50 protein-coding genes (2 of these 50 only partly in view) are annotated in these 57671 nt (G+C 59.0%); 39 read left to right on the plus strand and 11 right to left on the minus strand.

Features of this window, described 5'->3' with window-relative positions; genetic code table 11:
• The 19 genes from ACR3E0_RS12900 to ACR3E0_RS12990 form a co-directional block, all read left to right on the plus strand.
• Positions 1-355, plus strand: partial view of a cupredoxin domain-containing protein gene (locus ACR3E0_RS12900; protein WP_480479218.1) — the 3' portion only. Its footprint begins 50 nt before the window's first position; 355 of the gene's 405 nt are visible here — the last part of the coding sequence; its start codon lies beyond the left edge, outside the window; it ends in the stop codon at positions 353-355.
• A gap of 209 nt (positions 356-564) precedes the next feature.
• Positions 565-1326: a uroporphyrinogen-III C-methyltransferase gene (cobA, locus tag ACR3E0_RS12905; RefSeq protein ID WP_480479219.1), complete on the plus strand. Its 762-nt coding sequence runs from the start codon at positions 565-567 to the stop codon at positions 1324-1326.
• Positions 1319-1702: a c-type cytochrome gene (locus ACR3E0_RS12910; RefSeq protein ID WP_480479220.1), complete on the plus strand. Its 384-nt coding sequence runs from the start codon at positions 1319-1321 to the stop codon at positions 1700-1702. The genes cobA and ACR3E0_RS12910 overlap by 8 nt, the downstream gene beginning before the upstream one ends.
• Complete coding sequence (locus ACR3E0_RS12915; RefSeq protein ID WP_480479221.1) at positions 1699-2844, plus strand: cytochrome D1 domain-containing protein; 1146 nt, start codon at positions 1699-1701, stop codon at positions 2842-2844. Before ACR3E0_RS12910 ends, ACR3E0_RS12915 begins: the two co-directional genes overlap by 4 nt.
• A 4-nt stretch (positions 2845-2848) precedes the next feature.
• Entirely contained in the window at positions 2849-3838 is a 990-nt protein-coding gene (gene ahbB, locus ACR3E0_RS12920) for a siroheme decarboxylase subunit beta (protein WP_480479222.1), read from the plus strand.
• Positions 3835-4287, plus strand: coding sequence for an Lrp/AsnC family transcriptional regulator (locus tag ACR3E0_RS12925; RefSeq protein WP_480479223.1), 453 nt, complete (start codon positions 3835-3837; stop codon positions 4285-4287). The genes ahbB (ACR3E0_RS12920) and ACR3E0_RS12925 overlap by 4 nt, the downstream gene beginning before the upstream one ends.
• A complete protein-coding gene (ahbB, locus tag ACR3E0_RS12930) occupies positions 4284-4766 on the plus strand; it encodes a siroheme decarboxylase subunit beta (RefSeq protein WP_480479224.1) in 483 nt (160 codons plus the stop codon). Before ACR3E0_RS12925 ends, ahbB (ACR3E0_RS12930) begins: the two co-directional genes overlap by 4 nt.
• A gap of 3 nt (positions 4767-4769) precedes the next feature.
• Positions 4770-5984 carry a heme d1 biosynthesis radical SAM protein NirJ gene (nirJ, locus tag ACR3E0_RS12935; protein ID WP_480479225.1) on the plus strand — a complete coding sequence of 405 codons (1215 nt, stop codon included), beginning with the start codon at positions 4770-4772 and terminating at the stop codon, positions 5982-5984.
• Complete coding sequence (locus tag ACR3E0_RS12940; protein ID WP_480479226.1) at positions 5959-7512, plus strand: cytochrome D1 domain-containing protein; 1554 nt, start codon at positions 5959-5961, stop codon at positions 7510-7512. Before nirJ ends, ACR3E0_RS12940 begins: the two co-directional genes overlap by 26 nt.
• Entirely contained in the window at positions 7469-7732 is a 264-nt protein-coding gene (locus tag ACR3E0_RS12945) for a hypothetical protein (RefSeq protein ID WP_480479227.1), read from the plus strand. Before ACR3E0_RS12940 ends, ACR3E0_RS12945 begins: the two co-directional genes overlap by 44 nt.
• A gap of 141 nt (positions 7733-7873) precedes the next feature.
• On the plus strand, positions 7874-8320 hold the full coding sequence (locus tag ACR3E0_RS12950) for a DUF2946 family protein (protein ID WP_480479228.1): 447 nt from the start codon (positions 7874-7876) through the stop codon (positions 8318-8320).
• 44 nt (positions 8321-8364) lie between these two features.
• A complete protein-coding gene (locus ACR3E0_RS12955; RefSeq protein WP_480481033.1) occupies positions 8365-10488 on the plus strand; it encodes a 4Fe-4S binding protein in 2124 nt (707 codons plus the stop codon).
• 15 nt (positions 10489-10503) lie between these two features.
• Positions 10504-12411 (plus strand): TAT-dependent nitrous-oxide reductase, encoded by a 1908-nt coding sequence (gene nosZ, locus ACR3E0_RS12960; protein WP_480479229.1) that lies wholly within the window; start codon positions 10504-10506, stop codon positions 12409-12411.
• 3 nt (positions 12412-12414) lie between these two features.
• Positions 12415-13671 (plus strand): nitrous oxide reductase family maturation protein NosD, encoded by a 1257-nt coding sequence (locus ACR3E0_RS12965; RefSeq protein WP_480479230.1) that lies wholly within the window; start codon positions 12415-12417, stop codon positions 13669-13671.
• Positions 13661-14554, plus strand: a complete 894-nt coding sequence (locus ACR3E0_RS12970) for an ABC transporter ATP-binding protein (protein WP_480479231.1) — start codon at positions 13661-13663, stop codon at positions 14552-14554. Before ACR3E0_RS12965 ends, ACR3E0_RS12970 begins: the two co-directional genes overlap by 11 nt.
• Entirely contained in the window at positions 14551-15372 is an 822-nt protein-coding gene (locus tag ACR3E0_RS12975) for an ABC transporter permease (RefSeq protein ID WP_480479232.1), read from the plus strand. Before ACR3E0_RS12970 ends, ACR3E0_RS12975 begins: the two co-directional genes overlap by 4 nt.
• Complete coding sequence (locus ACR3E0_RS12980) at positions 15369-15884, plus strand: nitrous oxide reductase accessory protein NosL (RefSeq protein WP_480479233.1); 516 nt, start codon at positions 15369-15371, stop codon at positions 15882-15884. Before ACR3E0_RS12975 ends, ACR3E0_RS12980 begins: the two co-directional genes overlap by 4 nt.
• Positions 15881-16783 (plus strand): FAD:protein FMN transferase, encoded by a 903-nt coding sequence (locus ACR3E0_RS12985; protein ID WP_480479234.1) that lies wholly within the window; start codon positions 15881-15883, stop codon positions 16781-16783. Before ACR3E0_RS12980 ends, ACR3E0_RS12985 begins: the two co-directional genes overlap by 4 nt.
• A gap of 69 nt (positions 16784-16852) precedes the next feature.
• A complete protein-coding gene (locus tag ACR3E0_RS12990; RefSeq protein ID WP_480479235.1) occupies positions 16853-18214 on the plus strand; it encodes an adenylate/guanylate cyclase domain-containing protein in 1362 nt (453 codons plus the stop codon).
• A gap of 28 nt (positions 18215-18242) precedes the next feature.
• Here ACR3E0_RS12990 and ACR3E0_RS12995 read toward each other — a convergent pair whose 3' ends face one another.
• On the minus strand, positions 18243-19097 hold the full coding sequence (locus tag ACR3E0_RS12995; RefSeq protein ID WP_480479236.1) for a LysR family transcriptional regulator: 855 nt from the start codon (positions 19095-19097) through the stop codon (positions 18243-18245).
• Between the two features lie 100 nt (positions 19098-19197).
• On the opposite strand from ACR3E0_RS12995, the gene ACR3E0_RS13000 reads away from it, so the two are divergent.
• The 7 genes from ACR3E0_RS13000 (at position 19198) to ACR3E0_RS13030 (ending at position 27178) form a co-directional block, all read left to right on the plus strand.
• On the plus strand, positions 19198-19689 hold the full coding sequence (locus ACR3E0_RS13000) for a flavin reductase family protein (RefSeq protein ID WP_480479237.1): 492 nt from the start codon (positions 19198-19200) through the stop codon (positions 19687-19689).
• 17 nt (positions 19690-19706) lie between these two features.
• Positions 19707-19829, plus strand: a complete 123-nt coding sequence (locus ACR3E0_RS13005; protein ID WP_480479238.1) for a hypothetical protein — start codon at positions 19707-19709, stop codon at positions 19827-19829.
• 18 nt (positions 19830-19847) lie between these two features.
• Entirely contained in the window at positions 19848-20879 is a 1032-nt protein-coding gene (locus ACR3E0_RS13010) for an LLM class flavin-dependent oxidoreductase (RefSeq protein ID WP_480479239.1), read from the plus strand.
• Positions 20880-21300: 421 nt separating this feature from the next.
• Entirely contained in the window at positions 21301-22089 is a 789-nt protein-coding gene (locus ACR3E0_RS13015; RefSeq protein ID WP_480479240.1) for a family 16 glycosylhydrolase, read from the plus strand.
• 271 nt (positions 22090-22360) lie between these two features.
• Positions 22361-23656, plus strand: coding sequence for an O-antigen ligase family protein (locus ACR3E0_RS13020; RefSeq protein ID WP_480479241.1), 1296 nt, complete (start codon positions 22361-22363; stop codon positions 23654-23656).
• A complete protein-coding gene (locus ACR3E0_RS13025) occupies positions 23653-25869 on the plus strand; it encodes an exopolysaccharide transport family protein (RefSeq protein WP_480479242.1) in 2217 nt (738 codons plus the stop codon). Before ACR3E0_RS13020 ends, ACR3E0_RS13025 begins: the two co-directional genes overlap by 4 nt.
• Positions 25862-27178 (plus strand): polysaccharide biosynthesis/export family protein, encoded by a 1317-nt coding sequence (locus ACR3E0_RS13030; RefSeq protein WP_480479243.1) that lies wholly within the window; start codon positions 25862-25864, stop codon positions 27176-27178. The genes ACR3E0_RS13025 and ACR3E0_RS13030 overlap by 8 nt, the downstream gene beginning before the upstream one ends.
• A 13-nt stretch (positions 27179-27191) precedes the next feature.
• On the opposite strand, the gene ACR3E0_RS13035 is transcribed toward ACR3E0_RS13030, so the two are convergent.
• Positions 27192-28250, minus strand: coding sequence for a glycosyltransferase (locus tag ACR3E0_RS13035; RefSeq protein WP_480479244.1), 1059 nt, complete (start codon positions 28248-28250; stop codon positions 27192-27194).
• 548 nt (positions 28251-28798) lie between these two features.
• On the opposite strand from ACR3E0_RS13035, the gene ACR3E0_RS13040 reads away from it, so the two are divergent.
• Together ACR3E0_RS13040 and ACR3E0_RS13045 are read left to right on the plus strand one after the other, a co-directional pair.
• Positions 28799-29515 (plus strand): sugar transferase, encoded by a 717-nt coding sequence (locus tag ACR3E0_RS13040; protein ID WP_480479245.1) that lies wholly within the window; start codon positions 28799-28801, stop codon positions 29513-29515.
• A gap of 50 nt (positions 29516-29565) precedes the next feature.
• The gene (locus ACR3E0_RS13045; RefSeq protein WP_480479246.1) at positions 29566-30945 is read left to right on the plus strand and encodes a glycosyltransferase family 2 protein; all 1380 of its coding nucleotides are present in this window, start codon (positions 29566-29568) and stop codon (positions 30943-30945) included.
• Here ACR3E0_RS13045 and ACR3E0_RS13050 read toward each other — a convergent pair.
• The 3 genes from ACR3E0_RS13050 to ACR3E0_RS13060 all read right to left on the minus strand — a co-directional run bounded on the left by ACR3E0_RS13050 (position 30940) and on the right by ACR3E0_RS13060 (position 35739).
• Positions 30940-31947 carry a glycosyltransferase family 2 protein gene (locus ACR3E0_RS13050; protein ID WP_480479247.1) on the minus strand — a complete coding sequence of 336 codons (1008 nt, stop codon included), beginning with the start codon at positions 31945-31947 and terminating at the stop codon, positions 30940-30942. The genes ACR3E0_RS13045 and ACR3E0_RS13050 overlap by 6 nt on opposite strands.
• 210 nt (positions 31948-32157) lie before the next feature.
• Positions 32158-32409, minus strand: a complete 252-nt coding sequence (locus ACR3E0_RS13055) for a hypothetical protein (protein WP_480479248.1) — start codon at positions 32407-32409, stop codon at positions 32158-32160.
• Between the two features lie 192 nt (positions 32410-32601).
• Positions 32602-35739: a glycosyltransferase gene (locus ACR3E0_RS13060; RefSeq protein ID WP_480479249.1), complete on the minus strand. Its 3138-nt coding sequence runs from the start codon at positions 35737-35739 to the stop codon at positions 32602-32604.
• Between the two features lie 424 nt (positions 35740-36163).
• Between ACR3E0_RS13060 and ACR3E0_RS13065 the strand changes: the two genes are divergently transcribed.
• From ACR3E0_RS13065 to ACR3E0_RS13085, 5 genes are all read left to right on the plus strand, one after another.
• Positions 36164-37684 (plus strand): lipopolysaccharide biosynthesis protein, encoded by a 1521-nt coding sequence (locus ACR3E0_RS13065; RefSeq protein WP_480479250.1) that lies wholly within the window; start codon positions 36164-36166, stop codon positions 37682-37684.
• 59 nt (positions 37685-37743) lie between these two features.
• Positions 37744-38487 (plus strand): sulfotransferase family 2 domain-containing protein, encoded by a 744-nt coding sequence (locus ACR3E0_RS13070; RefSeq protein WP_480479251.1) that lies wholly within the window; start codon positions 37744-37746, stop codon positions 38485-38487.
• A 76-nt stretch (positions 38488-38563) separates the two neighbouring features.
• A complete protein-coding gene (locus tag ACR3E0_RS13075) occupies positions 38564-39652 on the plus strand; it encodes a glycosyltransferase (protein WP_480479252.1) in 1089 nt (362 codons plus the stop codon).
• Positions 39653-39685: 33 nt separating this feature from the next.
• Positions 39686-40879 (plus strand): glycosyltransferase, encoded by a 1194-nt coding sequence (locus tag ACR3E0_RS13080; protein ID WP_480479253.1) that lies wholly within the window; start codon positions 39686-39688, stop codon positions 40877-40879.
• A 37-nt stretch (positions 40880-40916) separates the two neighbouring features.
• Positions 40917-41852 (plus strand): sulfotransferase family protein, encoded by a 936-nt coding sequence (locus tag ACR3E0_RS13085; protein WP_480479254.1) that lies wholly within the window; start codon positions 40917-40919, stop codon positions 41850-41852.
• A gap of 70 nt (positions 41853-41922) precedes the next feature.
• On the opposite strand, the gene ACR3E0_RS13090 is transcribed toward ACR3E0_RS13085, so the two are convergent.
• Positions 41923-43779, minus strand: a complete 1857-nt coding sequence (locus tag ACR3E0_RS13090; protein ID WP_480481035.1) for an SLC13 family permease — start codon at positions 43777-43779, stop codon at positions 41923-41925.
• 359 nt (positions 43780-44138) lie between these two features.
• On the minus strand, positions 44139-46049 hold the full coding sequence (locus tag ACR3E0_RS13095) for a dihydroxy-acid dehydratase domain-containing protein (RefSeq protein WP_480479255.1): 1911 nt from the start codon (positions 46047-46049) through the stop codon (positions 44139-44141).
• A gap of 330 nt (positions 46050-46379) precedes the next feature.
• Here ACR3E0_RS13095 and ACR3E0_RS13100 point away from each other — a divergent pair, with 330 nt between their 5' ends.
• Positions 46380-47009: an adenylate/guanylate cyclase domain-containing protein gene (locus ACR3E0_RS13100; RefSeq protein ID WP_480479256.1), complete on the plus strand. Its 630-nt coding sequence runs from the start codon at positions 46380-46382 to the stop codon at positions 47007-47009.
• Between the two features lie 641 nt (positions 47010-47650).
• Here the strand turns inward: ACR3E0_RS13100 and ACR3E0_RS13105 are convergent.
• Positions 47651-48535, minus strand: a complete 885-nt coding sequence (locus ACR3E0_RS13105) for a LysR family transcriptional regulator (protein ID WP_480479257.1) — start codon at positions 48533-48535, stop codon at positions 47651-47653.
• Between the two features lie 195 nt (positions 48536-48730).
• Here ACR3E0_RS13105 and cuyA point away from each other — a divergent pair, with 195 nt between their 5' ends.
• From cuyA to ACR3E0_RS13130, 5 genes are all read left to right on the plus strand, one after another.
• Complete coding sequence (gene cuyA / locus ACR3E0_RS13110; protein WP_480481037.1) at positions 48731-49741, plus strand: D-cysteate sulfo-lyase; 1011 nt, start codon at positions 48731-48733, stop codon at positions 49739-49741.
• Positions 49742-49787: 46 nt separating this feature from the next.
• Complete coding sequence (locus tag ACR3E0_RS13115; protein ID WP_480479258.1) at positions 49788-50747, plus strand: ABC transporter substrate-binding protein; 960 nt, start codon at positions 49788-49790, stop codon at positions 50745-50747.
• A gap of 72 nt (positions 50748-50819) precedes the next feature.
• Complete coding sequence (locus ACR3E0_RS13120) at positions 50820-51875, plus strand: quaternary amine ABC transporter ATP-binding protein (RefSeq protein WP_480479259.1); 1056 nt, start codon at positions 50820-50822, stop codon at positions 51873-51875.
• Positions 51872-53413 carry an ABC transporter permease subunit gene (locus ACR3E0_RS13125; RefSeq protein WP_480479260.1) on the plus strand — a complete coding sequence of 514 codons (1542 nt, stop codon included), beginning with the start codon at positions 51872-51874 and terminating at the stop codon, positions 53411-53413. The genes ACR3E0_RS13120 and ACR3E0_RS13125 overlap by 4 nt, the downstream gene beginning before the upstream one ends.
• On the plus strand, positions 53410-54162 hold the full coding sequence (locus ACR3E0_RS13130) for an alpha/beta fold hydrolase (RefSeq protein ID WP_480479262.1): 753 nt from the start codon (positions 53410-53412) through the stop codon (positions 54160-54162). Before ACR3E0_RS13125 ends, ACR3E0_RS13130 begins: the two co-directional genes overlap by 4 nt.
• A gap of 17 nt (positions 54163-54179) precedes the next feature.
• Here the strand turns inward: ACR3E0_RS13130 and ACR3E0_RS13135 are convergent, their stop codons facing one another.
• The 3 genes in view from ACR3E0_RS13135 to ACR3E0_RS13145 are tightly spaced (at most 12 nt apart) and all read right to left on the minus strand, a layout consistent with a single transcriptional unit that may run on beyond the window.
• On the minus strand, positions 54180-55262 hold the full coding sequence (locus ACR3E0_RS13135; protein ID WP_480479264.1) for a TIGR03032 family protein: 1083 nt from the start codon (positions 55260-55262) through the stop codon (positions 54180-54182).
• Between the two features lie 12 nt (positions 55263-55274).
• On the minus strand, positions 55275-55772 hold the full coding sequence (locus ACR3E0_RS13140; RefSeq protein WP_480479265.1) for an invasion associated locus B family protein: 498 nt from the start codon (positions 55770-55772) through the stop codon (positions 55275-55277).
• A protein-coding gene (locus ACR3E0_RS13145; RefSeq protein ID WP_480479266.1) for an autotransporter outer membrane beta-barrel domain-containing protein crosses the window boundary here: on the minus strand, positions 55773-57671 show its 3' portion. The gene runs 600 nt beyond the window's last position; the window shows 1899 of its 2499 coding nt (coding positions 601-2499); the start codon falls outside the window, past its right edge; it ends in the stop codon at positions 55773-55775.

The raw sequence follows: 57671 nt of genomic DNA on the forward strand, positions 1-57671 counted from the left end.
GGTTCACGCGGATGAAGCGGCTGAACTCTGCGCCGAGGCCGAGGACCGCTATGTTGAAGTGTTCGGCCAACCGTCGGCGGCAGTCGAAGATGCGCACGTCGTGTTGATGTACAAATACAGGTTTTGCCCCGCCGAACTCACTGTGCCGGTCGGAACCACGGTTCGCTGGATCAACGTGGACAAACGCACCAGCCACAGCGTCCTGCTGAAAGACGGCAGCGAACCTGAAAGCGATCGGATTTTTCCCGAAGAATCCGTGGACCTGACCTTCCTGACACCAGGCCCGCAAGAGTATCTGTGCGGGCCGCATTGGGAGACCCAGAACATGATCGGAATGATCACCGTCGAACCCTGAGCCGAGGCAGCTTTACAGGCAGGAAAAAGGAGCGCGGGCGCAATTCCCGCGCTCCTTAACTTTAGTCAAGGAGACCGCATACTTATTGCGCCAGTCTGTCCTCATGACACGCCCGGTTCACCCAGCAACGTTGAATAGCCACGCCTGTATCGTGCAGGAGCTGCCGGAAAACCGGGTTCCGAAAACTTTCAGAACAAACGGGTTTTCTCATGAGCGGTAAGGTTTTTCTAATCGGTTCCGGGCCGGGCGATCCCGAGTTGATGACCCTGCGCGCCCTGCGCATGCTGCGCGCTGCGGACGTCGTGGTCTATGACCGTCTCGTCTCGGACGAGATATTGGCTATGCACGCGGATGGCGCCCGGCTGATCCCCGTGGGCAAGGCTCCGAAATGCCATACGGTTCCGCAAGAGCGGATCAACGAGATACTCTGGGAAGAAGCCCGGGCCGGTCACACGGTTGCGCGCCTCAAAGGCGGGGACCCGATGATCTTTGGGCGGGGCTCCGAAGAGGCCGCTTTCCTGATGCGCCATGGTATCCCCGTGGAATACGCCCCCGGCATCACCGCGGCACAAGGCGCATCCTGCTGCACCGGCGTGCCCCTGACCCATCGCGGGCTGGCCACCTCGGTCCAGTATGTCACCGGCCACCGGCAGGCGGACCGCGTTCTGGACCTGGACTGGAAGCGGCTGGCCGATCCTGAATCGACCCTCGTGATCTATATGGGCGTCGCCAATATCGGTCAGATTGCCGTAGGTTTGATGACCGAGAATCTGCCGGGCTCGACCCCTGTTCTGGCGGTCAGCAAAGCCACCACGACCAACGAGCGTCGCCTCGTCTCGCGCCTCGACCGGCTCGCAACTGACGTGCGCGACGCCAAATTGCAGGCCCCGACATTGTTCATCATCGGACAGGTTGTCTCGCTCTATGCCGAACACCCCGTCACCGCGATTCTGGAGCAGGCCCATGGCTAGTCTCACACACAGACATCTTGGATTGCGTGCCGCCTCAACCGCAAACGCCGTGGGGCGTTCCGGCTGGGCGGCGCGGGCCGTTCTGACCACTGCCGTTGTGCTGGCGACATCGGCCTTTGCGGCCGACACGCTGGATCCCGATACCCTGAAACGGCTGGTCCATCAGGATTGCGGCTCCTGCCACGGTCTCTCGCTCAAGGGTGGCCTTGGCCCGGACCTGCGGGCACACACCCTGGATCACTACGACCCGGACGTCCTGTCCGGCGTTATTCTTGACGGCATCCCCGACACCGCAATGCCGCCCTGGCGGCCCCTGATCTCTCAGGAAGAGGCCGAGTGGATCGCGCGCTACCTGCTGCAACCGGAGGCACAATGAAACATCTCATCCTTGGTCTCGCCGCAACCCTGATGATGACTGCAGCGCAGGCGGAACCCACTGCCACCGGAGATCTTGGCCTTGTCATTGAACGGGCCAAGGGCTCTGTCCTGCTGGTGGATCAATCCGACCGTGCGGCGCTGGCTCGGATCGAGGGGCTGGGCGATCTGTCCCATGCCTCGCTGGTCTATTCCCCGGATCAGCGGTTTGCATATGTGTTCGGACGTGACGGGGGGCTGACCAAGGTCGATATCGTCACGCGCACCATTGTCAATCGCGTCATTCAGGCGGGCAATGCCATCGGCGGCGCGATCTCGGACGATGGCAAACTGGTCGCCGTATCGAACTACGAACCCGGCGGCGTGCGCGTCTTCGATGCCGATACGCTCGAGATGGTCGCCGATCTTCCCACCGACAGCAAAACCATCGGTCTGGTCGATGCACCGGGCCGTCGCTTTGTGTTCACCATGTGGGACACGGGCGAGACATGGATCGCCGACTTTGACACAGGCACGCCCGAAATCACCAAAATCACCGACATGGGCAAAAACCCATATGACGCGCTCATCACCGCCAATGGCCGCACCTATATCACCGGTCTGTTTGGCGAAGATGGCCTGACCGCGCTGGACCTCTGGGACGAAACGCCCGAGCCCATTCGCGTCCTGCCCGACTACGGGCGCGGACAAGAGGAAATGCCGGTCTACAAAATGCCCCACCTGGAAGGCTGGGCTCTGACAGGGCGCGAATTTGTGCTGCCCGCCGTGGGCCATCACGAGGTTCTGTGGGTCGATGCCGATACGCTGACCGAGACGGGGCGCACCAAAACCCACGGCCAGCCGGTCTTTGCCATGGCGCGGCCCGATGGGCGGCAGGTGTGGGTGAATTTCGCCCATCCGCTGAATGACACCATCCAGGTGATCGACAGCGTCAGCAAAGAGGTCATTCACGAATTCAAGCCCGGCCCGGCCGTGCTGCATATGGAGTTCACCCCACGTGGGCATGAAGTCTGGATCAGCGTGCGCGATGCCAACAAGGTCATGATCTACGACACGCAAAACTTTGAAAAACTGCGCGAAATCGAGGCGGACAGCCCGTCGGGCATCTTCTTCACCGCGCGCGCGCACAGAACGGGGCTCTGAGGCGATGAAACATATCACCGATCCCATCAACCGTCGCCTTCTGGATGATTTTCAACGCGATTTCCCGATAACCGACCGCCCCTTTCAGGTGCTCGCCGATGCGCTGGACCTGAGCGAGGCAGACGTGATCGACCGCCTCGCCCGGATGCGTGCGACCGGACGTATCACCCGCGTCGGCGCGACCATCGCCCCGGGCACGGTGTCGGCCAGCACCCTGGCCGCCGTATCGGCACCCGAAGAGCGGTTGGAAGAGGTCGCAGCACTGATCGATGCGGAACCGGGTGTGAACCACAACTATCAGCGCGAAAATGACTGGAATCTCTGGTTTGTCGCGACCGGCCCGGATCGCTCGCATGTGGAGGACACGCTGGCGCGGATTCACGAACGAACCGGGTTGGACGTTCTGGACCTGCGGCTTGTACGCCCGTTCAACGTGGATTTGGGATTTCGCATGTCCGGCAACGCCCAAACCGTTCCCGGCCCCAGACAGGTAGACCGATCCGTCATGCAAACCGGCGACCGCGCGCTGCTGCAGGCCCTGAGCTCTGGTCTGCCGCTGGTTTCTGACCCATATGCCGCGCTGGCCCGTTCCATGGGGCGCGACGCCGCAGAGCTGATGGACCGGATACGGTGTCTTCACACGGCTGGAATCCTCTCGCGCCTCGGCGTCATCGTACGGCACCGGGCGCTGGGATGGTCCGCCAACGCGATGGTGGTCTGGGACCTTCCCTCTGATCAGATCGATCAGGCCGGGCCCGCCCTTGCCGCGCATCGCGGCGTGACCTTGTGTTACGAGCGTCGCCCGATCGAGGGCGTCTGGCCCTACCGCCTCTATTGCATGATTCACGCAAGGTCCCGCCCCGAAGCACACGACGTGCTGGCCGGTGCCGCGAACCTGCCGGAACTGGCGAATGTGCCGCACAAAGTGCTGTTTTCCACCCGCTGCTTCAAACAGACCGGGGCACTGATCAAACCGAAAGAGGTCGTCGCATGACCCAGATAGATGCAACCGATCGCGCCATTCTCAACCGCATGCAGGAAGATCTGCCTCTGACGGCGCATCCCTACGCAGCCGTCGCGCAGGATCTGGGTATCTCGGAGAACGATCTGCTGACGCGGCTGGCCCGGATGAAAGCGGATCGCATGATCACCCGTTTTGGTCCCTTTTTTGACGCAGCTGCAATGGGTGGCGCGTTCTGCCTGTGCGCCATGGCGGTGCCGGCAAACGAATTCGAAGCGGTCGTGACCAAAGTCAATGCGCATCCCGAGGTCGCGCATAATTATGAGCGTACGCACCGGCTGAACATGTGGTTCGTACTGGCCACGGAAACACCCGAAGGGATCGAGGCCACCGCCGATGCCATCGAACTGGAAACGGGGATTGCAGTTCTCCGTTTCCCCAAACTACAGGAATTTTTCATCGGTTTCCGGGTGGCAGCATGATCGACGCAACAGACAGACGGATCATTGAGGCGCTTCAGGGCGGTCTGCCTCTGGTCCCGGCCCCGTATACCCAGGTTGCCAATGCGTTGGACATCGAAGAGCAAACACTGCGTGATCGGCTGACGGCCCTCAAGGCCCGCGGCGTGATCCGTCGCATCGCCGCCGCGCCCAATCATTATAAACTGGGGATGACATCCAACGGCATGACTGTGTGGGATGTTGATGACAATCACGTCTCCGCCTTGGGTGCGCTGATCGGGGCTTTGCCCTTCGTCACCCACTGCTACGAACGCCCGCGCGCCCTGCCTAAATGGCCCTACAACCTCTTTGCCATGGTTCATGGGTCGGATCGGAATGAAGTTGAAGAAAAGCGCACCCAGATCGCCACGATCCTGGGCGATGCCTGCCGGGCAAAAGATATTCTTTACTCGACGCGTATCCTGAAAAAGACCGGGCTGCGCCTGAAAGCGAAAGGCTGAGACATGTTCCGCCTGACCGAATACATGCACCAATTGGTCACCCCGACCCCGGTGCGCAAACGCCGTCCCGGACCCGTTAAACCGGTTGTGATCTGGAACCTGACGCGGCGTTGCAACCTGAAATGCCGCCACTGTTACACCGTCTCGGCGGATGTGGCGTTCCCGGGCGAGCTCAGTCATGAGCAAGCCATGGTAACCCTTGAGGATCTTGGCCATTTTCGCGTCCCGGCCTTGATCCTCTCGGGTGGGGAACCGCTAGACCGGTTCGATTTCTTCGACATCGCAAAACGCGCCCGCGATCTGGTGCCAATGTTGGCGCTGTCGACCAATGGCACGCGCATCTATGATGAAACCGCCGATATGATTGCCGATGTGGGCTTTAACTATGTCGGCATCTCGCTGGACGGGATTGGGGCCACAAACGATTGGTTCCGTGGTGTCGAAGGCGCCTTTGCCGACGCGCTTCGCGGTGTGCGCGAATGCAAAAAGCGCGGCATAAAAGTAGGTCTGCGGTTCTGCCTGACAGAAGGCACGCAACACCACCTGCCGGATCTGCTGCAACTGTGTGACGATGAAGGCGTCGACAAGTTCTATCTGTCTCATCTGGTCTATGCCGGGCGCGGTGATAAGAACCGAGGCGAGGATGCCGAACATCTGCGCACCCGTAAGGGTCTGGGTTTGTTGCTGGACCGCGCGTGGGAGGCAGCCTCGGGCGGACGTCCTCTGGATATCGTGACCGGTAACAATGATGCCGATGCCGGGTACTTCCTGAACTGGGTCCGGATGCATTTTGACGACGCCAAGGCGGCTCATGTCCGCGAGCATCTGGCGGCATGGGGTGGCAACTCCAGCGGCTTGGGCGTGGCCAATATCGACAATCTGGGTCGCGTGCATCCCGACACCTATTGGTCGGACTACACGGTCGGCAACGTGAAGACCAAATCGTTCTCGGACCTCTGGACCGGCGATGATCCGATGCTGGCCATGCTGCGCACACGCCCGCGCCCGTTGAAAGGGCGGTGTGGCGCCTGCCAGTTGAAAGACGTCTGCGGCGGCAACACCCGTATCCGTGCGTTGCAGCTGACCGGCGATCCCTGGGCCGAAGACCCGGCCTGCTACCTGTCAAATGATGAAATCGGCGTGGATGACGCAGGCGAGCGCTTGCAGGTCACGCCTTTCCGGGGGAAACGTCATGATCCGGCCCATCAGTTCTTTTAACACTCTGAAGACCGCCGCATTCTGTTCTTTGCTGCTGGCCGGAACCGCATGGGCGGATGCCCCAACGGATTACGCCGAGTTTTGCGCATCCTGCCATGGCGAAAACCGTTTGGGCGGCGTTGGGCCTGCTCTGATTCCCGAAACGCTGAAACGGATGCGTGGCCCCCGCGTCGCCGCAGTGATTGCCGAAGGGCGCACGGCCACCCAGATGCCCGCCTTCTCGCACGAGCTCAACACGCTGCAGATCGAGGAATTGGCTGGCTGGCTCAAGTCACCGCTGGAATCCAATCCCGAATGGGGCGAGGCCGAGATCATGGCCAGCCGAACGCTGGATGAGGATTATACTCCGGTCGATGCTCCCATCTGGGACAGCGACCCGATGAACATCACTCTGGCCGTCGAAACCGGCGATCACCATGTCAGCGTCTTGGACGGCGATACGTTCGAAGTTCTGGACCGGTTCGAGACGCCCTTTGCCGTGCATGGCGGCCCGAAGTTCAGCCCTGATGGGCGATACGTTTTCATCATGTCCCGCGATGGCTGGGTGCAGAAGTATGACATCTGGGCGCTGAAACAGGTGGGCCGCGTGCGTGCGGGTCTCAACAGCCGCAACATCGCCATGTCCGGTGATGGCAAATGGGTGGCCGTGGCGAATTACCTGCCGAATTCTCTGACCCTGCTGTCGACCGACGACCTGTCGGTAGCTCAGGTCATTGAAATAAAAAGTAAAAATGGCCAACCCAGTCGTGTTTCGGCTGTCTATCAGGCTCCGCCGAGGGAGAGCTTTGTGCTGGCGCTCAAGGACGTGCCAGAGATCTGGGAAGTGTTCTACGGCGACAACCCCCCGCAATTCGGGCTGGGCCATGATTTCCGCATCGAAGGCCAGTTCAAGAACCCCAACCCCTTCCCGGTCCGCAAGATCACCACGCCCGACTATCTGGACGATTTCTTTTTCGACCAGAACTATGAATACGTCATGGGCGCATCCCGCGACGGCAATGGGGGTCAGGTGATTGATCTGGTGATTGGTCAGAAAGTGGCTGATCTGGACCTGCCGGGAATGCCGCACCTGGGGTCAGGGATTACGTGGAGACATGGCGATACGACAGTCATGGCCACTCCGCATCTGACCGATGGCACCGTGTCGGTGATCGACATGGGAAGCTGGGAAACCGTCAAGCGGATCAAGACCGAAGGGCCCGGGTTCTTCATGCGCAGCCATGAGAATTCGCCTTACGTCTGGGCTGATGTGTTCTTTGGACCGAACAAGGACGTCATACACGTCATCGACAAGCAAAGCCTTGAAATCATAAAGACCTTGCGCCCAGCACCGGGCAAAACCGTGGCGCATGTCGAGTTCACCAGAGATGGCAGCCACGCGCTTGTGTCGATCTGGGAGGATGACGGCGCAGTGATTGTCTACGACGCGCAGACCCTTGAGGAAATCCGCCGTCTGCCGATGCGCAAACCTTCGGGGAAATACAATGTCTGGAACAAGATCACCTTCTCGGAAGGCACCAGCCACTGACGGCAAATGGCCGATCTGGAAACTGGCCATATTGCTCTATCCGGCCACGGCGCTGACGGTGGCCATCAACCTGTTTCTGGCCGGTCTGATCCTGCACAGCGCCGGGTTTGGTGCGATTGGTCCGGTGCCTGCAATCCTGTGGTCCATCCCTCTGGGCGTGCCAGCGGCGTGGCTTGCCGGACGCTGGGTACGGGGTTTGATGGACGATGCAGAGGATTGAAAAAAAACAACAATTCCGCAACGTGATTAATTCTTGGTCAATCTGTGAACAAATGACCTAAGTCAAGTATTCTCGGGAGAGAATCTCTTACGACTTAGGAAATCTTCCCGAGTTGGATTCTCCATGCCTGCCCTTGCAACTATGCAAAACCTCCCTGTTCGCGCCCTGCGCGCGGTCTGCGGTTGGGCGGGTATCTTCCTTCTGTTGATGCAAATGCTTGGCCCGGCGCTGGCGAGTCCCGGGCAAAGCATGTGGGTGGAGATCTGCTCGGAAGCGGGCGCGGTCTGGGTCGAGGTTGACCTTGATGAGGAAGACCAGGATCCGACCGCACCCTGCCCGAAATGCGCTGACTGCACACTCTGCGCGGCGACCGGCGACGTTTCGTTGCCTGAGCTGCTGGAAATCGTACAGATCGAGTTTGTCCAATTCGCACCTTGCCAAAACGCAGATCCGTTCAATTTGTACAACTCTGATCGGCTCTGGCCCGAAACCCGCGGACCCCCGCGCGGACCCGAAATCAAAACCGAACGCGCCCCGCGCGCGTCCATGGCGTCAATCCAAATATCCGGAGGTGCGCCGTGGTCGTAAGTCGCGCAATCCATCTTCTACTGGCCCTGTTCCTGTCCTGTCTGATGGCGCTGAGCGCACAGGCCGACAGCCTCGCCAGCTTCCTGCCCGAACTCGAACCCACTGATCTGGCCGCCGGTGCCGATGCCTTTGGTCCGGTGCGCGAGGATGTGCCCGTTGCCCCTGTACTGAAAGGCGGCGAGACGGTTGCCTGGGCCTTCCTCACCTCTGACTTTGTCGGCACCACAGGGTATTCCGGCAAGCCGATCCACGTGGTTGCCGCCATCGATACCGATGCGGTTCTGACCGGTGTGCAACTGGTCAAACACTCGGAACCCATTGTTCTGATCGGCATCCCCAATTCGCGCATGGCCGAACTGACCGAAGGCTATGCCGGTCTGGACCTCAAGCGCGAAGCAGCGACCGGGGGTGAGGGGCACGACCTCGACATCATATCCGGCGCAACTGTGACGATCATGGTGATCGATGACAGCCTCGTGCGCGGAGGCATCAAGGTGGCGCGTGCTCTGGGGCTGGGCGGCCTGTCACCGTTGCAGGCTGATGGCCCAAAACGTGAAATCGACATGGCACAGGAGTCCGTTTACGACTGGACCACCTTGGCCGGTGATGGCTCGATCCGGCGGCTGACGCTGGATGTCGGACAGGTCAATGCCGCCTTCGAGGCCACCGGCGATCAGCGAGCGATCAACCGTCCCGAACCCGGCGAGCCGGATGACACGTTCATTGACATGCATCTGGCGCTGGTCTCGGTCCCGTCGATCGGCAAGTCGCTGCTGGGTGAAGCCGAATACCGGAATCTGGTGAACTGGCTGGACGAAGGCGAGCAAGCCATCCTGGTCCTGGGACGCGGGGCGTACAGCTTTAAGGGCTCGGGCTATGTGCGCGGCGGTATCTTCGACCGCATTCAGCTCATTCAGGGCGACAACTCGGTACGCTTTTTTGACAAGCAGCAAGAGCGGCTTGGCAGGGTTGCCGCCCCCGACGCGCCGAGCTTCACCGAACTGGACATCTTCAAAATTCCGGCTGAGGCCGAGTTTGATCCGGCCGAACCTTTCCGCCTGCAACTGCTTGTACAACGCGCGGTGGGTGCGGTCGAGAAGACATTCCTGACCTTTGATCTGGGTTACAAATTGCCCGAGCAGTACCTGTTGCCGGTCGCTGCTCCCAAGATCGTTGATGATGCCACCAGCGAGGCCGCCGCCAAGGCCGCCCTGTGGCAGCGCATCTGGAAAGACCGCACGGTTGAGATTGCCGGCCTGGGCGTCATGCTGCTGGTGCTGACCGCGACCTTTTTCTTCCAGTTTCACGCGACCATGAACGCCCGCGTCTTCTACTGGTTCCGCATCGGATATCTGACCCTGACCCTGTTCTTCATCGGCTGGTACGCCAATGCGCAGTTGAGCGTCGTGAACCTGATGGCACTGGCAGGCAGCCTGCGCACGGGGTTCTCTTGGGACGCCTTCCTGCTCGATCCGCTGGTCTTCATCCAGTGGTTCGCCGTGGCCGCCGCGCTGCTGTTCTGGGGTCGCGGGGCGTATTGCGGCTGGCTCTGTCCGTTTGGAGCGTTACAGGAACTGACCAACAAGATCGCGCGCGCTTTCAAAGTGCCGCAATGGACCCTGCCCTGGGGCCTGAACGAGCGTCTGTGGCCTGCAAAATACATGATCTTCCTTGGGCTCTTTGGCCTCAGCTTTGTTTCGATCCCCTTGGCCGAAAAATACGCCGAGATTGAGCCATTCAAGACCGCCATCATTCTGAAATTCATGCGCGAATGGCCCTTTGTGGTCTTTGCGCTGACCTTGCTGGGGATCGGGCTGTTCATTGAACGGTTCTACTGCCGCTACCTCTGCCCGCTGGGCGGAGCGCTGGCGATCCCCGCCCGCATGCGCATGTTCGACTGGCTGCGCCGCTACAAGGATTGCGGCACACCCTGTCAGACCTGCGCCAACGAATGCCCCGTTCAGGCGATCCACCCCACTGGTGAGATCAATCCGAACGAGTGCGTCACCTGCCTGCATTGTCAGGTGCTCTACCAGTCCGAGGACAAATGTCCCGTCGTTATCCGCCAGCTCAAACGGCGGGCCAAGACAGGGTCGGTCCAGATGAAGACCCCACTCGGACAGCCACCGGCGAACCATCCGAACGCCAAACCGCTAACCGCTTCCTAAGAGGAGGAGCAAATTATGTCGGAACATGACAACAAACTGAACATCACACGCCGCGGGATGCTGGGGGCAACCGCCACCGGCGCCGTGCTGGCCGGGACTGGTCTGGGCTCGACCCTGATGACCGCGAAACAGGCCAGCGCTGCGGCAAATGCCAACCTCGAACCCGGTGAACTGGACGAATACTACGGCTTCTGGTCCTCGGGTCAGACCGGTGAGTTGCGCATTCTGGGCTTCCCGTCCATGCGCGAGCTGATGCGGATACCGGTCTTCAACCGCTGTTCGGCCACCGGCTGGGGTCAGACCAACGAGTCGCTGAAAATCATGACCGATGGCCTGTTGCCGGAAACCAAGGAGTTTCTCGCCAAGCGCGGCATGAAAACCTATGACAACGGTGACCTTCACCACCCGCATATGTCGTTCACCGACGGCACCTATGACGGCCGCTACCTGTTCATGAACGACAAGGCCAACACCCGTGTCGCCCGTGTGCGCTGCGATGTGATGAAATGCGACAAGATCACCGAGATCCCGAATGCCAAGGCGATCCACGGTCTGCGTCCGCAGAAATTCCCGCGCACCGGCTATGTCTTTGCCAACGGCGAAGATGAAACCCCGCTGGTCAATGATGGCAGCGTGCTGGACGATCCGTCGCAATACGTGAACATCTTCACCGCGCTGGACGGCGACACCATGGAAGTCGCGTGGCAGGTGATCGTGTCGGGCAACCTCGACAACACCGACTGCGACTATCAGGGCAAATACGCCTATTCGACCTCGTATAACTCGGAAATGGGGATGAACCTGGCCGAGATGACCGAGAACGAGATGGACCATGTGGTTGTCTTCAACCTCGCGGAAATCGAGGCCGGGATCGAAGCCGGTGACTATCAGGAGTTGAAAGGCGTCAAAGTTCTGGACGGACGTAAGGGTCAGAACAAGAAATACACCCGCTACATCCCGATCCCGAACTCGCCGCACGGCATCAACACCGCGCCGGACGGCAAGCACGTCTGCATCAACGGCAAGCTGTCGCCCACCGTGTCGATCATGGACGTGACCAAACTGGACGCTCTGTTCGAAAGCGATGTGGACCCGCGGTCCTGCATTGTCGGTGAGCCGCAATTGGGTCTCGGTCCGCTTCACACCGCCTTTGACGGTCAGGGCAACGCGTTCACCACGCTGTTCCTCGACAGTCAGATCGTGCGGTGGAACATCGACAAGGCCATCGAGGCCTACGGTGGCGCAGATGTGGACCCGATCATCTCGAAGGTCGACGTGCACTATCAGCCGGGCCACAACTCGACCTCCATGGGTGAAACCAAAGAGGCCGACGGCAAATGGCTGATTTCGATGAACAAGTTCTCGAAAGACCGCTTCCTGAACGTGGGTCCGCTGAAGCCCGAGAACGAGCAGTTGATCGATATCTCGTCGGATGAGATGAAGGTGGTCCACGACGGTCCGACCTTTGCCGAGCCGCATGACTCGATCATCGTTCGGAGTGACATCGTGAACCCGGTCAATGTCTGGGATCGCGCCGACGTCACGTGGGAAGACGCTCGTATCCAGGCCGAGGCCGATGGCGTCGATCTGGAAGAAGGTGCCGAGGAACCGATCCGGGATGGCAACAAGGTGCGGGTCTATATGACATCGCAGGCGCCGACCTTCAGCCTTGAGAAGTTCACCGTCAAACAGGGTGACGAGGTGACGGTTTACGTTACCAACCTTGACGACGTGGACGACGTGACCCACGGCTTCTGCCTTGGCAACTACGGCATCGCCTTCGAGATTGCGCCCTTGGCCACAGCGTCGGTCACCTTTACCGCCGACCGTCCGGGCGTGCATTGGTTCTATTGCCAGTGGTTCTGCCACGCGCTGCACATGGAAATGCGCGGCCGGATGCTGGTCGAACCGCAGGGAGCATAACCCATGCGTTGGCCCCTGCTCATATCGCTCCTGCTCGGCTCGCCCCTTTGGGCGGCGGACTGGGATGTGCCCAATCGGGCGGGGGCCATCAATGAGATACTGGCGCAGGCGGCGGATGGGGACACCCTCCGCCTGAGCCCCGGTGTTTACACCGAAACGCTTGTGCTGGACCGGCCCGTCACCATCGACGGGCTGGGACAGGCCACAATCGACGGACAGGGCGAAGGCAGCGTCATCACTGTGACCGGGCCGGGCGTGACGGTGCGCGGTCTGACGGTGATCGGCTCAGGCTCGAGCCATGACGGCATCGACAGCGGTATCCAACTGACCAAGACGGCCAAAGCGCCGGTGATCGAGGATAACGTGCTTCTGGGCAACCTCTACGGCGTTGACATTCACGGGGCCAAGGACAGCATCGTGCGTGGCAACCGGATCGAAGGTCGGCAAGACCGGCGGATGAATGACCGTGGCAACGGCGTCTATGTCTGGAACGCGCCGGGTGCGGTGGTTGAAGGCAATGACATCCGCTATGGCCGTGACGGGGTTTTTGTGAACTCGTCCAAGAAAAACACCTTTACCGGCAACCTGTTCCGCGATCTGCGCTTTGCCGTGCATTACATGTATGCCGACGACTCGGTCGTCAGCGACAATGTCTCAATCGGCAACGATCTGGGCTATGCGGTGATGTTTTCGACCAATGTGAAAGTGGCCGACAATGTCTCCATCGGCGACCGCGAACACGGTGTAATGCTGAACTACGCCAACAAGAGCATCATCACCGGCAATGTCGTCAAAGGTGCGAAAGAGAAGTGTACCTTCCTCTACAACTCCAACAAAAACGCATTCACCGACAACTGGTTCCAGGGATGCGGCATCGGCATCCACTTTACCGCTGGCAGCGAACGCAACCAGATCGTCGGAAACGCCTTTGTCGGCAATCGGACCCAGGTAAAATACGTTTCGACCAAATGGGTCGAGTGGTCCGAGGACGGGCGCGGCAACTACTGGTCCGATTTCGCCGCCTATGACGTGGATGGCAACGGCATCGCCGACGCCCCCTATCGCCCCAATGACTCGATGGACCATGTGCTGTGGACCCAACCCGCAGCCAAATTGTTGCTCGGCTCGCCTGCCGTGCAGCTGGTGCGCTGGTCGCAATCGGCTTTCCCGGCTCTGCTGCCGGGCGGCGTGATGGACAGCAACCCATTGATGCAAGCCCCTGAACCCCCAGCTATGAAAAAGGTGCCTCATGACGGATAAGGCCCTGTCAATTGACAATGTCTGCAAGGACCGCGGGAAAACCCGCGTTCTGGACGATATCACCCTGTCCCTTGCCCCCGGCCAGCGCGTCGCGCTGCTGGGCCATAACGGCGCGGGCAAATCCACCCTGATCAAATCCATCCTCGGCCTGACGCCGATCCAGGGCGGAGCCATTTGGATCGGAAACGCGACCCCCGGCAGCGCACAGGCGCGCAGAGAAACGGCGTATCTGCCCGAGGCGGTGTCGTTTCATCCGGCTTTGACCGGACGAGAACAGCTGACGCTGTTTGCAAAATTGTCCGGTTCAAAGGAAGACGTGCCTGCCCTGCTGGAGCGTGTCGGCCTGAGCGATGCGCTGGACCGCCGGATCGGAGCCTATTCCAAGGGGATGCGGCAACGTCTCGGTCTGGCGCAGGTGCTGCTGGGCCAACCGAAAGTGGCGCTGCTGGATGAACCGACAAGTGGGCTGGACCCGATATCGCGGCAGGACCTTTACGCCATCATCGACGAGTTGGCAGCCCATGGCACCGCCGTCCTGATCGCCTCTCATGCGCTGACAGAGGTCGAGGCCAGAACCGACCGCATCGCCATCATGCGCAAAGGCCGGATGGTGGCGGATGACACGCTGACCAACCTGTCGGCCTTGGCAGGGTTGCCGATCCGGTTGCGGGTGCGCGCCAGCACCAACCCAGATGCGCTTGCCGCCGAACTGGGCGGCAACCGGATAAACGGCGCCTCGGTCGAGTTGCTGTGTTCCCCGGATGACAAGATGGAGGCCCTCCGCCGCATCGCTGGGATGGGCGATGCGGTGGCGGATGTGGAAATGACCCCACCCAAACTGGAAGACCTCTATCGCCACTATGCACAGGAGGAGAGGCTATGACCCGCTTCCTCGCCATCACCCGCACCGAGATGCTGATCCTGCGCCGCAACCGCTGGCTGCTGGTTGCCACCCTGATCATGGTTCTGTTTGCATTGGCGCTGACCTTTGCGGGCAGCGCCCCAACCGGCACTCTGGGGGTCGATATGCTGACTGTCTCGGTCGCCTCGATGACCACGCTGTCGGTCTACCTCGCGCCATTGCTGGCACTGATGATCGCTTTCGACGCCATCGCCGGTGACGTGGATCGGGGCAGCCTGTCGCTGCTGCTATCCTACCCCGCAGGACGCGGAGAGATTTTGCTGGGCAAGTTCACTGCCCATCTGGCGGCGCTGGCTTTCGCCATGACCATAGGCTTTGGCACTGCAGGCGCGGTGGCCGCATGGTTCGGCGGTGCCGGGCCGGAAAGCCTGATGGCGCTGGTCCGTCTCATCCTCACCTCGATCCTGCTGGGCGCCGTGTTTCTGGCGCTGGGATACCTGCTGTCTGCCCTGGCAAAGGGGGCCACGGCGGCGGCGGGTCTGTCGGCCGGGCTCTGGCTGGTCTTTGTCGTTCTCTATGATCTGGGGCTGTTGGGAGCCGTGGTCATGGACGACGGCGGCACCTTCACCCAATCCGTCTTTCCATGGGTGATGGTGGCCAACCCGGCCGACGCGTTCCGTCTGTGGAACATCGCCGCAACCGAAGGCGTCGCCATGGCGTCCGGCATGACCGGCGCGGCACAGGCCCTGCCCGTCTGGGCCGCACCCGCCTCGCTGTTGATCTGGCCGGTCCTGGGCTTCTTGCTCGCCCGCCTCGCGTTTCGGAGGGTTGAGCCATGACACGTCTTGCCCTGATCGCGCTGGTCGCACTTGCGGCCTGCAAGGAAGAGGTGGCCGTTGCGCCCGACCCGGTTGACCTGACGCCCGATGCCCTGAGCTTCTTCTGTCAGATGAACGTCGCCGAACATGGCGGGCCCAAGGGGCAGATCCATCTGGAGGGGTACCCCTCACCGCTGTTCTTTGCGCAGGTTCGCGACATGGTGGCCTATCTGAAAAGCCCTGAACGCGATGCCGAAATCACCGCCATCTATGTCAGTGACATGGGGGTCGCGCCCAGCTGGCGGCAGCCGGGGATTTCCAACTGGATCGCCGCAGATGGCGCGACGTTTGTCGTTGGCGCAGATGTGGCTGGCGGCATGGGTGCGCGTGAGGTGGTCCCGTTTGCTGCGCCCACCGATGCCGACGCTTTCATCGCCCGGTATGGCGGTGCGGCCCTGCCTCTTTCCGATATCCCGGCGACCGAAGTGCTGGGTCCGGTCGATCTGGAATTGAAACTGGAGACACCTTCATGACCCACCTGTCCCGCAGACGTTTCCTGACAATTTCAGCCGCCTGTGCCGCCCTACCCGCACGAGCCCACTCGGCACCCGCCACTCATTGGCGCGGGTCTGCCCTGGGTGCTTCGGCCAGCCTGCGCCTCGAAGGGCTCACTGAAACACAGGCCGCGCCGATTGTTGCCGCTGTCGAGGCGGAACTGGCGCGCCTGGAAGACATATACAGCCTGTATCGCCCGTATTCGGAACTGAGCCGGTTGAACCGCGACGGCCAACTGGTTGATCCCGCGCCCGAGTTGCTGCGTTTGCTCAGCTTGTGCTCGGCGCTGCACACAGCTTCCGACGGCGCGTTTGACCCCAGCGTTCAGCCGCTCTGGTCCGCTCTGGCCAGCGGCGCCGGCCCATCTGAGATCAACGCAGCCAAGGACACGATTGGCTGGCACAAGGTGGTCTTTGATACGGACGCCATTCACTTGCCGACACCCGGTGTCTCGGCTCTGACGCTGAATGGCATCGCGCAAGGGGAGATCACGGATCGAATTGCGGCCTTGCTCAGAACTTTCGGCCTGCAGAACGTGCTGGTGAACACAGGTGAAATCATGGCGATGGGTCGGCGTGGTGATGGAAACACCTGGCGTGTCGGATTGGCCGGGCCGAACCGCGTTGTCAAAAGACAGTTGCAGTTGCGCGACCGGGCGGTCGCCACCTCGGTTCCGGACGCATCGCGCCTGCAAAACAAGGTCGGGCATATTCTGGACCCGGGCGGCAGCAGCCCCCATCACCGGGCCTTGTCAGTTTCGGCACCCGAAGCGGTCATTGCAGACGGTCTTTCAACTGCGCTGTGTCTGGTGCCGCCACAAAAAGTGGACGCTGTCCTGCGTCAATTCCCGGATGCCCGGTTGGAAATGCAGATCTGACACAGGCCAGCCGCCAGACAGTCTGAGCCCCTTCGTTGCGTCAAACTCTTGGAGCTGTAAAACAAGCTTATGACCGAACGGATGGAACCCGCCGGGACGGACCCGGCGGCTCTGCAGCACAGCGAAGAGGCACAAGAGCGTCTAACGCTGGCGGAACAGCGCGGGCTTAGCCTTGCGATTGGCTGCCGCACGCTTATCACTGCGGCGGCTTTTGCGTGGTATCTGGGGACGGCCTTTTTGTTCCCGGAGTCAACCACACGCGCGATCACGACTCTGGTTTTACTGGGGTTCACCGCAATCGGTGCCGCGCATCTGCTGGTGATCGGGACCCGGTTTGACCGGTTGTGGATGAAATACACCGTCTATGCGCTCGACACACTGTCGATCTGCGCATTGTTCGCGGCGGTGCCCATCAGCCGCGCCGATGACGTGCCTCAGATCATCGCCTTTCGCGCCTATGGCATATACTATCTGTTTCCCCTGATCGCGCTGGCCTGCCTGAGCCTGTCGTGGCGACTGGTACTATGGACCGGCACCCTTGCCGTCATAGGGTGGTGGGCGGCCTTTCTTTGGGTGTCGGTGCCGATGGAAAACACGCTGTCCTGGTCGGACATTCCGTCGACGGCAACGCGCGAAATGTACGAGCAGGTTTTCCTGTCGATTGATTTCATTGGGCGCGGTAACCGTATCGAGGAAACAGCCATGCTCTTTTTTGCGACGCTGGCCTTGTCCCTCGCCGTCTACCGCGCCCGGTCGGTATTCTTTGCGCAAGTGACAGCCGATATCGAGTGGCGACGGGAACGTGCTGCGCGCGAGCGCGTCTCAAACCTGTTCGGCAAATACGTTCCGCAGGAAATCGCGCAGAGTCTGATCGCAGACGAGGCACCTTTGAAACCGCAGAGATGCCACGGGACGGCGCTGATCATGGATATCGCGGGGTTCACGGAATTCTCCGCGCAATATGATCCGAACGATGTGATCGACCGTCTGGACAAGTTCCTTGCCGACGCAACAGGTGCGGTGACCGCAGAGAAAGGCGTGGTGATTTCCTACCTGGGGGACGGGTTTCTCGTTACGTTCAACGCGCCTGTGGCGGTACAGGTACCAGAGGCCGCAGCCGTGCGGGCCGCGTTCGCGCTGCAACCGATTGCAGTCGCACATGAATTCTCTATCCGGATCGGCATTGCGAGTGGTGATTTGGTCACCGGCACCATCGGATCGGATACGCGAAAATCGTTCACGGTCTATGGCGATGCCGTTAACCTCGCCGCCCGGCTGGAAGGCCAATGCAAGGCGCTGGATGCTGATATCTTGGTCGACGCCGCAACGCAGGCGGCTTTGGACAATCGTAAACCGTTCAAGCCTATGGGAAGTATACCCATCAAGGGGTTGGAGCAGCCCGTTGACGTATTCGGGTTCAAGCCAGACTAAGTTGCTTTTACGCGCAGGCAGACTGAAGCTAACTTGCCTCCTGAGGCGCTGTCATGGAGATGTCAAAAACCCGGTCAAACCAGTTTGATGTATCTTTCCAGCCTTTGTCATAGGTCAGGAACACCGCCCGACTGAAACTGGGCGCCTGCGACAAGTGAAACAGCCGTTTTTGGGCAAGCTGGTCCCAAACGAGACGCTCTGGCAGATAGGCGCTGCCGCCGACTCGCAAAACGTGCTGCAACGCGATGCTCGCATTGCCAAAGCTGATGCGTGCCGTGTCGGCGTCGGCATACGCAATGGCATGGTCGCGCCCAAACGCCTCGCCCCCGTCGACATAGACATATGTCGGATTGAACCGAAGGGCGCTGTCGGGGTCGTCGGAAACCAGAACCAGCTCGTCCGGGGTCAGCGCAATCTGATCCTGTTTCTGTGAGCAGGCCGACCGATAGGTGAAGGCCATTTCGGACTTCCCCTCGTCCAACCACTTGGTGACATCTGCCTGGCTGCCGAGCCAGATGGAGACCCCGACATCCGGGCACAGATCCATCAAGCTTTGCGCAAACCGCTCTCCCAGGTTCGGCCATAGATCAAATTCGCATGCCAGATTGCAGACCCCGGACGTGCCGTCCGGCAGTGCAGTTTCCTGCCGGGCCTGTTGCCAGAGGTTCACAATCGTGTCCGCGTAGCGGCGCAGAGTGACGCCCGCTGCCGTCAGCGTGGCACCGGACTTGTTGCGGATCAGAAGCGTTTGCCCCAACTCGTCCTCAAGAGATTTCAAACGCGCCGTGACTGTGGACTGTGTGACGTTCAGAACTTCCGATGCGCGCACCAGACTGCCCGTGTCGACGATTGCCAAAAAAGTACGGAGTTCTTGCAAGTTCATCTCCCTTAATTCGAACTTTCCGAATTTAATGTCCAATATTATTTGATATCTTGCTGTGTTTTTCGCTGCTACCGTCGCTTTAAAGGAGGACGGTAGGACCATGATCCAGGTTGAACGGGAGAGTTTCATCGCGGCGATGCGCAACGTGGCCAGCAGCGTCAGCGTGGTCACAACCGATGGGCAGGCGGGCCGGTACGGTGCAACGGTATCCGCGTTCTGTTCGGTGTCAGCCGATCCACCCAGCGTTCTTGTCTGCTTACACGCCGCATCCCGGATCGCGCATTTTGTTGCCAAAAATGGTGTATTTTGCGTGAATGTTCTGCCTCAGGGCGCATCGGCCATCGCGGATCGATTTGCCGGCAAGCATGACGCCAGTGTTGCAAACCGGTTTGACGGGATAGATGTCAGCGGCCCGGTTCCGATGCTGCCCAGCGCCACGGCCCTAAACTGCACCGTGACCCGAACAACGCAGGAAGGCAGCCACCTGATCTGTTTTGGGCGCGTGACAGAGGTTACGCTGGGGTATGAAACACCCCTCACCTACCTGGCGGGTCAGTACCGGCCCATTGCCATGCAAGAGGTGCCGCGTTGACCACCGAAATCTAGAAAATGCTGATCGATAACGCATGGGTGGAGGCCGGGATGCACGCGGTTTATGACTACACCCGCGCCAAAACCGTCTGGATGAACCTGTCCGATGACCCGGTCCCCAACCCATTCACGCCGCACTGAGACAAACAAGGTGACAGTATGAAGTTTCATTTGGCCATCAATCTGGAGCGTATGGACCCGTCGACCTGCATAAAGGCCGTTCGCGATCACACGATTGACATGGTGAAGATGGCGGATCAGGCCGGGTTTGAAATCGCCTGGGCTGCCGAGCACCACGCGCTGGAAATGACCATCGCGCCGAACCCGTTTCAGATCCTGACCTGGTGGGCCGATCACACCGAAAACATCCGGCTGGGATGCGGGGTCGCCAACGCCGCCTACTGGCATCCGATCAACCTGGCCGGTGAGGCGGCCATGGTCGATCTGCTGTCGGACGGACGGCTGGAGTTGGGCCTTGGGTCCGGGGCATATCAGCGCGAGTTCGACAGGATGCATCCCGGGCTGGATCAGAAAGACAGCTACAAGTTCATGCAGGAAATGCTGCCGCTGGTGCGCGACCTCTGGAGAGGTGACGTGGAACACAACGGTGACAAGTGGCAGTTCCCCAAGGCGACCGCCTGCCCCAAACCGGTGCAGGAGATGGTGCCGATGTGGGTTGCAGCACGCTCGCCCATCACCTTTGACTACGCGGTCGCCAATGACTGCAACGTGATGTGCTGGCCGCTGACGATGCCGATGGCAGAGGCCGAGAAATACAAATCTCAATTGGACGAAAGCATCGCAAAAGCAGGCGGTTGGAACGGAACCTTAGCGCTGATGCGTCATACGGCGGTCTACGACACCGAGGATGACCGTGCAAAGTCCATCGAAGCAGTTCGCAATGTACTCGGTCAATTCGGCAACCTGATGATGAAAAAGGGTGATGTCCTGAATGGGTTCCCCGAGCGTGTTCCGCTGGAAGAGTTGGACGGCAATGTGCGAGTCGACCCGGACATGCTGGAAGAAAACCTGATGCTGGGATCACCGGACCAGGTCATTGCGAAACTAAAGGCTTACGAAGCCTTGGGCGTCGACGCCTTCATCTATTACGCCTCAATGGGTCTCGATCTGGACGTGCAAAAACAGTCCATGAACCTGTTTATCAACGAAGTTATGCCAGAGTTCGCGTGATGCTGCCCATATTCAAGACACCCGAGACTCGGCGGACCTTGCTACATATGCAAACCACCTATGAACAAGGCGGGAAACCGTTGAGCCGCCAACCGAGGTGATCGCCGCGATTACTTGCGACGACCACCGGGGCGGGCAGGCGCAATTTTTCGCCAGCGGGCAGCGGCCCGGCAAGAAAGGCCCTCCGCCCGGCCCTGGCACCGTGGTCCGACACATCAAATACGCGGTTGCACATCGGGTTGTGCCGTCGAACAGACCATGCCCGCGACAGCAGGCGTATCACCGCATGAGCGTTGTTTCTCCAATTGCGCGAGCCGCTTCGGCGGATCATCGCGTGTAAGTTGGATGTCATTGGTGTGTCTTCCCGCGAGGACCTAGCCTTGTTGCCGACGAATCATTCTTCTCAAAAGGAGTGGCCGGCATGACCCCCCATCGCATAGCCGCCTGTGTTTCCGTAGCTGTCGTGATTTCAGGAATTGGTGCCGCGTCAGTTGCGGAATCACAGGAAGGTAACTCGTTTTTTGACCCGTTTGACACGCTGGATCAAAGCCGCTGGTTTGTCTCCAGCGGGTGGGCCAATGGCGATCACCAAAGCTGTCTCTGGCACCGAAACCGAGTGCAGGTTGAGGATGGCACGCTGTTGCTGTCCCTGACGGATCACCCAAAACAGGATCGTGACCTCAGTTGCGGTGAAGTTCAAACGAATGCGCGCTTCGGATACGGAACCTTCGAAGCCCGTATGAAAGTACCCTATGCGCGCGGCATGAATGCCAACATGTTCACCTTTATCGGTGCGCCGCAGGATCGGCCACACAATGAAATCGATTTTGAGTTCATTGCCCCGCACGGGCCAACACTCCAGACCAATTTTCATTTTCGCGGCAGCAGCAACAATACCGACTTGCTGCCGATGCCGGACGATGCGGCGTTTCACGACTATGCCTTTATCTGGGAGCCGGGCCGGATACGTTGGTACATCGATGGGGAGCTGATCCGCGATGTGCGCGACGGCGATCTGCCGAACGAGCCGCAAAAGATGTATCTGAGCCTGTGGTCGACCGATACGCTGATCGACTGGATGGGCGCGTTCGACCCGAGTTCTGCCCCGCAGGTTCTGGAAATCGACTGGGCTGCGTTTACCGCGTTAGGGACCGGGTGCGCGTTTGAGCAGTCCGTCTTGTGTGCAGACGGGGTTGATGCACCGTCATGAAGGAGCCCACGCGCATTGAGCTGTTCTTGCTACACATGCCACCTGTATGCCTAATTTTCTGTCACCGCTCTGCGGCTTGCCCTGCATCGCACAGGTTTTGCTTGTTTTCGAAGGACCCTGAACGTCAAGTGACAGGAGGCCTCGCCTCAGGGTTGCGCCGCCCGTGGGTCAAGGACAGCTTTCCCTTTCTGTGGTCGCCCAAACGAATCTGGCTATGGCCACTCCCGATCACCGCGATGCCGGATGAAACCAACCCACAGGCCAAAACTGGATGAACATTGCACTGGCCTCAATCATCGATCCTGAACGGAACACCGCCTATGTTGTCCCGGCCGTGGCGCTATCGATGGTTGTTTTTGCCTATTCACAGAATTTTGGACCCCTTTCCATTCTCGCCTTTTATGGCTGCTGGCTGTTTCCCTTTGTGCTGGCGCCCCGCATCCTGCTGGGCCGTCCCTGGCCCGTCGTTTTTCTGCTGGTGATCCCGCTTTACTTTGCACTGTCCACATTGTGGAGCGACGCCCCCGCCACGACACTGCGGGCGTCAATCCAGTATGGCATTACGGTGTTCGCCGGCTTGGTGGCAGCACGAATAACCTCGGTTGCGAATCTGGCGCTGGGGGGCGTTGTCGGTGGGCTTGTCGTGCTTCTCTATTCGGCAGCAAACGGCGGGTATTCCTACGATTACATCGACGGTGACTTTGCCTTTAACGGCGCGTTCTCCTCAAAAAACCAACTTGGATATTTTGCCACGCTTGCGATCATTTTCTCCGTGTCGCTCGTCTGGATATTCAGGTCGCAGCGCGCCCTGATACCCATTTCAGCCGCCACGGCCGCAGCCGGAATTGTGATGTTGTGGATGTCGGATTCTGCCACGTCCCTGCTCTCGGCAATTGCGGCATTCGCTGCAATTCTGTTCGTCGGGTTTGTATTGCTTCTGGCACCCTGGCTGCGGCGGGCCACCGTTTTGCTGGCGGTTGCCGGGTTGGGTGCACTTGCTCTCGCATCCTACCAGTTGGGCGCTTTCGATGCGCTGCTTGCGGCCTTTGGCAGAGATGCCAGCCTGACTGGCCGCACCTATTTGTGGAGCGTCGCCTTTGACGTCGGGGCCGAACAGCCGGTGCTCGGCCTTGGATACAATGCCTTTTGGGTGCACGGGCGTCCGGCGGCGGAAACGCTGTGGGCCGAATTTTACATTACGGCGCGCACCGGCTTTCATTTCCACAATCTGCTTATCGAGACATATGTCGGGACCGGCTTGGTCGGGTTGGGACTGGTCACGGGGCTGTGCCTGCTGTTGGTCATCATGCCACTCAGCGCAGCCATTGGTCGTGGCAGCGTCGGTTCGATCATGTTCTTTTCGGGTCTGGCCGTCCTGTTTCTGGTGCGGTCGGTCGCCGAGGTCGATTTTGTGACGCCCCACACCGTCGGGTCGTTTCTGGTGGCGTTCATTCTTTTGCGTTTGTTCGACCACAACCACAGTGTCCGCCACGCAACTTACCTGTCGCGACCCACACGGCGAACGCGACACCCATCCTTGGGCTGGACCGCAGGGGTACCGGAATGAATGAACCTGTGAAAGAAAGACGCATACACTGGACAAAAGACAACGCGCATCTGCTTGCCGGTTACCGGGACGAACCGCGTGTCGATCTCGGCGCGATGATCCGGGCCGTTCGGCGACAGGTTCCGTTGACCATCACATGTGCCGCAATTGGAGCCGCCATCGCGGTCGCAATGATCCTTGGTTCGGTGCCCCGGTATACGGCTGTCGAGACGGTATTGCTGGACGAAGAGCGCGCCGAGTTGCTGAATGAAGTGTCTCCGTTGCCCAACGCCGTCCGGTCAGACACGGCGGTGCAAAGCGAAATAGAGATCATCAAATCCCGGGCGCTGGCTTACGAGGTCGTTGACATGCTTGGGCTTGAGCAGGACGCGGATTTTCTGTCCCCGCCAATCGGAGCGACAGAGAAAGTGAGCCGCCTGATCTCGTCGGTGACGCGACCTCTGGCACAGCTTTTGACGCCTGCGCCCCCTGCCCGGCCTGAAACCACCTCTGCTGACACGGACACAAGCGGCAGACCCGAAACCGCGATCCCTGAGCTCAATCTGGAAGTCACGGATCGGGATCGTGCGGCAGGGATTTTACGCGACCGGCTGTCGGTGTCGCGCTCAGGCCGTAGTCTGGTCATCGAAATCGGGTTTTCCGACTTTGATCCGAGACGTGCCGCTCTGATCGCGCGCGGCTATGGGTCGGCTTATGAGAGCTTTCAGCTATCAACGACAAATGAGGTTGCCGCCAAAGCCGAAGCTTGGCTGCGCGAGCGCCTTGACGTGCTGGAGGACAAGAGCATCAAGGCGGCCTCTGAGCTTCAGGAATTCCGCGCCGCGAACGATCTGATTCAGGTGCGTGGCGATCTGCTGACGGAACAACAGCAATCCGAGCTGGCCAGCGAGTTGGTTACCGCATCGGCGTCTGCGGCCGAGGCGGAGGCTTACCTGGAGAGTCTCGAATCCCTTCTTCTGCGGGTCACGAACGACGAGGAAATCGTCGCCATGCCTTTTGTCGAGGGTCTTGTCGCAGGCGGCAATGAGGAACTGCGGCGCGACTATCTGGATGCCAACCAAAACTATCGCCGGATTGTCAGCCAGTTCGGCGCCGAGCATCCGCAAGCGCAACAATTGAACGCGCGGATTGAGGTTCTGGGTAATGCCCTGAGGGTCGAACTGGAACAGGCGACCGAAGCAGCCCGCGTTGCGTACAACATGGCGCGGGGCCGGGAACAATCGCTGCGGTCTGATCTGGCGGCCACAACAGACACGTCAGATTTGAACGTAGCACTGCGCGGCAGGTTGCAACAGCTTGAAGCGATCGCGGAAACCTACGCGCAGGTCTATCGTGACTACCTCGCCAGGTTGGAAGTCACGATGCAGCAACAGAATTTCCCCATAGCCTCAATCAAGATCATCTCCCCTGCGGAAATCCCAAGAGATCCGTCTAGCCCCCGCAAAAAGGCGATGTTGTTTGCGGGTCTGTTGCTTGGTGGCCTTCTGGGCGCGCTGATCGGTGCCGGACGGGAACTGGTCCCAAGCCCGGTTCGAACCGCCTCGGCGCTGCGGCAAGAGACCGGCCTGACTTGTGCGGGCCTGCTGCCGGATAAGAAGAGCCTGAGCGACAAAGCTGCGGCTGGTACAAGAACACGAACTCTGGAACGGCTGGCGCAGGCTTGCGAGGCCAATCTGCACAAATCTTCAGGTGTGCTGATTGGCGTGGCGCCCCTGCTGACGGGCTTGGCCAACCCTCAGGAGTTACCAGTGGAATTGGCCAAACGCCTATCCCGGCAGGGCGAGCGCAAGGTCTTGCTGATTCATGAAGACACGTCACCCGCAACCTTGCCCCATACGACGCCAAACGGGATCGAAACCGTTGGTTTGCAGAGTGCCGTCGACAGCTTCAAGGACCCGAACCGCTCCACGCTTGACGCCAACGATCTGAGCCAGTTGGCCGATGAACTGCGTGCCAAATACGATTTTGTCGTGATTGCGATGCGACCCTTGGGTCAGTCGAATCAATCTGACCCGCATGCATGGGCCTTTGACGTGACCATCCTGCGCATTGCATGGGGCAAGGTTCTGCCAGGTTTTATATCCGACGCGCTGCTTGATCACCCTCGGTTCAGCACTGCGCTGCTCACTACGGTCTTGGAAGATGCAAACCTTGCCACGGCAAGAAAATACATAAGCCCGGGCAGCTACGAGGAGTTCAGGGTCAATGCGTAGAAACTGGCTTTTCAGGGCTTTTTCCGCTGCGCGTCTGTGTACTGCTATTGCGTTTGCTTTGAGCGTGCTGAGTTCGGGCGGGGCCTTTGCACAAACCGAGCCCGGGACCGGGATTTTAGCCGAGCAGAAGATTGGGCCACAACAGACACTGGAAATCAGCGTTGGGCGATGGGATCCTGTCGACGAAGCCTTTGTCGCGTGGGACGCGATAGGCGGCTCTTTTCTCGTCAGCTCCACGGGTACGGTGGGTCTGCCCCTTGTCGGCAGGGTACAGGCTGCGGGCATGACCCCTGATGAACTGGGCGCGGACCTTTCGCGGCGCATTCAGGATCGCATGGGGCTTCGCAGCGATGTTCAGGCCATTGTTACTATTTCAGAATTTGCCCCGGTCTACGTTCTAGGCGATGTTCGGTCCCCGGGGGCCTATCCGCATGTCCCGGGTATGACCGTGCTGCAGGTGCTGAGCCTGTCCGGTGGTGTGGAACAAGCCTCGTCGGCCTTGGTTCGGGGCGAGCGCAATGCGGTAACCGCGCTTGGCAATTACCGGATTTCTGAACTGGAACTGATGCGGCGCCTGGCGCGTCTTGCGCGGCTGGAAGCTGAAGAGAGCGGCAAACAAATCGAAGTGCCACCTGAGTTGGAGTCATCCGCTCTTGGCGCTGAACTGATCGCCCAGGCACGCAAGATCATGGCGTCCCAACAGTCGGCTTTTGCGTCGAACCTTGCCCAGATCGAGGACCTTGAGGCGCTTTTACTGGAGCGGATCGCCCGACTGCAGCAACAGGCAGACCTGCGCGAGCGGCAGTTGAGCCTGTTGAATGAGGAACTGGAAAACGCGGCCAGCCTTGTGGAGCGCGGCCTGTCGACCGTCACGCGGGAAAGCAATCTGCAGCGGGCGGTAACCGATCAGCAGGTTCGGCTGCTCGAAGTAGAAACGGCGCAGCTGAGCGCCGAGCAGCGGCTGAACGAAACGCGCCGCGACAGGCTGGACCTGACCAATCAGCGCGACCGTGAGCGGGTTCAGGGCCTGCAGGAGGAACGGGCTGCCATAGCCGAGTTGCGCGTCAGAATGGAGACCGAGGCCGCCCTGTTTGCGGAATCGAACCGGACCGGCAATGGGCTGGTGGATCTGTCAAAACTGGTGTCCGCAACGTTGCAGATCACGCGGAGCGGCCCAGATGGGATCATCACCTTTGACGTCGATCGCAACGATCCGATCGAAGGTGGGGACGTTCTGGAGGTTGTCCTGTCCGCACCACCACCCAACGATGTCATACCGGTTCACCGCCTGGCACCAAAGGGAAATTGACACGTCGCTGGAACTATGGCGCACCGCCGCTGATAATCTCCAACAGGCGGTCAATCTGACGTTCAGGTGCCATTTCGGGCCGTTTTGCATGCTCCAGCGCGGCCCGTGACACAGAGGCATAGGCCTGATCATCGTGCCAAAGGCTACGCACCGCATTGGCCCAGACGTCTATAGGAGCGTGCCGGTCCAACAGGACGCCGCCGGGACCGACGGCTTCCGGCAGGCCACCAATCTTTGATGCGATCACCGGAATGCCACTAACCTGTGCTTCGGCGGCGATGCGACCAAACGCTTCTTCCCACTGACTGGGTGCTAGAACAATCCGGGCATCTTTGTACACCGTTCGCATATCGTTGGTGGACGGACGAAGCGTCACATTCGGAAGTTTGCGCAGGTTATCCTGCAAATCCGCTTCTTGTTCGGCTGACAGACCCCACCCCCTGACAAACACAAATGGAATTTCCGGGCACGCCCCGGCGACCTTCAGCGCGATATCGACGCCCTTGTTCGGATGGGGGTTGATGAAAGTCACATTCTGACATGTTGTTGTCGTTCGATATTTCTCTGCCTCGATCATGGGGTGGATGACGCTGGCCGAGACCCCCTGCGTTTCTTCAAACCTCTCAGCGGTAAAGTTTGAATTTGCGATGAAACCGCAATTGGACAGGTGCCTGAGCGACCCTCCCAGATCCTCGGTTTCGACATTGCGCAGATAGACAAACGTGCGCGTCGCCGCCCGGTCAATCGATTGCGCGAGAAGTACCGGCAACCGGGATTGGAAAATCGCGACATCGGCGCCGAAATCGGTCACGACCTGACGCGCGGCCCTTTCAGCGAACCAGGCGCGGAAGACCGGATAGCCCAATCCCTCGTCACAGACATAACCACGCCGTGAAAGCTTCAAAGCAAACCGTCCACGCAAGCCCAGCCAGCCGTCCCCGGTCAAACCGGCGAGGACACCTACGGAATGCCCGCGCGCCTTCAGCCTGTTGACCAGTTCCTGTGTGCTGGTCTGTGCCCCGCCAACCATCTGCGGCAGATAGGGATGGGCGCTTCCGAAGAGAATGCGCATCAGCCGTCTTGAGCCATTGTGAACGAGACAACGCAGAAGTCACAGCAAATACCGTGACAAGCCGGCAAATGCCGACCCGCGCGACTCAGAGCAAAAAACACGATACATTGCCGAGTCGGTTCGGGTCGCAACATGCGAATCCTGTTCATTATCAAGTTAAGCAACTCTCGTATTGCGCGAGTCAGGTTGCAATGGGGTTGGCAGGCGGGCCGGATGCGGTTTTCTTAAATTGCCTTCCATTCGTGCATGCAGAACAGCCGAAGTCAAAAGATACACCGGGTTTGGTCGGAGATGTGCGGAAATCGGGCGAAAGTCCATTCAGCCATAGGCGGTGCTTTGCTTGATTCCATAATCGAGTTTGCAATCGCAGCGATTGTCATACCCTTCTTGTGTGCAGGTGCAAGAAGGGACGTGTTAACGAGGACAATCCGGTATGGATCACTTTCGCCGGCATCGGATGGTGCCTTTTGGTGATCGTCTTTGCAACTTTAGGCAGCATGAGCGCTGATCAACAGCGCCAGGCACTTAAGACAAAAGGATGGAGTGTGATGAAACCGATAGAGACAGAGGCAGCCCCTGCCGAGGGCATGATTCCGTCAGTCGCACGAACGCGTCACGTTATCTGGATCCGCCCTGCGCTGCAGGCGGCACCGGTGGGCGGACTGACCAAACGGTCACTCGACATCGCCGTAGCCGCGGTCATGCTGATTGTGTTGTCGCCACTATTGGCGGGTCTTGCGCTGCTGGTCTTAAGCACCTCACCGGGGCCGATCTTTTATCGCCACCGCAGGATCGGTTACAGAGAACGGGCGTTCGGCTGCCTGAAGTTTCGGACCATGGCTACGAATGGTGATGAGGTTCTTCGCCAGCACCTGCAACGAAGCCCGCAAGCACGCCTGGAATGGGAAGAGACCCAGAAACTGCGCGACGATCCCCGTGTTACGCCGGTCGGACACGTGCTGCGCAAGCTCAGTCTGGATGAACTGCCGCAGCTCTACAACGTCCTGCGCGGGGACATGAGCCTGGTCGGCCCCCGTCCAATTCTCAGTGAGGAACTGCGTCGCTATGGGCCGTCCAGACGGTACTACCTGCGTGCACGGCCGGGTATTACCGGACTGTGGCAGGTCAATGGTCGTAGCACCACAACCTACAAACGCAGGGTTGCCTATGATCGCGCCTATGTCACAAACGCCAGCACGACGCTCGATATCGCCATTCTCGCACAAACTCTGCCTGCGGCGATGCGGTCGACGGAAACGTCGTGAGTTTATGCGGCCAGGTTTTTTGCAACAGGTGAATGGGTTCAGAGCTCATGATGACAGCGGCAAAGACCGGCAGAGAAAGCGCGCGATCAGAAGACGGTGACGCCAATTCCATACTGGGTGTCGAGCCAGCAAACCCTCTCAAGCCGGTTGCGCAGTCGGACAATGCCCCTTTGGTGTCCGTCATCATGTCGAACTTCAACGGAGCTGACTATCTGGAAACGGCGGTCGCGTCCGTACTTAACCAATCCTATCCGGCGCTTGAATTGATCATTGTCGATGACGCGTCGACCGATGACAGCCCGAACCTCTTGCAAAGGCTGGCCGCATCGGACCCTCGGATCCACCCAATCGTGCTTGAGACCAACATCGGACCGGCGGGCGCACGAAACGTTGCATTGGATGCAGCAAAGGGATCGTGGATCGCGATCATGGATTCGGACGACCTGATCCACCCGCAGCGCCTGCAGCGTCTTCTAGCAACCGCAGAGGGTACTGGCGCAGATGCAATAGCCGACGATCTTCTGAGTTTTGGAGCGTCAGTCACAGCGGGGCGGACGCTGCTGGCACACGACCCGGATATGCAACCACGAAAAATCACGGCCAGTGATCTGATCCGAAGCGATACCGCAGGCGCGGGATTAACCTCTTTCGGATATCTGAAACCCGTATTCCGGCGCGAGGTTCTGGGACGGCTTCGCTATGACCAAAGGCTGCGGATCGGTGAGGACTTTGACCTGTATTGCCGCCTGCTCCTGCAAGGGATCAGCATTCTGTTGGTGCCAGATCCGACCTATCTCTATCGGCGGCGCCCGGGTTCCGTCTCGCACCGTCTGTCTGTCACCGCAGTGACTGATCTCATCGCTGCACACGACAACGTCACGCAGCGTGTCACAACAGCCCGCCGCACAGACGTGGAACTGACGCGCCTGCTGGCTCAACGGCGAACACAGCTTGAACGCGCCTTGCGCTATCAGCACCTCGTCGATGCAATCAAATCTCGCGATCTGGTGCGGTCTGTTCGCCACCTGTGGCGTCAACCGCGCCTTTTTGCAGACCTTTTCGACAGTTTGATCGATCAGTTGCGCCGAAGGAAAGCGCTTGCACCTGGGCGACCCGGCGACGCTGCAATTACCGTTGTTCTGGCGTCGCCGGAGAGGTTGGGACAGGTCGCGGCGCAGTCGGATGCCCTGCGTGTTCCCGTGGATTTTCGGCCCGGACCGGATGGATCCAATACTAGTGCGCGCCGCGCGCTGGCCCGCAAGCTTGCGGGCATCGCAAGTCAGGGGCCGGTTGATGTTGTTGCCGATGGCCTGGATGGGCTTGATGCAATGGGATACCTTCCAAACTGGCGGTCCCGGCGTCTGACCCTTTGCGAAGAACACGCCCGCACAGCCGCAATACCCTCTGACGTGGTTGTCGAGATGTCATAGACGCGTCGCGGAGGCGGGCCCGTCTGCCTGCAAGAGCAGCCGAGCCCCGTGTGTGGGCGCTGCATCCCCTGCCATCTCGTCAAGTTTGAGCTTGTCACGCCCGACCTGACGAACAACTGGCCATGCCCGGTCTATGGCGCCAAAAAGGTAGCGGATCGCGGCAACATTGCCCCGCTCGCGCCGCAGATCAAGAAACACGCGATGATCCCGCTTGCGACGAACTTCCCTGAGATGCGCTTGCATCGCCCGAGACAGCCCGGGCGGATGTGCACCCATGGCCAGATGTGCCTCGATCGCGTTTGTCAGATTTCTCAGTTCATCCGCGCCATGGTTCGCGCTCAGCGACTCAGCGCGCACAACGGCAGCGTATCCCGGTTTGTGCGTAAGGCTCATCCGCGCCCCGGCGAGCAGCATTCTGACATAGAGATCGTAATCTTCCCCAAGGCGCAGTGTGGGGTCATAGCGCAAGTCATGCTTGTCCAGAAAACGGCGAGACAGAATGGGTTTCAGAAATCCGAGTTCCCCGCGCGCGACCCCACGTCTTCGTAGATTCCCCAATACAAACGCGGTCGCGTCCAGTGGAGTGAAGCCTAATGGCATGGCTGACCAGTCCTTGGACATCACGGTCTTCAGATGTTCTGGTGTCACAAAGGCAATGTTGTCCGCAACCATCTCGCTGTTCTGGCAGGACAGCAGCGCGCTGAGACGTCGGGGCAAAAACACGTCGTCAGAATCCAGTACGGCGACAAAATCCGACGCTGCGGCATCCAGCGCTGCATTCCGTGCGGCCGCCGGGCCCTGATTGACCTTCTGCCGGATGAGGCGAACGCGCCGGTCCTTGTCTGATTCACTGTCGACAACGGCACAGGTTTCGTCATCGGAGGCGTCGTCCACAACGATGACTTCGGCTGTTTCCGGCTGCGACAGTGCGGACTGGATTGCGCGGGATACGGTGCTCTGGGCGTTGTAAGCTGCAATGGCGACGGTGACAGAAGCAGGCATCGTTTCAGATCCGATATGCGTGTCGGGACAGAGGCGGTGCATTGTCCCCAAGACATCAATAGGGCTAATGCATCCCGCAGGCTTGCCCAAGAGAAACTGATGACACCGGCCCTGCGTCAGCGTTCATTCGCCGGTCGTGCCGTCAAATAGGGCATTCACCTGAACCGTGCAAAAGATCGCTCAAAGCAGATGCCTTCAGCGCATAGCCGGTTAGCCGGCATCGCTTTCCTGCGAGACCTGCGCTGTGGATCCCGATGGGGTATCTTCTTCTGCATTCCGTGTCTTGCGGCTTCGTTCAGCGGCCATAAGAGCCACCACAACGACATATGCCACTTGCACGACAACGGCGACGACGATGACAAACAAAACCAGTTGAGAGGCTTTGAACCCGGCCGCCACACCGATGGCGGCTGATACGGCAACCGCCAAAACAAGACCAACAATGAATATTGGTAGTCGCATCCTATCCACCTGACACCCAGACCCCAATTGAAGCCTCGGTGCGCCGTACCCTTTGACGAAGCCTACAGCAAAACCCCTGCAAGCCACCACTCAATAATCGTCGCAGTTGCAGCGATTGGTGGGACAATCCGACCCGGATTGCGAAACACATACGGGAAACACCGGAAACTGCAGGAGGGGCCAGGGTGTTGATCAGGTGGAGGTAGCGCGCCTCTTTTTTTCGAGCGTGCCGTAAACCGCAACCTCGCGAAAGCCGATCAGGGCCGCAATCGCGCCAAGATGCAGCGTGCCGCGCAACAGGCTTGCATTGCGCCGCGCCGGACTTGGCGCGGTCAGCAAGGCAAACCCCATGCAGTAGAGAACCTTGGCAAACGCAAGGGGAAGCACCAGCAGATACGCGCGAAACGCATCATGCTGGCGTGCAAGGCTGCCGTGAGTCTGCCCCATTCGGAACCTGCGTTTGAACAGCCAGGACATCGTGGCACGCGCGGGTGTTACTGGTTCCTCAAGACTGGCGAAGGGTGCGAACGCCAATTGAGCCCCCTCCTCCACTGCGTCTTTGAAAAACGCCGTGTCCTCGCCACCCGAAACGCCCCTGTTGAGATCAAAACGCCGTCCTGCAAGCGCATCGCTCTCCAAATCCATGATCACGTTGCAACTGTGCCCGGCAATCGGTCGACCATCCGCCGCGAGTTCGGGATTGGTGTCATGAACGCGCAGGTCCCGCATCCACTGTGGGGCGTCGGGCGGATAGATCGCATGCACGGGCCCGACAACAATCTCGGCCTGTGAGGTCGACAGCCTGGCGATCAGTGTCGCAAGCCAATCCGGGGGTGCCAGTTCATCATCGTCGATGAACGCAAAAAAACGCATGCCATGCCGTTCAGCCTCGTCCAAAGCTGCGTTCCGGGCGATCGAGATGTTCCCGGATGGTGCAAACCGGTAGATCACTTCATGACGCGATGCAGCGGCAAAACCGTCGACAATTTCTTGCGCGCTAGGGGTGTCGTCGTTGTCGGCGACAATGATCGTGAGGCGTGTTGTGTCCGGAAACTTCTGGCGCTCAAGTGTCTGTAGGGTGTCGCGAAGCGAGGATCGCCGGTAGGTGCAAATGCCAACGGCGATGTGATCGACCGGTGTCGTGACCTTCTTACGGATATCTGAAGGCGCGTGCGCCAAGCTGGTGTCGCCAAGGCGCATAACTACCTGCCGCCAAAACCCGGCTGACCAGCCCAGATGCATGATCGCAGCAATGGGCGCTGTAGTCAGGGCACCAACATCGCGTTTGGCAATTGCGAGTGAGCCACTGGCAGTGACACAGGCAAGCATCCAGACAGCTGCAGGCAGCGCAAAGAACGGCCAGAGCGGGGCGAGACCAACCATGGCGACCATCGGAGCAACACAAATCATCACCAATTGACGCAATCGCGGTCTTTGGTGGTGCTTCAGCATGGTGCGGGCCCGGCCACGTCCAAAGTTGAAATACTGCTGAAACAGTGCTGAAAACGAAGTGCGCGGAAAGTAGTCCAACCCGGTGCGTCCCGTGAGCCAAACTCGATACCCCGCTTTGGTCAGACGCAAATCCAACTCGGCGTCCTCGTTGTGTGAAAAGGACCCGTCATAGCCGCCAACCGCCCGGAAGGCCTCGATCTGCATCAGCGCATGATGGCCATGATCTACATAGTGCCCAGGTCCGCCAACCCTGTGCGCAGACCCGCCATTCCCCAGCCGCGCGTTCTGTGTCCATGCAATAGCCCGTTGCAATGCGGTGGTGCCAACGGCCGTCATGGGGACGACGACACTGGCGGCCCCGCTTTGGCGGGCCTCGCTCAGCAGGACATCCACATAATCCTCAGGATAATCGGAATGCGCGTCCATCCGTATCAGCCAGTCCATTTCGGCCCCAAACTGTGCAACAGCGGCATTCACGCCTGCGCTTTGCAGACGCTTTGGGTTGTCCATGAGCCGAATGTCATACTGCGGCAGCGCCGCGATCAATCGTTCTACGATCTCCTGCGTTCCGTCTGTTGAACCTCCGTCCGCGACCACGAGGCGGGTCGAGGCGAACACAGCGCTCCGGCGACGAAGGAAACCTGTCAGCCCGTCTATGACACCGGCAATGTGCGGTGCTTCGTTCCATGTCGGAACCACAATCAGCACGGCGTCCTGCGATGTGTCTGGTTTCTCCCAACGGCTCCAATCGGCACCGTCGACCAGTGCATCGACCAATGCACAGGCGTCCTGCTGCGTGGCAATCCAGACCTCTTGTGGTACGGCCAATTGCGCCCGTTGCAGGCAATCCAGCGTTGCTGGCGTCACGTTACCCATCACCTTGATCACTGTTTCCGGATTGGCCTTGTCCAGGATCAGACCGAGGCCCAGATCGCTCAGACGGCGCGCAGTTTCGGTGCCGGCAAGCGCGATCGGAGGGACCCGGTTCAAACCGCTTTCATACAGGCGGTTTGGAAGAAGCCATGTCGAGTTGCGACCGGTGTCATACTGATCGACGAGCCAGGCCAGATCGACTGCCCCGTAGATATCGCTCAGATCGTCCGGATAGGCATAAGGCCCCTCGAAGGTCAGATCTGGATTGTCTGCGACAACCGAATGGAAGTCGGGCAGCGCGTCCAAGGCCGGGCGACCGCGCAGAACGACCCTGTAGCGCCCGGGATCGGACCGGGTGAGCTTGTCCAGACTGCGCAAGGAAAAACTGCACCGCAGAATTCCGAACCAACCGATGCGCAGGGGCCTGTTCAATTCGACCGGAGTGTTTTCAGCGCGTGAGGCAAGCGCGTTGCCCGTTGCGACGACCTTGTTCTCGATCAGAAGTACCGGGTTGTCGATGTGTTGAATGGACTCGAAGTACACGCGCTGAAACGCGGGCGACGAAACGATAGTCTGGTCTACATACCGACACAGTCGGCGTTCGAACCAACGCAATGCGCGGGCGCGGATGGAGCGACCGATCATCAAACGATGAATGTCGAGCACTTCGTAGATGAGTGTCACGGAGCGTTCGGCGGCCATTGCGCGGCGCAGCGGTACGGCCAGCGCCAACATCTCAAGGTTGCGACACAGGATGGCGTCCGGGGGCTGAGCTTCGGGAAAAGCCCTGCGCAATTGAAACCGCTGCTTCAGAACCGCCAGAACCCGTTGCGACATCCTGGCATTGTATGTCTGACCCAGCACCACAACGTCTTCCGGCAACGCGCCGGACCGACGCCGGAACCCTGCAATCGACACCTCGGCCCCGCCGGCCCGAAGCATATCCACGCGGCGCCAAATGGCCGTGTCATCCAGATCATGCGCAAGGTATAGGACGCGCTTCATCGATCTGGGACGCTTAGAGTGCAGCGCGAAATGCGCGTTCTGGTGCAGTCTCTGTTCGTCGTCATCGGTCGAACACCCTATCGCAGACGCCCCTGTACCGGGCAGCTAAGACAGGACAGCGGATGTTGTCAAAGCCGGCTTCTGCCACCGGCGAATCCGAGCCAGAGCGCGCGATTCCATGAGCAAGAAAACGTCAAAACGGGCAAATTGACGGCATGCTGTAAATCCGGAACGATCAACTTATGGATGACTGAAATTGCGTCACCGCCGTGACGTATCGGCGTGTTTGCTACTTTGAAAGGCACGCCTTTGGCGGGAAGTTGCTGAAATGGATGCTGCGCCTGCAAAGGGCGCGCGTGCAAGCGCTGGCTCTGCAATGTTCTCGTCGTCGGAATCACGTCGAAAAGGCGGAAAGCCCCAACACATGAGTCATCGTGACGCGCATGAAACGGTCGAAACCGTTGCCAGTGACAGTTACAGCGGCGCTGTCATGCAGGGCAGTTTTTATGCTGCGCTAAGCCAGGGCGTTACAATCGGGTGCCAGATTGGGTCCGTTCTCATCCTGTCGCGGTTGCTGATGCCATCGGATTTCGGGCTGATTGCCATGATCGGACCGCTCATAGCCTTTCTGTCGATGTTCAAGGAAATGGGCCTGTTGCAGGCGGTCGTTCAGAAACGGACGCTCACCTACGGGCAACTCAACTCTCTGTTCTGGATCAACCTGAGTGTCAGCATCGGATTGACTGTTTTGCTGGTCCTGACGGCCCCACTGATCGCCGCGTTTTTCAAGGAACCTGATCTGATCTGGCTGATCAGGGTCATGGCTCTCAACATGGTTCTGACAGCACTCGGCGCACAGCATTTCGCCCTGCTCAATCGCCGGATGAGTTTTGGCAGAATTGCAGTGAACGCGGGCGTTGTCGCGTTGTGTTCGCTTGGGACATCGATCCTGTGGGCCCTTGTATCGCCGACACCATGGGCGTTGGTGGCCGGAACCCTGGTGAGCGGGGTTGTCGGCGCGGTGCTTGTGTGGGCTTGGGTGCCGTGGCTACCATCCCGCCCCGCATTGGCACCCGGTACGGGTGACCTGCTGCGTTTTGGGGCTGGTGTGACAGGGTTTAAACTGGCGAATTTCCTGTCGCGTAATCTCGACTCGATCCTGATCGGGCGGGTTTGGGGCGGGGCCGCCTTGGGATTCTATGATCGCGCCTACAAGCTGATGTTGTTCCCTCTGAACCGGGTGGCGCAACCATTGTCTCAGGTGATGGTGCCGGTCCTGTCCCGCATGCAGGATGAGCCTCACCGGTACGCCCACGCCTATTTTCGCGTATTCGGGCTTATGCAACTTGTCATTCTGCCCGGTGTCGCGGCCCTGACCGGAATGGCCGACACGGCTGTTCCCTTCCTTCTGGGCGCGAAATGGGCTGACAGTGCCCCGATCTTTGCCGCGCTGGGCATTGCTGCGCTTGCGCAGCCACTGGCCAATCCAACCGGTTGGCTGTTTGTCAGTCAGGGCCGCACGACCGAGATGGCGTGGTGGGGGTTTGCGTCTGCGGGTATAAGCTGCGTCGCGTTTGTCTGGGGCGTCCAGTACGGCGTGTGGCAGCTGGCCATGGCCTATGCAGCGGTCACAATGCTGAAACTCTTTCCGCTTTGGATGCTCGTCACCCGAAAGGGGCCCATCGGCAGGGACAGTGTTCGCAAGCGCATTCTGCCGGTGTTCTGCGCCGGATGGGCCTCCTACGGGGCGGTTGTGCTGGTTCAGTCAATGTTACCGGATCAGGTTTTCCTGAAACTGCTGAGCGGGATTGCCGTTGGGTATGTGGTGTTTTGCGGTGCTCTGACCCTCACCGCCTATGGGCGCGAGATTCTGGCCGACGTCAAACACCTTAGCCGGATGAGCCTGCAAAAACTGCGTCAGCTCGATCCAAGGAGCCCCGCATGACCCGCTTCAAGACCCAGGCGCGCGTCCACCCGCAAAGACTTGCAACCGGAGGCTCATGAATGAAGTCGCTGAAAAAGATCAGGGCCGGGATCGGTTGGCGCGTTGCACCGGACCGGATGATCCGCCAACTGACGCCCAGACCGGACGCACATCTTGACGATGTCTACATGGATCGCGGCCTCATCCTGATTCATATCCCAAAGAATGCCGGCACCTCTGTCGAAGACGCCCTGTTCGGGTACCGCGTGCGGCACCGGACCTGGCAAGAGGTCAAGGCGATTTGCCCGCGTGCCTGGCAGAGCCTCCCCAAAATCGCGATTGTGCGCGACCCGGTGGATCGGTTCCTGTCGGCGTTCGACTACCTGAAATCCGGTGGACGCAATGAACACGATCGCATGTTCAGCGAAGAAGTGATCGGCGAAAAATCAATCGAAGCACTCCTGGATCATCTGTCCGCAAGCCGGTCTTACCGGGACACGGTCACGCAGTATTTCCACTTTCGCAGGCAAACGGATTACGTTTGCGACGGCACCACCGTCATGGTCGACCACCTGATCCCGTTCCACAGAATGGCCGAGGCTCTGGCCAATGTTGCGGGCATTGCGCACAACGCTCTGACACACGCGAACAAGACAACAGGTGAGCGAACAAAAAGAGGCAATCTGTCAACAGGTTATACGGAAAAGATCATCCGGCTCTACGCCTCTGATGCCGACTTGTTCGCCCGCGCTTGTAAAGTATGGGAGGTGGCCCAGACGCCGCATGTCGACGAGGCGCAAGTCGTCAAAGGTTTGACCGGATGAGACTGATCCTGACCACCCTCTTCTCCAACATGTCCACACGCGCAAACGGTTTGCGCCGACCAGCAGGGTATTGAACATGCGAATTCTTTTTGCAGGCGGAAACGGCTGGCTGCCCGAAGCGAGCGGCGGAACCCAGAACAGCACCGACCACCTGATCCGTCAGAGCATTGCACAGGGTCATGAATGCGCCGTTTACTGCGGCTTTTCCGGGCGCGGCGTTTTTGGATTTCGTATGCGGGCGCAGCGCAAGATCACGGGCCGCCCGTTCAGCATAGACCGTAGTCAGGGGTATGAGGTGATGCGCACATGGGAGCCTGTCGACCCCGCGCGGATTGCCGCCGCGATCAAGCGGTTCAGACCCGATGTTGTGGTGATCCAGACCCGGCATTCGGCAACTCTGGGTCATGAGTTTTCAAAACACGGCCTGCCTGTCGTGCTCTATCTGCGCAATGTCGAGTTCGATGAGAATGAAGGGGACGTAAGCGCCATCCCGAACGCCAGTTTCATTGCAAATTCGGACTTTACAGCCGGCGTTTATCATAAGGCCTATGGCATTGACTGCACGGTGATCACCCCAACGATCAACTTTGAAGAATACCACTGCGACACGACCCGGGAGTTTGCGACGCTCATCAACATCCATCCCAAGAAGGGATACGAGGTTGCGCGCGAGATGGCACGGGTCTGCCCCGACATCCCGTTCCTGTTCGTCGAAGCCTGGACATTGTGGGACGGGCTGTTCAAAGACATCATGGCCGAAATCGCCGAACTGCCAAATGTCACCTTCATGCGCCGCACTTCGGACATGTCAAAGGTCTATGGGCGCACCAAGGTTTTGCTGGCACCCAGCCAATGGGAAGAAGCCTGGGGCCGTGTTGCCTCGGAAGCGCATTGCAGCGGGATTCCGGTGATCGGATCAAACCGGGGCGGCCTGCCCCAGGCCATCGGGCCGGGTGGCATTGTGCTGCCGCATGACGCGCCGACCGACAAATGGGTGGCTGCATTGCGCCGGCTTTGGTTCGACGATGCCGCCTATGCCGAGCTTTCTCAAAAGGCACTCGCCTACGCCAAGCGCCCCGAACTCGAATTCGGCCGTCAGCACAAGGCGTTCCTGGCCGTGCTTGAACGTGCCATCGCCCAGCAGGATGTGCGGCGTTCGGCCTGAGAATGGCATCAAAACCCAATTCGGAGCGATCCATTGAAGATTTGCTTTTGCGTCTCAAGCTTTCCGGCCCTGTCTCAGACCTTTGTCACCTCTCAGGTGATCCATGCCGTGAAACAGGGTCATGAGGTGACCGTGGCCTGTAAAGTCTTCGACGACACGACGCCCCTGTCGCCCGAGCAGCAACACATCCTTCGCCAAGTGCGTATCGTGATCTGGCCGTCACCCAATCCGCAGGTCCTGAACCTGCTGCCCAACAGCTGGTTGGATCGCATTGTCGCCCGTCTGGATCGGTTGGCCTGGCGGCGTCAGATTGATGCAGACCTTGTGATTGCACATTTTGGGTATCGCGGCGCGGCGGTTGCGCGCGCGCAACGCAACTGGAAACGGCGTCCCCCGCTGGTCACGATTTATCACGGACGAGATGTCAGCGTGGAATACAGGCGAAACGCCCTGTCCCGGTTCCGCCTGTTGTTCGAGGAGGGTGATCTGCATGTGACCGTCAACGCCCCTTTTGCCCAACGCTTGGTCGAATGCGGCGCACCCGACGCACGGGTCGAAACCCGCCATCTGGGTATTCCGGTGGCTGACTATCCGTTTGAACCCGCAGACATCAAAGCGCCATTGCACCTTCTCAGCATTTGTCGGTTGGTCGAGAAAAAAGGGCTTGGAACCGCCATCGAAGCGCTTGCGTTGTTACGCGCCAGATACCCCGAGATTGAGTGGACATACGACATTGGCGGTGAAGGTCCGTTGGCAGACGATCTGCGCGCCAAAGCGATTCAGCTTGGTCTAGGGGATCATATCCATTTTCTCGGCCCCCTGTCGCATCAAGACACCCTGAGCCGCATGAGCGAAGCGGATGTCTTGCTTGTCCCGAGTTGCACGGCCGATGACGGTGATCAGGAAGGCATCCCGGTCACCCTGATGGAAGCCATGGCCTTGGGCACCCCGGTTTGCGCGACCCGGCATTCCGGCATTCCGGAACTGGTGGAACACAACGTCACCGGGTCTTTGTCGGAGGAATTGGACCCTGAGGGGCTGTGCCAGAACATCGTCGCGTTGGCCCGGGATCCGCAAAGGGCCAAAACCATGTCCGTTGCGGCACGAAAGAAGGTCGAACAGGCATTCAACGAAGACCTGCAGAATGTCCGGTTCCTGAAGCGCTGCCTCGAATTGGTCAATGACGGCGAAACGCCAGAAGCCAACCCGGCTCCAATTGGTTCTTGAGGCTCACCCGCTCGCTATTGCTTAGGAGGCAGAACCATTGGCAACACCGGATTTCATTATCGGAGGGGCTCCGAAATGTGGCACGACCTCGCTGCATCAGGTTTTGGACCAGCATCCTGGTGTCTGGATGGCAAAGAACGAGCTCTACTTTTTTGATGCGGACGATCCGATCGCGCATGGCGACTTTCTTGGGATGGATGGCGACGATCTGGCATGGCAGTCGCCCCATGATCCGGGCCTGAAGAACTGGTACCAAAACCGTTTCGCGGATGCCCCCAAGGGATGTGCTCTTGGAGAGGACACAACAACCTACCTGATGTCCGATGTGGCCGCATTTCGCATCAGGGCAGCCGCCCCACAGGTCAAAATGATCTTCATGCTGCGCGATCCGGTCGAACGCGCCTACTCACAATACTGGCATCTTGTCCGCAGCGGTCGGACCTGTTTATCCTTTGAAAAGGCGCTGAGCAATGATCCGTCGATCATTCTGGGATCGACCTATGCTCCTGCCTTGAGGCAATTCCACGAGGCGCTCGGCCGAGATCGCGTCCACGTTGTCCTGTTCGAAGAATTCAAGGCCAACCAGCAAAGCGTTATGGATGACGTTGCCGCTTTTCTGGATCTGGACCCCATGCCCCTGGAAAAAGTCGAAACCTGGCACAACCGGACCAGATACCCGCCTCGGATCAAGACATTGCTGCGGCTGAACCATATTGGCCGGATACTGGTTCGGTACAGGTATGCGCGACATTTCGGCGGGAATAGCGGTGTCATGGCCCGTGTTGGCCACAAAGCTTACCGGCGCTGGTTTCGCTTTGTGGACAACCGTATCCTGACCCGGGACAAGCCGCCGTCTAACATGCGGGCAAAAACGCGTGCGTATCTCAGCCAGCACCTCTCGGACAGAAATGCGGGGCTTTCGGATCTCCTTGAAAAGGACCTCAGCCAGGTCTGGCCCGGGTTTCTGCAATAGGATTTCCATGGGCACATTGGGGGCGTTTTGACACATCCAACCCATCGCCCAGCTTTCAGCCCACGACCCCTCAGAAAATCAGGTTGAGCATCGCCAGAGAAACAACCAGGAAAAGTATCGTCATGACCCCGCCCGACTTGACGAAATCCATGACTTTATAGCCCGCGGGTCCCATGATCAGCGCATTGACCTGATGCGTTGGAATGATGAAGCTGTTCGAGGTCGATATGGCCACGGTGAGCGCGAAGAGTGCCGGGTTGCCGCCGGCCGCAACAGCAATCGATACAGCCAGCGGAACGAGCAAAACCGTGGCTCCGACATTCGACATCACAAGCGAAAATGCGGTGGCCAGAATGGCAACACCTGCCTGCAACGACCAGATCGGCCATCCGTCCAGAATGGTCATGATTTGCTGGGCGATCCACGCTGCGGTGCCCGTATTCTGAACCGCCTGACCCAGCGGAATGAGGCAAGCCAGCAAAAACACGGTGTTCCACCCAACGGCCCGGTAGGCCTCGTCCACGCTGAGCACGCGGGTCAGCATCATTCCGGCAGCACCCGTCAACAGGCAAAGGGAAAGCCTCACGTCGGTGAACAGTATCAGCGACAGAGAAATGGCAAAAAACGCCAGTGCCCAGCCGACTTTCTTGGGGCGCAACTCATCCTGCGGGAAATCCGTCGTGACGACGACAAAATCCGGGTCGCGCTTGATCCGCATCAGGTTGTCCCAGCGGGTATGAGCGACAAGCATGTCGCCGGCGTGGAAATTTTCCAGCCCTATCTGGGTGGATTCATGGGTGTCTGTCTCGACATGGCTCAGCGTTTCTTCACCACGATGAATTGCCAGCAACGACATGCCGTAGGTCTTGCGGAACAGCAGCTCGCGCGGGCACTTGCCGATGAGCTTGCTGTCCGGAGTGATGACAACTTCGGCAATACCGGCATTGGTCGGGGCGAATTCTTCAACGAAGATGTCCAGATCCGGCAAGACCGTCAGACCAAATTTGCTGGCGAACTCTTCCACAACCCAGCGTCGACCGATGATTGCCAGCCTGCATGGCGCCGCAATTTCGGCCGTCAAAACCTGAACCATCGACGTCTTTCCGCGATAGAAAGTCGAAATGATGTACAGGTGGTTTTCGTGATTGATATCGGCCAGAATCTGTCCGACCAAAGGGCTGTCTTCGGGCACGATCACTTCGAACACATCGGCCTTCAGCCCGTAAACACGTTGCAGGTATTCTTGGGTCCCCTGCCCCGTTCCAGTGTTCTCAGACCCGGCATCACCCGGCAGAACCCACCGGCCCAGCAACAGAAAATAACAAATCCCCGTCAGGATCAGGGCGGCGCCGATGGGCGTGACCGAAAACAGGCCAAAGGGCTCCATTTTCTGACCGTCGGGCAGGCCCTCGTTGGCCGTCAGGATCAGGTCGTTCAGGAGGATCAAGGGCGACGATCCGACCATTGTCATGGTGCCGCCCAAAATCGCGCAAAAGCCCATTGGCATCAGCAGGCGAGACAGCGAAATGCCGGATCTTGAGGATATCCGGCTGACGACCGGCAGAAACAGAGCGGCCGCGCCGACGTTCTGCATGAACGAAGAAATGACACCGACAGTGCCCGACACAATGGGAAGCACCCGGTTCTCGGCCGTCCCGCCATATTTCAGAATGACCGCCGCGACCTTGTTCATGATACCCGTCTTGTCCAGACCGGCACCGACGATCATCACAGCGATGATCGAGATCACGGCATTGGACGCGAACCCGTCAAAGAGATGCGGGACATTGGCCAGATTTTCCAGACCCGGCGCGTAACTGAGAAGACCGACAATAACCAGAACCAGAATGGCAGAAAGGTCGATCCGCACAACTTCTGAGACAAAAAGAAATACCGTGAAAGCAAGAAGCGCGCAGACCACGCCCATCTCGAAAGTAAAGGCTAACTCTTCCACTGGTACCACCCGGATCTTTTTTTGTGAGTGTAAAAAGAACCTTTAGCCCATTGGACTTGGCTTGTCATGAAGTTTCGAAATTGAGCCAGGAAACGAAAGAATGTTGCCCTTACTCACGCGAATGCGAAGCGTGGCACCCACGCTGCAAGTTGACGTTCGCAGTCGGTGAGACGGCTTGCGGTTTCGCGACCTGCTGCCAGAGACCCGGGTCGCAAGGTTACATGGTCCCGACGCACCTTGAGAAAACGAAAGCTGGGTCTTTCAGTCTGTACCGATGATCTGACGGATGAGGCACCGCCCGTGCTGCAGTGCCCCGATCACGTCAAAAGTTGCTACTGTCGCCACCGGTTGCTCGGCACAAAGCCTGAGTTAACGGGATCGCGCTGAGAATTCACCCACAATTCCCGCCCGGGATGGATTCCTGCACCCTTGATGGCTGGGACGGCAGAATTGCGCATGCGGTTCAGCAGTCGCGTATCCGCCAGCCCGCAATTCGGGTGCACGCCACCATTTGCGGCCACCTCGGCCTCCCACTTGGCCTTGCGCGCAGCCAATATCGCAGGGTCTTCCAGAACCGGCGCGTTCAACTCGTTGACGTTCAGGTCGGCAACGATTTCGTCGCCATCTTCGATCAGCGCGATCGGCCCGCCCAGCGCAGCCTCGGGGCCGACATGGCCGATCACCAACCCCACCGAACCACCCGAGAACCGAGCATCCGTCATCAGACCGACGGTAATCCCGCGTTCGCGGCACAACGTGGTGATGCGTGAAGTCGGGTCAAGCATCTCGGGCATTCCCGGCGCGCCAGCCGGGCCCTCATAGCGAACGATGATCATGTCCCCATCTTCAAAACCCATCGGATTGGTGTCGAGCATGTCCAGCAAACCGGATTCGCCTTCAAACACACGGGCCTTGCCCCGGAACACATTGTCTTCGAGCCCCCCCTCAACTCCGGCCAGTTTCAGGATGGCGCTGAATTCGGGCGACAGGTTGCCGCCGAGCAGACGCAGGCCGCCGGTTTCCTTGAAGGGCGCTGAAACCGGGTAAATGACATCTCCGTCCGGAGCAGCGGTTTCCAGCCGTTCAACCTGTTCTGCCAGCGTCTCGCCGGTGCAGGTTGGGACATCGCCATTGACCATGCCTGCATCGATCAATTCTTTGACGATGACCTGCACGCCGCCAACGCGGTCGATGTCGACCATCGAGTAGCGGCCATAGGGGCGCGCGTCGGTCAGAACGGGAACGATCTTCTGCGACCATTCATTGAACTCTTCCGGCGTGACGATGTCGCGCCAGAAGTTGCCAAAACCTGCGGCGCGGCCAATCTCGGGCGCGTGCAGAACAACGTTGGTCGACCCCCCAATGGCCATGGCAACGATCAGCGCATTGCGCAGCGAGTCACGCCCGACAATGTCGCGGGGGCAAGTGTTGTTCTCGATCAACTTTGCGAGATATCCGACGAGCTGGGACGGAAACTCCTCCATGCGCCGGGGATCGTCCGAGGGCGGCGCCACCATGTGCAAGGGCTGCATGCCTGCAACACCAATGAAGGTCTGCATCGTATTGTAAGTGAAAATACCGCCGCAGGACCCGTAGCCCGGACAGGCCAGACAGGCGATGCGTTTGCGGTACTCGGCGTCTTCGTTTCCAGCAACCTGATAGGCCGAAATAATATCGATGCGCTCATTGGAGTCCGGGTCGCGGGCGGGATGGATCGACCCGTCCGACATCATGATCGCCGGTTGATTGTGTTCCAGCAGGGCCGCAAGCGTACCGACCGGAGGCTTGTCGCAGGCCACAACCGCAATCGTTCCAGCGAGGCCCGAAGCCGAAAGGTGCTCGCAAAACCCGTCATTGGTGACCTCGCGTCCGATCAGCGAATATCGCATCTCTTTCGTGCCGTTGCGGATGCCGTCCGACGTCGCGACAGAGTATTCGGGCTGAACGAGACGCATGGCGATCTTCCCGGGTTCTTTCCCAATCCGATCCCGCAGCGTGGCATGGATGGCCTCGACCTTGGGCTGGACGCCAAGATAACACTGACTGTCTCCCTTGGTGCCGACAACGCCGATGGACGGTGCATGGATCAGATCCATGTCGGTGCCAAGTTCGCGAGCAATTCCATAAGCCTGAGAGTTGCGGCCGGGGTGTTCATCGAGAAGTACGGGGTTCTTGGGCATGCTGTCTTTCCAGATTTGTCGCCCGCCACATTCCAGATCACAAGCCGGGACAGAAGCGGTCATTCATTCGATGGCGTTTTGCGTTATAGAGCAGGTTTTTCTATAGGATAGAAGCCCCGGCAGGTCGCCTTGTCAAAAGGTCCCAGCTTCTTTTGGGCAGTGGCTTGAGGCCCGGACGCTCGCCGCCCGAACAGACCACCGGGTCCGCTGACAGGTTTCAAACAGCGGTGTTGGCGGCAACCAAGTTTCGAGCGACCTTTGGTCCAGTTGTGCCGGAAAACTGCGCGGCCACCGCTCGCCCAAAAAAATCTCAACATATTAAAGATTTAATCTCTATGCTGGCCTGATCGCGTTATTATGGTAGTTTGAAGCTCCCACAAGGCACTGATTTTAATGGTTGGGACTAAAGACAAAGAACTTACGTTGCGAGTTGCGGTGATTGCCTTTGCAGATGTGGCCAATTACTCCCGTCGCATTCGTGAAGACCTGGAGGGGACAGTTCAGGCATGGACGACCCTGCGCCAACAGGTCATCTATCCTACCGTCGAAGCTGCATCAGGCCGCGTGATCAACGAGGCGGGCGATGCAGCCCTGATCGAGTTTCCAAGTGTTCGTACCGCCGTAAATTGGGCGCTGGATGTGCAGCGCTCGATGCGCGCGGAACGCAAATCTCATGCCGGAATGCGGCTGCGCATCAGCATCAATGTCGATGATGTCCTGGACGACGGCGAAACCATCCAGTCGGACGGGGTCGTTGTTACCTCGCGCATTCATCAGTTGGCGGCTCCGGGATCCGTCGTCGTCACGCAGTCGGTGCGCGATATCATCCGGACCCGGCCCGGCCTGACCTTTCGGGGTCTCGGGGCCCCTCAGCTCAAAAACATCGATTTCCCCATTCGGGTGTATGAGGTCGAGGATCAGAATGCGGGCGACGGACTGGTACGACCGCATGCAAACTGGTCGACCCGGCCCACCCTCGCCGTGCTGCCGTTTGAGGTTTCCGGCGATTCCATGACCCGATAAATTCGGGCTTTCGTGCGTAGTCCTTGCCAACAGCCGGCCAGATGGGCAGCCACTTAATGTAGTTGCTGAGAAACAGGGATGGATCCGATGGGAACAGGGCCCGCTGCCAGGCCTGCGGCAATCCCAGGCCATTTTTGATACCGTTGTGTTTTTCCAGAAATGCCTGCAAACGGCGCAGGTAGTTGGCCGCCACCTCGCCCAAAAGGTCCGAGTTGACTTCATCCGTCCCTTTGATCACCACCGAATAGGGCACACCAACATGCGAAACCCGCCGAGAGGGGCGGCCTGAAACGGGAAACTGCTTATCAAAGGTAAGCCAGCGTTTGTACTCTCCTTTGGGATACTTGTCATATGGGCCGGGCGGCCATGGCGGATTCTGAATAACCGGGTTCTTTGACAATGGAACGCTCCACGAAACTATCAGGCAACAAAAGATTGAACGCAGTATGCGCAGTGTAGCCGAAAACGCGCTTGGTCGATAGAAGGACCAGATTCGCGCTGTTTTGGAGGCGCAACTGTCAGGGCCAGACATCAACCCTGCATCGGCGCATCGGTAGTTTTTTGGCGTCGGCCAAAGGGCACAAGGATCCCAAATTCGACCGCCAACCTGACCGATCTGCTTAGTCCTCGGTCAAGCAGCCTTAGTTGCTCCAGAGTTGAAGCAGGTCCACCGCTGTCGCGTCATTCTTGTTTGCATAGACCGCCACGTCCAGCGGCTCTCTCCCCAGCCCGTTCGCCAGCGAGATCATGTCCCCGCTTTGCAACTCGCTGTGCACCATGCTGAATGGCAGCCACGCCACTCCGAGACCTTTAAGAACCATTTCGCGAATTCCAGTCGAAAATGCGGTTTCGCAAATCGGATTGGCACTGAAACCGGCGGTCCCAAACGCCCATTCCCGGCGCCGCAGAACCTGCCCAAAATAGCTGTTGTCTGGGTAAACGATCGCCGGAACGTCCGCCGATATCTCGCCGACATCCTTGACCGCAAACCGCAACGCCCCGCCGACAACCGGAACGAGGTAGTCCCGGCCCCAAAGCCCCCGCAAGACGCGGTTTCCGAATTCAAGAGGTTCTGCCAGATCGGATTCGTAGCACAACAACATGCTGGCGTCCTTGCGCAAGAACATACTGACGCAGTCGCCGAGGTTGGCCGCGTGCACCCGAAACCTGACACCCGGTGACCGGCTGCGCGCCTTAAGGGCCATTTCAGGGAACCGGGAATAGATCGGGGCATGCTGCGCGGCAATGCGGACAGTGTTTGCTTTTGGGTCATGATGAACAATTTTTGTGCGCATCTCCCGCAGTTGCGTGAGCAAGGCCCTGATCTCGTTTTCGTTTAGGGCAAGCGCCGGGCTGATTTCAACGCGGTTGGTTTTCCGATCCAATACCGGGACCCCCAACCAATCCTCGAATGCGCGTATGCGTCTGGAAAAGGCCGGTTGCGTGATGTTTCGGCGGGCGGCGGCCCGGCTCAGATTGCCCTCTTCCAACAAGACCAAAACGTCATCCAGCCATTGTGTATCCATCAGCACAGCCCTCCAGCCAAAGAAAATGTATGAGCAGCCATAGAAAAAAGCACTGTTTTTCTGTGTTTCCATAAGGAACGTTTTGAGAGAACCCAATGCGGAGGACTTCGGGGCATGGCAGAGTCAGTGGAAATAGCGGACCAAAGTGCAAGCGGCACGCTGGATGAAACAGTGAGCCTCTGCAAAGAGCTGTCAATCAAACTGGCCAGATTTCCCCGCATCAAATTCGGTCATTTGCCGACACCGCTGGAGCCGATGGACCGTCTCAGCGAAGTCCTAGGGGGCCCACGCCTCTGGGTGAAACGCGACGATTGCACCGGTCTCTCAACCGGCGGCAACAAGACCCGCAAGCTGGAGTTCCTGATGGCCGATGCGGCCGAAAACGGTGCCGATACGATCATCACCCAAGGAGCAACACAGTCAAATCATGCCCGTCAAACTGCGGCGGCAGCGGCAAAACTGGGTATGGAGTGTCATATCCTGCTGGAGGATCGCACTGGATCGAATGACCCAAACTACATGTTGAATGGCAACGTTCTGCTTGATCGACTGCACGGAGCAACGGTCTCAAAACGCGGCGACGGCACGGATATGAATGCCGAGATGGAGGCATTTGCGGACCATCTGCGCAATACCGGGAAGACGCCGTACATCATTCCCGGAGGCGGTTCGAATGCAATTGGCGCCCTGGGTTACGTGAATTGCGCATGCGAATTGACCGAACAGGCCGCCAATATGGGACTGGCCATGGACGCGCTTGTGCACGCAACGGGCAGTTCCGGCACGCAAGCTGGCCTTGTTGCAGGCCTGTCATCCATCAAAAGCACCACCCACCTTCTGGGCATTGGCGTGAGAGCGCCACAAGACAAGCAGGAGCAGATGGTTTTTGATCTTGCCGCGCGCACGGCCGCCCATCTGGGAACCGGAACGGGCATCCTGCGCAGCGACGTTCGCGCCAATTGCAACTATGTCGGTCCGGGGTATGGCAAACCCACCGACGGCATGGTCGAGGCGATCAAATTGCTGGCGCGGACCGAGGGGCTTCTGTTCGATCCCGTCTATTCCGGCAAGGGTCTGGACGGGCTGATCGACCAAATCCGCAAAGGGTATTTTGACGGAATGTCCAACGTCGTTTTCCTGCATACTGGCGGAAGCGCGGCCCTTTTTGGCTATTCTGATACATTCGGACTGCCCGGATACACCTAAATTACAACGATAACAAAAAAAGACCACCAACAAGGAGATCTGAACAATGACAGTAAAAACAACATTGGCCAGCGCCGCTTTTGCAAGCGTTTTGGCCGTGCCTGCCTTTGCAGAAGAAGTAAAAATCGGCGTTCCATCCTGGACCGGCGCACAGGCGATCGCATATGTGCTGGGCGAGGTCGTGACGTCCCGGATCGGTGGCACGGTTGAATATGTGCCGGGGAACAATGCCACGATCTTTCAGGCGATGGATCAAGGTAAGGGTGACATAGATGTGCACCCGGATGTCTGGCTACCGAACCAGGAAAGCTTTACCAAGAAATACGTCGATGAAGCGGGAACCGTGACGCTGTCCTCAAACCCCTACGAGGGCAATCAGGGCTTTTGCGTCTCCAAGGACTTCGGTCAGGCCAACAACATCACCGATATCGCTGATCTGGGTCGCCCCGATGTCGCGGCACTCATGGACAGCGATGGCAACGGCAAGGGAGAGATGTGGATCGGTGCGCCCGGCTGGGCATCGGCAAATGTGAACGAGGTCAAAGTGCGCGACTATGGTCTTCTGGACTTTATCGAGCCGATCCGTGCCGAGGAAAGCGTCAAAACCGCCCGGATCAAGGACTCGATCGCCAAGGGCGAAGGCTACGCCTTCTATTGCTATAAGCCGCACGCGGTGTGGTTCATGTTCGATGTCGAGATGCTGACCGAACCAACCTTTGACCCCGCAAAATACGTGATGGTCCAGCCTTCTGACGATGCGGACTGGTACGAGAAATCCAATGTGGCGACCAAGGACGCTCTGAAACAGGTGCAGATCGCCTGGTCCAACTCTCTGGTTGATCGTTCGCCCGCCATTGCTGACTTTTTTGCCAATTTCGAGTTGACCGCAGACGATGTGAGCAGCCTGGCGTTTGAAATCAGCGCTCAAGGTCGCGAACCGGCAGAGGTGGCGAAGGATTGGGTGAATGCCAATTCAGACCGCGTCGACGCGATGCTGGGCCTCTAAGGCAACCCAGATGACAGCGCCGGCGACAGAGCCGGTGCTGCACCCTACCGTTCCAAAGCACTGGTTGCTCTCATGGATTCTGAACCCGTCATCGATATCTCAAATGTCTGGAAGATCTTCGGCGCCAAGCCACAGGCCGCTCTTCAGGCCGTCCTTGATCGCAACCTGAGCAAGGCCGAAGTTCTGTCCGAGTTCAATTGCGTGGTCGGCGTTGCGGATGTCAGCCTTTCGGTGAACCGGGGCGAAATATTCTGCATTATGGGGCTGTCGGGCAGCGGAAAATCCACCCTCGTGCGGCACTTTAACCGTTTGCTGGAACCAACGGCCGGTAAAATCGAGATCGAGGGCACAGACGTCATGGCCCTTGGCGCCAAGGACCTGCAGCACTTTCGCAATGAAAAGATTGGCATGGTCTTTCAGAACTTTGCCCTCATGCCGCACCGGTCCGTTCTGGATAACGTGGCGATGCCGCTGGAGATCAGGCAAGTCGCCAAAAACGAACGGATGCGCCAGGCAGCAGCAATACTGGACATCGTGGAACTTGGTGCCTGGGGTGCCAAGTTCGCACATGAGCTTTCGGGCGGGATGCAACAGCGCGTGGGGCTGGCCCGCGCACTCGCCGCCAACCCGGACGTATTACTCATGGATGAGCCGTTTTCGGCGCTCGATCCCCTGATCCGGCGCCAGTTGCAGGACGAGTTCATCCGGCTGTCGAAAATCCTGAAAAAGACGACCGTATTCATCACCCACGATCTGGACGAAGCCGTTCGGATCGGAGATCGCATCGCGATCATGCGTGATGGCAAGATGGTACAAATGGGGACCGCAGAAGACATCGTCATGCATCCGGCCGACGACTACGTTGCGGATTTCGTGGCCGGCATTTCGCGGCTGAAGGTTGTGCACGCCAAAGTGGTGATGCAGCCCGTCGAAAGCTGGGTTGCGTCCGAAGGTCCGCTGCCCGCCGACCTGCATCGGGTGACCAGCGACGAGACCCTCAGCAACCTGATCAACCTGGCCATCGACGATGACAGCCCGATCATGGTGACCGATGCGGGCACGGACGTGGGTGTCATCACGCGTGCGGATCTTCTGCGCACCGTAATCGAAGGGACCGAGGTGTCATGAAGGACGAAAACGTAAACCCGCTGGAAGACACCGAAAGCGAAGCCGCACTGGCCTACGCCGAGGAACGCAAGGACAACATCCGCACTTTTGTCCGAACGAGTCCCGACTATTACATCACCAATTTCGACAAGGTTGGCGCGTCGGCGCGATTCACCCCGACCTTCAACTTTTTTGCAGGGCTTTTTGGTCCGATCTGGTTTGGCGCGCGCGGGCTCTGGTCCTGGGCGCTGTGCTTTCTGATTGTCGAGGCAATTGGCTTTGTCCAGATCGCGCGCGGCCTGTTCGGTGACCTTGCCTCGGACGCTATGGCCCGCATTGCCTCGATTGAAGGCACGCTGGAGCTGCGCAAGCAGCAACTGGCCGCGGCCATCGAAAGCGGTTCGGACAGAGTGGATGCCTTTCAGCGCGCGGTTGACGGTCTGGAAGCCAACATCGGTGGAATCCGGGCCGAAGCCGAAGCACTGGCCGAACAAGGCCCGACAATTGCGCTGACTGGTCTTGCGATCCTGCTGGTGGTCAAGGCTGTTGAAGCCATGGTGGCGAACTGGGCGCTGGAAGCGCGGTTCTCGGAATGGCTGTCGGACCGGTCTATCCGCTCTGGCATGCCGGTGTCTCAGATCGGATTCAGTGCGGTGTTCATGATTCTGATCGTGGCCGTTGCAATGGTCAATTACAGCTTTCCGGGGCGTTTTGCGATCCTCAGCGATTTCCCGACCGACCCCGAACTTCGCTTGATCAGCATCGACGGGGTCGAGGCGTTCTTTAACTGGGCGGTTCTGAATGGCGAAGCCCTGTTCGACGGCATAACCTACGGTATCCGCCTGATGCTGGACGCGCTGGAGCTGATCTTTGTCAGCACGCCATGGATCGTCATCGCCGCCCTGATCATCCTTTTGACATGGCTCACAGCGGGCGTGCGCATGGCGATCTATTCCGGTGCGTTCCTGGCGTATATGGGTTTGCTGGGCTTCTGGGAAAAGGCGATGACGACGCTGGCCCTGCTCGGAACCGCGGCCTGCCTGTCGATCATCATCGGCATCCCGTTGGGTATGTTTGCCGCGCGCCGCCCCAGATTCTATGCCTTTATCCAACCCATTATGGATTTCATGCAGACGATGCCCGCCTTTGTCTTCATGATCCCGGTGATCGCGTTTTTTGGAACAGGCAAGCCCGCCGCTGTTGTTACCACGATGATCTTTGGCGGAACGCCGGTTGTGAGACTGACGGTCCTTGGTCTGCGGGGCGTGCCCGAAAGCGTGCGTGAAGCGGCCATCAGCTTTGGCGCCAACAAATGGTATTTGCTCACGAAGGTGGATTTGCCTCTGGCCAGTCCTTCGATCCGGGCCGGGATCAACCAAACCATCATGCTGTCGCTGGCTATGGTCGTGGTTGCCTCGCTGATCGGTGCCAAGGGTCTGGGCGAGGACGTGCTTGAAGCCCTGCAATACGCCAATGTCGGACAAGGTATCCTTGCGGGCTTTGCAATCCTGTTCTGCGCCATGATCCTGGATCGTATTGTGCAGGGTCAGCGCAAGTGACACCGTTGGTTCTGGTCCATGGTCTGATGGGCGGAAGCGCACAATGGGATTTACAGCGCGAGGCACTGGCAGAGTATTTCGATGTCGTTGCGATCGATTTGCCGGGGTTCGGACATAACGCGCATCTGGCGCCGATTGACAGCATCGATGGTCTGGCAGATTGGGTTCTTGACCTATTACGCGCGAAAAACATCGAGCGGTATTGTCTCTTGGGACATTCGATGGGTGGCATGATCGTGCAAGAGATGGCGCGAAAGGACCCGGCCCGCATCCAATGCCTTGTCCTATACGCAACCGGTGCCATCGGCGTGCTGCCCGGACGGTTTGAGACGATCGAGCAAAGCAAGACCCGCACCGAAAAGGACGGTGCGCAGGCCACCGCAAGCCGGATTGCCGCAACGTGGTTTTGGGAAAACGAAGCTGCGCCCAACTATGCGCAATGCGAGGCCGTTGCCAAACTGGCGTCGGTTGAGGCGATCCACGCCGGCCTTGACGCGATGCAGGGCTGGTCCGGTGCAGAGAGCCTGCCCGATATCCTTGCGGATACTCTGGTCATTTGCGGGGACCGCGACCGGACCTATTCATGGGATCAGACACAGTTGTTGTGGTCCGAAATTCCAAGGTCCAGTCTTGCGGTGATCTCGGGATGCGCCCACGCGGTGCATTTGGAAAAGCCGGAGCTGTTTTCGGCCGTATTGCTGGACTACCTCTTGGGTCAGCACGACGAGGCCTCCAGTCTCGGACAGTGATCCGGAGGCGCCCGGCGTCACTGTTCTTCGTAAGTGATCAGCGACTTGATGTGGTCAGTGGCAAAGCTCAGTGACATGCCGCATTCTACATCTGGCAATACAGCCACATCGAACAGCTCCTGCACAGCGCCATCGATGCGGAACCATGCAGCGACCTCTTTCTTCTCCAGGTCAATGATCTGAACGCCGCACCACGGCTCGCTGTCTGTTTCCGCGAGCTTGGCATCCAGTGGGAGACCTTCAAACCGTTCATAACGGGGTTTGGACAATCCAACGATTGCGAACTTACCGTGAAACGCCAGACCGCGCGCAAAGCCGGGGCAAAACACGATCTCCTCAAAACGCCCCCTCCCCGTCTGCGCGTCGCGACCGATCCTGCCAAGACGGCCGGACCCGGAATCCAGAACATACAACTCACCCTGATGCACCCGCGGAGAATGAGGCATGGACAGACCGTCGCACACAACCTCATTGGTGCGCACATCGATCACAACACCACCATGACTGCGGCGATCTCGCCATCCGTCTATGGTGTCCGACCTACTGACGGCGGTGACATAGGCAGGCTGGCCGTTCTCCAGCGCAAGACCGTTCAGATGACATCTGTCCTCATCCGCGATTTTGGAAATGAACGCAGGTTTCCAGATCGGCTTGAAACTGTGCTTCTCTGAAACCGTCGCAAGACAATTGAACCGTGTGTTCACAAACACAATCTGACCGTCGTCAGTCACCGCAACGTCATGGGCATCAAGCTCCCCTGTCGTGTAGCTTCTGCGTGGAACAAAGCAGGCGTCAAAAAGCGTTTCGACACGCTGATCGGGCTTCAGAACGTTTTCGAACTGATGAACCTGAAACAGGGTGGCCAAGGTGATTGACCCGTCGCGGACATCAATTCCCATCGCTTTCTCGAACAACTGTTCGTTGATCATGATCCCGCCCTGCGGGTTTCGGCCCAGCATGTAGAACCGGCCGGACTGATACGAGCTCAGACAGATCGAAAGGTTATGCTGCTCCAGAAACCCCAACAATCCCGTAGAGACGGAATAGACGACCTGCGCGTCCTCTGCGTTCTGGGCCGGGGGCGTCGGGTCTTGGGTCATATCGTTTTTTGATCAGATCTCGTCAAAAGCGGCAGTAAATCCGGCCAAAGACACCGGCACATCCAAGGTTGTACCCCCGTCCAGCGTGTAGAGCGAGATCTGAATTGTGCCGCTTTTCTTCATCTGCTCGACCATCTCCGGTCCAACTGTCAATGGCACAATACATCCAAAGTTCTGGCAGGTTCGCATCGCAAGGTTCCAGCGTGGCCCCCCATCAACGGACAGCGATATACCTTTGGTGATGTCCAGACCGAAGGGAACGATGATCACCCCAGAGGCCCCGTCCTCCGGACCGCGCTGAAGTTCCATCTGCAGCAAAAGCCCAGCCTGATTTTCCAGATTCAGGCTCTGGCTCATCGCGCATTGCTTTTGGCCGTCTTCTTCGGTGCAGGTCACAGTCCAGCTTTGAAACTGTGTTGAACTGGTTTCCGTTGTTTGCGCACTGGCATTGGCAACAGCTATGACCAGACCAAGCGCACCCCAAATCGGAGATTTAAGGGCACCGATCATTCAGAACCGGACCTGCAGGCCCAACACAGCTTCCAATTCATAGCTTTCACCGACATCCTCCAGTCCGGTCAGGTAGTTCAGGGACCCGGACAGCTCGTACCTGTCGTTCAGCATCATACGCGCACCCAGCCCCAGTTCGATACCAGTGTCGTCAAGCTCCTCATCAAACGCAATGCCGCCCACCGAAACCCGGGTTTCGGGGTCGAATTCATGATACAGGTTGACGAGGCCAAAGTAACTGCCCGTTCCACGACTGTTCGAGAATGATTTGTTGGCCGAAAGCCCCAGGCGTGCCAGCACGCTGTCGGCATCGTCCAGCACAACCTGATTGCCGAAATTGTCCGTAAACTCATCCACGTCCAGCGTGGTGTAAGACAGCTGTGCCTGCGGCACCAAAACCAGGTTTGGATTGACTTCAACCGGACGGCCGACCTCAACAGACACACCAAACTGGTCCGAGTCGATGCCATTCTGCGATGTTCCCGTGGTTGGGTCATTCACGTCGCTGGAGTTTCGATTGTACTGCAGTTGAGTGTCCACATAAAAGCCGCGGGCATCCAGCCATGTTGCACTGAAGTTGAGGCCAAGCGACTGGGTATCGACATCACTGTTGCCCTGATCCGTGGACACCGTGCTGGACGCATCGCCATAGATGACGCTCACGCCGCCATAGAGAGAGCCGTTCCCAAACTCGGACAGCAGCATGTCGGCACCCACGGTGATCGTGTAGGTGTCGGTTTCAATACTGTTGATACCCGCGCCCGACACAACGGGTGTGATATCACTGCGGGAACCGCTCAACTCGAACCAAAGCGGGCTGACCGGGTTTGAAAACACATTGTTGTTGCTCGCAAACGGAAGCGCCGATCGGGTGACCGTCTGATCGGCCGGTCCACCGGGCAATCTGGACGCCAGCCGCGCTTGAAGACTGCGCACACTGTTCATCGACAGCAGGACAGAGGGCATCGCCTCGTAGGCAGCAACGCCTGCGCCGACAAGGATCGGATTTCCGGACGTGTCCACACTCGACAAAGTGTAAATTCCGCCGGTCTCAACAAGGCGGTATCCAAATGGGCCTGCCGTCACAATGGCTTCCCCGCTGGGCAACTGTGCGGTGCCGTTCAGGGCGAAAGCGTTGGCAGACAATGTGCCGCTGACCCGAATAATCTCGATTCCGTTTACGGTCTGCGCCCCTGCCCCGCCGATATTGTTGATCGAAACAAGAGTGGTGCCAGACGCGTTCCCGGAAATCGAAAGAACGTCTGCCGGTGATCCGTCGCCGCCCAATACGACATCAAGCAGCAAGGTGCCGCCGCCGTTATAATTGCCGCTGACCGTTATGATATCCCCGGCCGCCCCGTTCTGCGCGGAAAGCGTGCCGTCATTGCTGAAGTTGCCGTTCAGGCTGGTTGCGCCGGTGTTCAGCGCCAGTGTGCTCCCTGGCAGAACGAACATACCCGTGCCCAGAGTCCCATCTCCGGCGGACAGCGTATTGTCGCTGAGCGTGATCACCGAGTTGTTCACGATCTCAAATCGCTCAAAGTTCGTGACACTGGCCCCGGCAATCGTGCCGCTGCCGCCAAACCGCAATGTGTCAACGAACCCGTCGCCAGCGGAGCTGTCATCGCCGCCATCAAATAGGGTGACCCCGCTGAAATCCCCTCCGTTAAAGAACAGCAGATCGCTGCCGTTGCCCAGGCTGATGGACCCATTCACCGCTGCGCCCGCGTTGACGGTGACCGTGGCATCAGCGTCGGCGCTTGTGATCCCGGTGCCAGACGTTGCCCCGACGACGCTGCCTGAATTCAACGTGATCTGCGTTGTGGTGCCGGTATTGCCCACGGTCGCGATCCCGGCGCCGGTGCCGCCGTTCACGGCCCCCGATGTGGTGATCGATAT

The organism is Ruegeria sp. AJ12 (assembly GCF_056536245.1).

Bases quoted from the DNA above. Each gene is read 5' to 3' on its own strand.
- cobA (WP_480479219.1), top strand. From the start codon at position 565: ATGAGCGGTAAGGTTTTTCTAATCGGTTCCGGGCCGGGCGATCCCGAG.
- ACR3E0_RS12910 (WP_480479220.1), top strand. From the start codon at position 1,319: ATGGCTAGTCTCACACACAGACATCTTGGATTGCGTGCCGCCTCAACC.
- ACR3E0_RS12915 (WP_480479221.1), top strand. From the start codon at position 1,699: ATGAAACATCTCATCCTTGGTCTCGCCGCAACCCTGATGATGACTGCA.
- ahbB (WP_480479222.1), top strand. From the start codon at position 2,849: ATGAAACATATCACCGATCCCATCAACCGTCGCCTTCTGGATGATTTT.
- ACR3E0_RS12925 (WP_480479223.1), top strand. From the start codon at position 3,835: ATGACCCAGATAGATGCAACCGATCGCGCCATTCTCAACCGCATGCAG.
- ahbB (WP_480479224.1), top strand. From the start codon at position 4,284: ATGATCGACGCAACAGACAGACGGATCATTGAGGCGCTTCAGGGCGGT.
- nirJ (WP_480479225.1), top strand. From the start codon at position 4,770: ATGTTCCGCCTGACCGAATACATGCACCAATTGGTCACCCCGACCCCG.
- ACR3E0_RS12940 (WP_480479226.1), top strand. From the start codon at position 5,959: ATGATCCGGCCCATCAGTTCTTTTAACACTCTGAAGACCGCCGCATTC.
- ACR3E0_RS12945 (WP_480479227.1), top strand. From the start codon at position 7,469: ATGTCTGGAACAAGATCACCTTCTCGGAAGGCACCAGCCACTGACGGC.
- ACR3E0_RS12950 (WP_480479228.1), top strand. From the start codon at position 7,874: ATGCAAAACCTCCCTGTTCGCGCCCTGCGCGCGGTCTGCGGTTGGGCG.
- ACR3E0_RS12955 (WP_480481033.1), top strand. From the start codon at position 8,365: ATGGCGCTGAGCGCACAGGCCGACAGCCTCGCCAGCTTCCTGCCCGAA.
- nosZ (WP_480479229.1), top strand. From the start codon at position 10,504: ATGTCGGAACATGACAACAAACTGAACATCACACGCCGCGGGATGCTG.
- ACR3E0_RS12965 (WP_480479230.1), top strand. From the start codon at position 12,415: ATGCGTTGGCCCCTGCTCATATCGCTCCTGCTCGGCTCGCCCCTTTGG.
- ACR3E0_RS12970 (WP_480479231.1), top strand. From the start codon at position 13,661: ATGACGGATAAGGCCCTGTCAATTGACAATGTCTGCAAGGACCGCGGG.
- ACR3E0_RS12975 (WP_480479232.1), top strand. From the start codon at position 14,551: ATGACCCGCTTCCTCGCCATCACCCGCACCGAGATGCTGATCCTGCGC.
- ACR3E0_RS12980 (WP_480479233.1), top strand. From the start codon at position 15,369: ATGACACGTCTTGCCCTGATCGCGCTGGTCGCACTTGCGGCCTGCAAG.
- ACR3E0_RS12985 (WP_480479234.1), top strand. From the start codon at position 15,881: ATGACCCACCTGTCCCGCAGACGTTTCCTGACAATTTCAGCCGCCTGT.
- ACR3E0_RS12990 (WP_480479235.1), top strand. From the start codon at position 16,853: ATGACCGAACGGATGGAACCCGCCGGGACGGACCCGGCGGCTCTGCAG.
- ACR3E0_RS12995 (WP_480479236.1), bottom strand. From the start codon at position 19,097: ATGAACTTGCAAGAACTCCGTACTTTTTTGGCAATCGTCGACACGGGC.
- ACR3E0_RS13000 (WP_480479237.1), top strand. From the start codon at position 19,198: ATGATCCAGGTTGAACGGGAGAGTTTCATCGCGGCGATGCGCAACGTG.
- ACR3E0_RS13005 (WP_480479238.1), top strand. From the start codon at position 19,707: ATGCTGATCGATAACGCATGGGTGGAGGCCGGGATGCACGCGGTTTAT.
- ACR3E0_RS13010 (WP_480479239.1), top strand. From the start codon at position 19,848: ATGAAGTTTCATTTGGCCATCAATCTGGAGCGTATGGACCCGTCGACC.
- ACR3E0_RS13015 (WP_480479240.1), top strand. From the start codon at position 21,301: ATGACCCCCCATCGCATAGCCGCCTGTGTTTCCGTAGCTGTCGTGATT.
- ACR3E0_RS13020 (WP_480479241.1), top strand. From the start codon at position 22,361: ATGAACATTGCACTGGCCTCAATCATCGATCCTGAACGGAACACCGCC.
- ACR3E0_RS13025 (WP_480479242.1), top strand. From the start codon at position 23,653: ATGAATGAACCTGTGAAAGAAAGACGCATACACTGGACAAAAGACAAC.
- ACR3E0_RS13030 (WP_480479243.1), top strand. From the start codon at position 25,862: ATGCGTAGAAACTGGCTTTTCAGGGCTTTTTCCGCTGCGCGTCTGTGT.
- ACR3E0_RS13035 (WP_480479244.1), bottom strand. From the start codon at position 28,250: ATGCGCATTCTCTTCGGAAGCGCCCATCCCTATCTGCCGCAGATGGTT.
- ACR3E0_RS13040 (WP_480479245.1), top strand. From the start codon at position 28,799: ATGAAACCGATAGAGACAGAGGCAGCCCCTGCCGAGGGCATGATTCCG.
- ACR3E0_RS13045 (WP_480479246.1), top strand. From the start codon at position 29,566: ATGACAGCGGCAAAGACCGGCAGAGAAAGCGCGCGATCAGAAGACGGT.
- ACR3E0_RS13050 (WP_480479247.1), bottom strand. From the start codon at position 31,947: ATGCCTGCTTCTGTCACCGTCGCCATTGCAGCTTACAACGCCCAGAGC.
- ACR3E0_RS13055 (WP_480479248.1), bottom strand. From the start codon at position 32,409: ATGCGACTACCAATATTCATTGTTGGTCTTGTTTTGGCGGTTGCCGTA.
- ACR3E0_RS13060 (WP_480479249.1), bottom strand. From the start codon at position 35,739: ATGAAGCGCGTCCTATACCTTGCGCATGATCTGGATGACACGGCCATT.
- ACR3E0_RS13065 (WP_480479250.1), top strand. From the start codon at position 36,164: ATGAGTCATCGTGACGCGCATGAAACGGTCGAAACCGTTGCCAGTGAC.
- ACR3E0_RS13070 (WP_480479251.1), top strand. From the start codon at position 37,744: ATGAAGTCGCTGAAAAAGATCAGGGCCGGGATCGGTTGGCGCGTTGCA.
- ACR3E0_RS13075 (WP_480479252.1), top strand. From the start codon at position 38,564: ATGCGAATTCTTTTTGCAGGCGGAAACGGCTGGCTGCCCGAAGCGAGC.
- ACR3E0_RS13090 (WP_480481035.1), bottom strand. From the start codon at position 43,779: ATGGGCGTGGTCTGCGCGCTTCTTGCTTTCACGGTATTTCTTTTTGTC.
- ACR3E0_RS13095 (WP_480479255.1), bottom strand. From the start codon at position 46,049: ATGACCGCTTCTGTCCCGGCTTGTGATCTGGAATGTGGCGGGCGACAA.
- ACR3E0_RS13100 (WP_480479256.1), top strand. From the start codon at position 46,380: ATGGTTGGGACTAAAGACAAAGAACTTACGTTGCGAGTTGCGGTGATT.
- ACR3E0_RS13105 (WP_480479257.1), bottom strand. From the start codon at position 48,535: ATGGATACACAATGGCTGGATGACGTTTTGGTCTTGTTGGAAGAGGGC.
- ACR3E0_RS13115 (WP_480479258.1), top strand. From the start codon at position 49,788: ATGACAGTAAAAACAACATTGGCCAGCGCCGCTTTTGCAAGCGTTTTG.
- ACR3E0_RS13120 (WP_480479259.1), top strand. From the start codon at position 50,820: ATGGATTCTGAACCCGTCATCGATATCTCAAATGTCTGGAAGATCTTC.
- ACR3E0_RS13125 (WP_480479260.1), top strand. From the start codon at position 51,872: ATGAAGGACGAAAACGTAAACCCGCTGGAAGACACCGAAAGCGAAGCC.
- ACR3E0_RS13135 (WP_480479264.1), bottom strand. From the start codon at position 55,262: ATGACCCAAGACCCGACGCCCCCGGCCCAGAACGCAGAGGACGCGCAG.
- ACR3E0_RS13140 (WP_480479265.1), bottom strand. From the start codon at position 55,772: ATGATCGGTGCCCTTAAATCTCCGATTTGGGGTGCGCTTGGTCTGGTC.